This window comes from Nonomuraea sp. NPDC004354, assembly GCF_053602555.1.
Genome location: NZ_JBSGDV010000002.1, coordinates 283,014 through 337,512 on the forward strand (window position 1 = coordinate 283,014; position 54,499 = coordinate 337,512).

Consider the following 54,499-nt stretch of genomic DNA (forward strand, 5'->3'; position numbering starts at 1 on the left):
CCCCTGGGCGGCGGCGGGCAGCAGCACCCGCGCGCACATCAGCTCCAGCAGCAGCCGCGGCGAGGTGGCGCCGCGCATCTCGGTGAGTCCCGCGTTGAAGACCTCCGCCGCGCGGGTCAGCTCGGCGGGGCCCATGGAGGCCGCCTGGGCCACCAGGCGTTCGAGCTCGTCGGCGGGACGGTCGAGCAGCCCGCTGGAGGCCGCCTCGGGAACGTTGGCGAGGATGACCAGGTCACGGAAGCGCTCGAGCAGGTCGGCGGCGAACCGCCGGGGATCGTGGCCGCCCTCGATCACCCTGTTGACCGTCTGGAAGACCGCCGCCCCCTCACGCTTGGCGAAGGCGCCGACCACCTCGTCCAGCAGGTCGCCGTCGGTGTAGCCGAGCAGGGACACAGCCTTGGCGTAGGTGATGCCGTCGTCCTCCGCGCCCGCGAGCAACTGGTCGAGGATGGACAGCGAGTCACGCGCCGACCCCGCGCCCGCGCGCACGACCAGCGGCAGGGCGGCCGGCTCGAACGGCACGCTCTCGGAGGTGAGGATCTCCTCCATCAGCGCCTTGAGCGTGGCCGGCGGCATCAGCCTGAACGGGTAGTGGTGGGTACGCGACTTGATGGTGCCGATGACCTTTTCCGGCTCCGTCGTCGCGAAAATGAACTTCAGGTGCGGCGGAGGCTCCTCGACGAGCTTGAGCAGCGCGTTGAAACCCTCGCGGGTCACCATGTGCGCCTCGTCGATGATGTAGATCTTGTAGCGCGCGGAGACGGGGGCGAAGAACGCCCGCTCGCGCAGGTCACGCGCGTCGTCGACGCCACCGTGGGACGCCGCGTCGATCTCGATGACGTCGAGGTGGCCGGGACCCGTGGGCGCGAGCGCCACACAGGACTCGCACTCGCCGCAGGGGTCGGGCGTCGGACCCTTCTCACAGTTGAGCGAGCGCGCCAGGATGCGGGCGCTGGACGTCTTGCCGCAGCCCCGAGGACCGCTGAACAGGTAGGCGTGGTTGATCCGGCCGGTGCGCAGTGCCTGCCGCAAGGGGTCGGTGACGTGCTCCTGACCCTTGACCTCGGCGAAGGTTCCGGGCCGGTACTTGCGGTAAAGCGCAAGACTCATGCGACCATCCCGCCTGGGAGGGGGCTTCCAATGAAGAGACCCCTCGCGCACCCGCCAGAGCCCGCTTATCCTTGCTGCCTTCCGGCCCTGGGGAGGTTCACAGGATGACGCCGCGCGAGGGGTCCTCCGACAGTCTAGCCCCGTACGGCAGTGCTCGCTCACGTTGAATGGTGGTCTCTTCAGCGTGAAGAGTCCGGTAAGCTTCTCGACGGAGGATTCGCCTAGTGGCCGAGGGCGCACGCTTGGAAAGCGTGTATAGGGCAACCTATCGGGGGTTCAAATCCCCCATCCTCCGCGCCTGGTTGAGGCAGTAAAACGCGAAGGGGCCGACCATACCCAGTCGGCCCCTTCGTCGTGTCCAGTCTCAGTTTTAGTCTCAGTTGGCCTCTTCGGAGGGCTCGTCCCCCTCCGCGCCCGGTTCTCCTCCGCCAGCTCAAAGGGGCTATGCCATGATCAGTGGCATGGCCCCTTTGGCTTTGGGCCTCAGCCGGCCTCTTTCAGCGGCTCATCGGGGTCTTCCGCGCCGTACGCGGTTGAGCGCCGCACGGATCGTCCGGTGAACGTGCTGTGCCGTGCCAGCAGACTTCCCTGACGCCTGGAGCTTCACCTACGGGTGGTGGGATGACCGTCACCTGATCAGCGAGGTCTCCAGTAATGGCAATGTCCAAAGGGAAGATCACCAGGGTTACGGCTCACGTCGACACGGAATCAGGTCAGCCTTGTCTACGTAGTAGATAGCCGGCACCTCTCGCAGACCTTGAGCTCACTCGGGTCATTGGCCCTTCAGTAGCGGTCACCACGGCCGGTTCCGGCCTCGGACGTCGACGGCCCCGCCGTACCCGCAGCGTCTCCTTGTCTAGGTCTGTGGTCACCCACCGGGAGCGACCCGCCCTGGGGCGGCATCGATCCAGGGCCCGATCGGGTGAGGGTCAACCCCGCGCCTGACGAAAGACGGCCGTGGCGATGCGGGTGAGCGAGCGGATCAACGGGTTGTCGTTGGCGCTGTTCCAGGCGACGACGAGGGGGCTGGGCGGCATGTCGGCCAGGGGGACGGCGGTGAGGCCGTCAGGCAGCGCATGGGCGAGGGGTGCCAGCCCGAGCGTGCCGTTCCACAGAACGGCCTGCAGGCACTCGTGGACGGTCCGCACCACGGGGCCGTCCCGCGGCTCGCCGGCGTTCCAGTAGGAGCGCCAGATCGGATCGGTCCCGTCGGGAAACTGGAACCAGCGGCGATCAGCGAGATCACGCACGTGCAGGACGTCGCGCTGAGCAAGCGGGTCGTCGGTGCGCAGGACCACGCCGACGGGGTCGGAGCGCAGCACGTGGATCTTGATCCCCGTGTCGTCGAAGGGCGCCCTGGTGAGGGCGACGTCGACGAGACCGTGGCGCAGGCCGGTGGTCGGGTCGGTGAAGCCCGCTTCGCGGATGCGGACGTCGACTCCGGGGTGATGCTGCCGGAAGGCGGCGGCGAGGTGGGTGCCCGCCTGTTCGGCGCTGTCGCCCAGAGTCCCAAGAGTGATGGCGTCGGTTGCGGCGGCGACCCGGGCGCGCGCCTGCTCCGCCTGGTCCAGCAGCGTGCGCGCCTCGTCGTAGAGCGCCGTACCGGCGGCGGTGAGCGTTACTCCCGTGGACGAACGGCGCAGCAGGGTGGTGCCGAGATCGCTCTCCAGCTGTTTGACGGCTCGGCTGAGAGGCGGCTGGGTCATGTGCAGACGGGTGGCGGCGCGGCCGAAGTGGCGTTCCTCGGCGACGGCCACGAAGTAACGCAGCAGGCGTAGCTCCATCACCGGCGACGATACCCGCACGGTATCGGGTGTGGGAGATCGGTGTTGGACGCCTCGGGCGATCCGGAGATGGACTGGGCAGGACCGATCGCCCGGACGACCACCTGGCGATCATGGCTTTCCGAGGAGTCGCCGCCATGGCCGAATACCAGCCCGTTGTGCAGATCACCGGAGTTCAGGAGCTCGCGCGCGATCTGCTGGTGATCCCGAACCGGCGTGTGCAGCTGGTGCCCAACATCGGGGTCATCGGTGGCACTCATTCCGCCCTGGTCGTCGAGACCGGGATGGGTCCAGGCAACGCGGAAACCGTCCTCGAGTTCGCCACCGAGTACGCGCGCGGCCGCAAGCTGTACCTGACCACGACACACTTCCACCCCGAGCACGCCTACGGCGCCCAGACGTTCGCCGGGGAGGCGACGTTCCTGATCAACCGCGCGCAAGCCGAAGACCTGGCCACGAAGGGCCCCGGTTACCTCGACATGTTCAAGGGACTCGGCGAACCGGTCGCCCGGCAGCTGGAGGGCGTCGAACTCGCCACGCCGGACATCGTCTATGACGACTCCTACGACCTCGACCTGGGTGGCCGGATGGTACGGCTGCGGGCCACCGGACGGGCGCACAGCAAGGGCGACCAGGTGATCACGGTGCCCGACGCCGGGGTGATGTTCACCGGCGACCTCGTGGAGGCAGGGCAGTTCGCGATCTTCCCGTGGTTCCCGCCACACGACACCGACGTGTCCGGCATCCGGTGGATCGCGGTGATGCAGCGGCTGGCCGAGCAGAGCCCGCGGGTCGTGGTCCCGGGCCACGGCGACATCGGCGGCGCGGAGCTGCTGGCCGATGTCCGCGACTATCTTCAGCTGCTGCGCGACGAAACCTGGGTACGCCGCGACTCGGCCATGAGCGAGGAGACGATCAAAGAGGAAGTCACAGCCCTGATGATCGCGCGCCACCCGGAATGGGACGGGCAGGAGTGGATCGAGAAGGGCGTCGGCTGCCTGTGCGCCGAACACGTCGGCGGACCTCATCAACGGCCGCAGGGCCAGGTGGACACGCTCACGGAGTAGTCGCCTCCCGCGTCCGGCGGGAACCAGACCGACATCTCGACCTGAGCGCCCTCGTCACCCTTCACCACACATTCCTCACCCTCAGGCGAGTCCTCGCTGGAGACGACCTTCCAGTCATGCCGCAGGGCGATGGCACGGTAGTAGGACTCCACGTCTTCCTGTGAGGCTTGCGGCCGTGCCGGTCGATAGGACTGGGACACGGATGCGAAATAGTCGTCAGTGTCGCAGCTGGATTCGCGCGCCCCGTGCGGGACGGCACCGTGCGGACGTGCCTCCAAAATGTCGAACGGCACCAGAGCCCGGTCTATGCGGTCATATTCCTCACCGCACATGCCCCAGTCATTCGTGTCACGAGTGAGCACAGGGATTGTGACGACGCCGATCAACCCGACGAACGCGACACCCACCATCAGCACGACCATGCGCGCCTTGTTCATGATCAGACCATAGCTGGCCCTGGATCGGCGACTGTCGGCCATCTTGCGGTTTATTGAGCCCCTTGGCGCTTCGCCCCCCTTCCTGACCGGCTTCAGGAGAAGAGCAGCTTGTCGACGTTGTTCAGCGCCAGCTTGACCGCGCCCACGACGATGGACTCGGCGCCGAGTTCTGTCATGGGGACTGGTGTTGTCTTGGGGAGACGGCCAGGTGCCACAGCCGGCGCCAGTCCAGGCGTGGCCGGGCGCGGGCCGTTCCGCGTCGGCTGCTGGCCGGTACGCGCACGCGCAGGACCCCGGGCTGAATACGGCAGTGCACCGGGGTCGCGACCATGAGCGCCTCCCCGTCGACCCCCACGGGGATCTCCGGCACGTCGGCATCGATGACGGCCTCGCGGGCGGTGAGCGAGGTCAGCCCGCCCGACCGGCCCCTGCGGATCAGGCCGGCGGCCTGCACGGCGTTGTCCACCTTGACGCTGAGGACGCCGAGAACCCCCGAGTCCAGGCGGGCACGACGGCCGAGGCCGGCGGGGTCTCCCACGTGGTAGGGGTTGTTGCTCACCAGTACGGCCTGCGGGTCCTCGACGGTCACGGTGTCGGTCCGTACGGTGAGGCGGGGGCCGCGCTGACCAGTAAGGAGTTCGGGCAGCATCTCCAAGGTGGTGTGCGTCTTGTCATCGCGATAGGCGGGGCTTTGCACGATGGCCGCGTAGGCGCCGAAGGACGCGTTGTTGACGAAGACCCGATCGTTGATGCGTCCCAGGTCGACGCGGATCTCCACGCCTTCGTCGAGCGCTGCCAGGCACGTGGAGGGGTCGTTCCGATCCAGCCCGAGGTCCATGGCGAAGTGGTTGCGGGTGCCCGCGGAAATGACCATGAAAGGGACGCCGTGCTCGGCCGCCACTGCGGCCACCAGGGCCTGCGTTCCGTCGCCGCCCGCGACGCCCAGGAGGTCCGCGCCTTCGGCCACGGCCTTGCGCGCCAGCTCGGTCACGTCCTGGTGATGAGCCGGATCGAGAACCGCGACCTGCGCTCCACGTGCTCGCGCCTTGGCCACCAGGTCGAACGCGCTCACCTTTCCACCGCCCGAGCGTGGGTTCATGATCAGGAACGGACGCCTGAGCGGGAGCGCCGGGAACTCCCGTGAAGAGGCAGGCTCGGAGCCCATGCCGAGAGCGACCCGGCCGATGAGCACGGCCAGCATCATCAGCACGCCCGACATGACCACCGGCCAGAGCATCCCGACGATCGCATACCTGACGAGCACGGCGACGGGGACGGCGATGACCAACACGGCCGCGCACGCGCGTGCCACGCCGCGATGGGTGAGCGCCCACCACAGCGCGGCGACGGTAAGGGCCAGCCCCGCCACTCCGAGGCCGAGGAGCGTGATGCTGCGCAGCCCCGCGGAGGCCATCGGAATCACCGCGGCGGCCGCCGCCGTGACAAGAGAGAGGCGGGCGATCCAGGTCCGCGTCCGGCTGGTGCGGCTTGTGGCGGTGTTCACGGGTGCTCCTGAGACCTGTATCCCCCCATGGCACCGCCATCACGCCAACCGGGCGTCACCCGGCTGAGGTGACTCCCGCGGTACGGCCCGCCGCTTCGCGGAAGTCCGGGGCGGCGCCACGGCACGATCCGGGCCAGGAGCCGGACGCGACAGCGTGCCCGAACAGTCCGCCGGCCGTCCACCCGTCCGGCCCCGGCCGCAGGACGCGACTCGTACGGGTCCCCCGGTTCGCCGCCTGACCGGCACGCGCTCAGGACGCGACACGCACGGGTCCCCCGGCTCGTCGCCTGACCGGCACGCGCTCAGGACGCGACACGCACGGGTCCCCCGGCTCGTCGCCTGACGGGCACCGCGCTCAGGACGCGACGGGCCCTCGGGGGCCGGGTGTGAGGTACGGCTGGTCCGCGTAGCGGTAGAGCTGCACCACGAACCAGATGGCGGCGACGAGGGCGGCGAGCGCCACCCAGGGCGTCCCCGGGAACACGTAGCCGGAAAGAAGCTCGGCGGACAGGACGACCGTGACCACCCATCGCAGCGTGTCGAACGTCGAGGCCGTCGGCGGGTCGTTCTGGGCGCGGGCGCGTTTGACGATCCCGTCGGCGATGAACCAGATCGTGAGGATGACGGCGATGCTGTGCAGGAGGCCGATGAAGAGGAACCGGCCGAGCCCGACGAACATCGCCAGCGACAGCACCATCGCCACCACGGCGCTCGCGTGGGCCGGGCCGAACACCGTGTCGTTCGCGGCCTTCATGCTCGACAGCCCGAGGACGACCAGGAGCCAGCCGACCGGGTCGACGAGGATGTCGAACCCGAACAGGCTCAGGGTGACGAAAGCGATCAGGAAACCGGCCGCGACCCGGCGGAGGGGGAGCACGCGGAAGATCGTCTCACTGCCCGGCCGGATTCTCCAGAGTGGAGATGTCTTCCGGGCTGAGCTCGAGGGTGCCCGCGGCGACGTTCTCCTCCAGGTGCTCCAGGGAGCCGGTGCCGGGGATCGGGAGGATGTTCGGTGACCGGGCCAGCAGCCAGGCCAGCGCCACCTGCGGCACGGTCGCGCGGTGGCGGGCGGCGACAGCGTCCAGGCGCTCGGTCGTGATCGGCTGGAAACCGCCGACCGGGAAGAACGGGACGTAGGCGATGCCCGCTTCCGCGCAGGCGTCGACGAGCGGGTCGTCGTCACGCCTGGCCAGGTTGTAGAGGTTCTGGACGCAGGCGATCGGCGTGATCGTGCGGGCTTCGGCGAGCTCGGCGGCGGTGACGTTGGAGACGCCGAGGTGGCGGATCAGGCCCTCGTCGCGCAGCGCGCACAGCGTTTCCAGGGGGCCGGCCAGCGGTGTCACGGCACGGTCGAGGTCGCCCAGCCGCAGGTTCACCACGTCCAGGCGGTCGACGCCGAGCGAGCGCAGGTTCGCCTCGATGCCGCGGCGCAGGTTGTCAGGGGTGAGACCGGTCTTCTCCGCCGCGGGTAGGGCCAGGTCGGAGCCCTCGACCAGTGCCCCGACCTTGGTCACGATCACCAGGTCGTCCGGGTAGGGGTGCAGCGCCTCCCTGATCAGCTCGTTGGCCGCCACGCCGTCGCGCGCGTAGTAGTGCGAGGTGTCGATGTGGTTCACCCCGAGTTCGACCGCCCGGCGCAGGACGGCCAGGGCCGTCTCCCGGGTGGGCCGGTCGCCTTTCGGCCAACCGGTCAGCTTCATCGCGCCGTAGCCGATCCTCGCGACGCTCAGGTCGCCGCCGAGTGCCCATCGTTCCGTCGTCACGTTCACCCACCCTAGACGTCGTGCGGGAGGCGCCGGCAAAGGCGCTGTGATCAACTGTCCCCATGGAAGCCGTCATAGCGGGGCTCATCGCCATCGGGGGAACGCTGTTGGGTTCCCTCGTCACCTACCTCTTCCAGCAGAGAGCCACCCAGCGGGCCGAACAGTTCGCGATCTCCGCCCGACTGCGCGAGGAACGCATGACCGTCTACAGCGGTTTCGCCGGTGCCGTTCTGCAGTTCAGGACAGCGCAGTACGACCGCGCCCTGCGCGCCTTGGAAGGCGAGCCGACGCCGGCCTACGACGAGGCCAAGGCGACCTCCTACCGGCTCCGCGCGTCCGCCTGGCATGCTCTCTACCGCGTCCGGCTGCTGGCCGAGGACCCCGAGATCTCGCGTCTGGCGGAGGACGCCATGGCTCTCGCTGCCGACATGCACGAGGCCCGGGACAGGCGAACCCTGACCGGACGGGGCGACGACGTGCGATCCGCCGTCGAGGCGTTCATCGCCACGGCGTCCGCCGAGGTAACGCGGCCACGGCCGCTGCCGCAGCGGTCGTGGCCGTCCGTGACCGGATCGCCTGGCGTTACTCGGGAGCTGCCGGAAGACGCGTGAACGGCCGGCCGCCGGCGGGCCGACCGAGGAGCGCCCGGCCCGTTCTCAGGGCGCCATCGGCGGGGTGACCGAGGAGCGCACGACCAGTCGCGACCTCAGGGTGTGCATCTCGCCGCGCGGATCCGCGCCGCCGATCGTGTCCAGCAGCACCTGGGCCGCCTTGGCCCCCAGCTCGTGCACCGGCTGTTCGATCATCGTCAGCGGCGGCTCCATGACCGCCGCCCACGAGCTGTCGTCGAACCCGATCAGCGCCACGTCGCGCGGGCAGGCCAGCCCCGCCGTCCGCAGCGCCCGCAGCGCTCCGGTCACCGCGTCGGTCTCGGTGCAGAAGACGGCGGTGATGCGGTCGGGCAGGGCGAGCATGCGGGTGACCTCCTCGGTCGCCCGCTCCTCGGTCTTGGGCCCGACCATCACCAGTTCGGGGTCGAAGGGGATGCGGGCGTCGTCGAGCGCGTCGAGGTAGCCGCGCAGCCGCTCGCCGTCCGTCCACAGGTTGCGCGACGCCTCGGCCAGCAGCCCGCGCCTGGTCGCGGGCGCTTCGGGCGCGGGCGGCCCCCACACGAACCCGATCCTGCGGTGGCCCGCCGCGATCAGCGTCTCGACCGCCTCCCTGGCCGCGTCGCGGTTGTCGATGACGACGGCGTCGAGGTCGAGGGCGGCGACCGCGCGGTCCACGAGCACGACGGGGATGCCCCTCTCGACCGCCGCCTTGATGTGGGCGACCTCGCCCTTGCCGATCGCCGCCGAGGCGACGATGAAGCCGTCGACGCGCTTGTCGATGAGCACGTTCGTCGCCGCGACCTCCTCGTCGAGGTCCTCGTACGTGCTCAGCACGATCGTGTCGAAGCCTCTGGCGCGGGAGGTGTCGCAGATGCCGCGCACCACGCCGGCGAAGAACGGGTTGCCGATGTCGGCGACGATCACGCCGAGGGTGTGGCTGACGCCGGTCGACATGCTGCGCGCCAGCGCGTTGGCCCGGTAGCCGAGCTTCTCGGCGGCGGCGAGCACCCGTTCCCGCAGTTCGGGGCTGACGTATCCGTACCCGCCGAGTGTCCGGGCCGCGGTGGCCCGGCCGACGCCGGCCTCGGCGGCCACCTCGGAGATCGTCGGCGGTCCCGCCGCGCGGCCCCGGTCAGCTGGCATGGATGACGTCCCTCATTTCTCGCGTTCGGAGCCTGGCCACATGCTAGCCAGGGCCCGCCGTTCGACGGGCCGCCCGTGGCCGAACGCGCCTTCGACGAAGCACTGCCGGTAGGCGCTGTCAGCGCCGTCGTGCAGGGCCCGCTCGATCATGCGCTCCGACGGTCGCCGGCCGGCCGACCACCCGGCGCGCAGCAGGGAGACGGCGAAGCCGGCCAGGAAGGCGTCGCCGCAGCCCATGGTGTCGACGACGGCGTCCTGCGCGACGGGGCGGGCCGGGGCCGCGACGGTCACGCGGCCGTCGTGGGCGATCGCGCCCGCCACGCCGCGGGTGGCCAGCGCCAGGCCCGCGCCCCGCCGTACGGCGTCGGCGAGCAGCGCGCGGGTGGCGCCCTCGTCGAGGTGGGAGCACGAGAGCAGCACCAGGTCGGCGTGCGGGCAGACGCGGTCGAGGTAGGCGGGGGCGCGGTAGTCCTCCTCGCTCGACAGGTCGAAACTCACGAGCGTGTCGAGCTTGGGCAGCTCGCTCTCGCTGCGGGAGTAGACGCTGGAGTGCACCAGGTCGAAGGACGAGGCGTGGTCGAGCAGCTCGCCGTCGAGCACGAGCGGCTCCCGGACCGTGACGCCGCCGCCGTTCCAGCCGAGGAAGACCCGGTCGCCGTCGTCGACGCGCAGGGTGGAGACCCCCGTCTCGCCCTGCCGTACGACGCAGTGGTCGACGGCGACGCCCTGCGCGGCGATCGACTCGCGGAGGAAGCCGCCGAGGTCGTCGTCGCCGAAGACTCCCAGGTAGGCGGCTTCGACGCCGAGGCGGCCGGCGTAGACGGCGACGTTCACGCTGTTGCCGCCCGGATAGTCGATGCCGCGGTCGACGAACCGGTCGACGATGTTGTCGCCGAAGCCGAGGACTCTCATGAAGGCTCAGTAGTCCATGACGCGGTAGTAGCGGCGCAGGTCGAGTGAGTGGTCCCGGACCCGCTCCAGGTGCTTGCTCACCCTGCCCATCACGGTGTCGAGCACGAGGGGCGCGAGCAGGCCGCGGAACTCGGGGCTGATGCCGTCGAGCGGGTAGTCGCGGGTGTCGAAGACGGTGACGTCCTTGGAGATGCGCCTGGCGAAGGACTCGACGCGGTCGGTGAGGGCGCGCGTCTCGTCCTCACCCTGGAAGACGATCACGCTGGTGTCCTCCTCGAGCAGTTCGAGCGAGCCGTGGAAGAACTCGGCGCTGTGCACCCGTGTGGTGCGCAGCCACTGCATCTCCTCGAGGATGCACATCGAGTAGAGGTAGGTGAAGCCCCAGAGGTTTCCGCCGCCGACGAGGAAGTGGTAGTCGGTGTCCTGGTGGGCCTCGGCGAAGGCCGCGGCCACGGGTTCGGCCTGCTTCGCCACCTCGAGCAGGACGCCGGGGATGCCCGCGAGCTCGGCGGCGAGCTTGTCGTAGCCGTCGAACTCGCCCCTGCGCGACAGCAGGCGTCCCATGAACAGCAGCATCTGGGGGTCGAACGGCCAGGCCTTCGGCTCGGAGACGAGCGCGACGTCGACCTTGGTGGCGACGGGCGAGTCGGGGTGGCCGGTGAAACCGATCGTGTAGGCGCCCTTGGCCTTGCAGTACTCGATGGCGCGGACGCTGTCGTCGGTCGTGCCCGTCACCGAGGTGAAGATCGCCGCGGTGCGCTCGCCCAGACCCGCGTCGCCCGAGGCGATCAGCTCGGCCGCGATCACCGCCCGTACGGCGAGGCGGGACGAACGCCTGGCCAGGTGCTCGTACGGCCACATCTGCGCGTAGGTGCCGCCGGCGCCGACCAGGAGGAGGTTGTCGAACCCCTCCTCCACGAGGCGGTCGGCGACCTCCTCGATCCGCGGGCGCAGGGCCACCGTGCTCGCCAGCTGGGAGAGGAATTCGGGCTCGTTGAAGCCGAGCATGTTCGGGTCCTTTCGGGAGTGACGCGACCTGATACCGGTATCACGCGGGGATCACGCTGGCACAGCGCAACCATCTCCGTCAACTGTTCAGCAGGTCAGAGGTGGCGACCCGAGAAGGAAGATCTTTTCAACTTCCCTCTGGTACCGGTATCAGATCGGCTGTACAGTCGGCCCTCACCACGCGGATCCGAGGTGCCGAGGCACTCCGAGAGAAAGGAAGCCCATGCGTCCTCGCCCATTGACGACGCTGGCCGTACTGGCCGGGTCGCTCGCCCTCACCGGCTGCTCAGGCGGTACGGCGCCGGCTCCGGCCGCCGACGTCGCGGCGAAACCGGATTTCTCCGGCACGCTCAGCGTCCTCACCAAGTTCGCGGGCGATCCGCTGAGCCCGTACTTCGAGAAGCTCGCCGCCGCCTACCAGAAGCGGCACCCTGGCGTGAAGGTCGAGCTCATCCAGGAGACCGACCAGAGCATCAAGGACAAGACCAAGACCCTGACCGCCTCCGACGCGCTGCCCGACGTCTACTTCACCTGGACGGGCAACTGGGCGGAGAACTTCGTCCGCGGCGGCAGGGCGGCCGACCTGACGAAGGTGATCGGCCCCGGCACCGAGTGGGGTCGCACCTTCGGCGAGTCCTCACTGTCCGCCTTCGCCTTCGACGGCAAGTACTACGGCATCCCGCTCTACAACAACGGCAAGTTCATGGGCTACAACAAGGCCGCCTTCGCCAAGGCGGGCCTCAAGGTGCCCACCACGTTCGAGGAGCTCGTCGGCAGCTGCCGGGCGCTGCGCAAGGCGGGCTACGAGCCGATCGCGTTCGGCAACAAGGACGGCTGGCCCGCACTGCACTACCTGCAGCAGCTGTTCGCCTACGACGTGCCAGGCGAGACCCGCGAGGCCGACGTCCGCCCTGCCACGGCCAAGCTCGACCACCCCGGCTACCTCGCCGCGCTCAAGCAGTTCAAGACCCTCGTCACCGACTGCACCGACACCGGCAGCGGCACCAACGGTGTCCTGTACACCTCGGCGCAGGAGGCGTTCGCCAACGGCAAGGCCGCCATGTACTACCAGGAGATCCTGGAGTTCGACAGCACGACCGCCGGCCGGGGGCTCACCCCCGAGGACTTCGGCATCTTCCCGCTGCCCGTCCCCTCGGGTGCCGCGGGCGACCCCAAGGTCATCGAGGGCGCGCCGGAGGGCTACCTGATCAACGCCAGGTCGCCGCGCGCCGCGCTCGCCGTCGACTTCATGAAGTTCGTGACCGAGGTCGAGAACGCCAAGGTCCTCTCCTCTCCCCCGTACGGCCAGCCCAGCACCGTCGTCGGCGCCGTCACGCCCGAGACGTCCAGCAAGGCGGTGTTCGAGGGCATCGAGCTGGTCAACGCCGCGCCGCGGCTGGCCAGCTGGCTCGACATGGTCACCGTCCCCGAGGTCGCCGACGCCTGGCTGGCCGGCGGCGAGGCCCTCATCAGCGGCGGCCAGACCCCCGAGCAGGTGCTCGAGAGCGTGCGCCAGGCCTCCCGGACGGCCCGGTAGCCGTGCGCGCCGTCTCTCGCCGGGCGGCCGGGCTCGCGTGGGTCGCCCCTGCCCTCGTGCTTGTCGGGGTGTTCGTCTACCTGCCGCTCGCGCAGAACATCGGGTTCAGCACCCTCAAGTGGGACATCTACAGCGGCGGCCAGGAGTACGTCGGCCTGGACAACTACCGCAGACTGCTCGACGACCCCGTCTTCTGGTCGTCGTTCGGCAACAACCTGCTGTACGCGGTGATCTCGATCGTGTTCCAGGTCTTCGGCGCGCTCGTGCTGGCCGCGCTCATCGAGAGCATCCGCAGCGAGAGGTGGCGGCGCGGCCTGCGGGCGGTCTACTTCATCCCCTCGGCGATCTCGCTGACCGTCGCGGGCCTGCTGTTCTACTTCATCTACGAGCCGAGCATGGGCCCGCTCAACCACGCGCTGGAGGCGGTGGGCCTGGGCCAGTTCGACCACTCGTGGCTCGGCCAGGAGAGCACGGCGATGCCGGCGGTCATCGCGATGAGCCAGTGGCAGGGCTTCGGCTACTCCACGCTGCTGTTCGCCGTCGCCATCCAGCGCATCCCGGCCGAGCTGTACGGCGCCGCGGCCATCGACGGCACCGGACCGGTCCGCCGCTTCACGCACGTGACGGTGCCTCTGGTGCGCGAGATGACCGGGCTCATGACGATGGTGACCATCTCCGGGGCGTTCCAGGTGTTCAACGAGGTCATGGTCATGACCAGTGGCGGCCCGAACAACTCGACCCAGGTCATGGGCACGTGGCTGTACCGCAGCGGCTTCGTGCGCAACAACTTCGGCTACGCCGCCGCCATCGCCACGCTGATCTTCGTCATCACGCTCGGCATCGCCATGGCGCAGCTGTGGTTCACGCGCAAGAGAAGGGTGGACTGGTGAGGCGACTGAGCTTTCTCGGCCTGGTCGCGCGGGTGTTCATGTGGGCCTTCCTGCTCGCCCTCGCGGTCGTCGTGGTCTATCCCCTGCTGTGGATGGTCCTCAACGGGTTCAAGTCGAACGCCGAGCTGTTCGGCGACCCGTTCGCGCTGCCCGTCGACTGGAGCTTCGCCAACTACCGGAAGGCGTGGAACAGGGGGGTCGACGACTACTTGACCACCAGCGTGCTGGTCACCGTCACCTCGACGATCGCCACCGTCTTCGTCAGCGCGTGGGCCGCCTACGGACTGACCCGCGTCAGCATCCCGTTCCCCAAGGCGGTCACCGCGGTCATCCTCGGCGGGCTCATGCTGGCTCCCACCGTGGCGCTGGTGCCGCTGGTGAAGATGTTCCAGGCGATGGGGCTCTACAACAGCTTCTGGGCGCTGCTCATCCTGTACACCGCCTTCCGCGTGCCGTTCACGACCTTCCTCATCCGCGCCTACATGATCGACCTCCCGCGCGAGGTGGACGAGGCCGCGGAGATGGACGGCGCGGGCCGCTGGACCGCCTTCTGGCGCGTCATCCTCCCCATGAGCAAGCCGATCATCACCTCGACGGTCATGCTGCATGTCCTGTTCGCGTGGAACGAGTACCTCTTCGCGATGGTCTTCACCAGCGGCAGCGGCGTGCAGACCCTGCCGGTCGGGCTGACCAGCCTGATGAGCAAGCACGGCACCGACTACCCGGTGGTGTTCGCGGGGATGGTGATCGCGGCGCTTCCCGTGGTGCTGCTGTTCTTCCTCGGCCAGCGCTACATCGTCAAAGGCCTCGCCGACGGCATCGGAAAGTGAGCGGCCGCGGGCCGCCGAGCTGTGTGGTGGAACGCTGCCTGTCCGCGGTACGGCAGGCCCTCGCCTGACGGCCCGCCGGCGAGGGGGCTGCCCAGGCGGGCGATTGGACAGGTCAGCGAGGTGCGCTTGATGCTGGGCGCATGGAACAGCGGACATTCGGCAGGACAGGCCGGCGCGTCTCCGTCGTCGGCCTGGGCACGTGGCAGCTCGGCGCCGACTGGGGCGAGGTCGCCGAGAAGGACGCGCTGGCCGTTCTCGACGCGGCCGTCGAGGCGGGCGTGACCTTCTTCGACACCGCCGACGTGTACGGCGACGGCCGCAGCGAGCAGCTGATCGGCGCCTACCTGCGCGAGCGTCCCGACGCGGACGTCATGGTGGCGACCAAGATGGGCCGGAGGGTCGCGCTGGACCCCGCCCTCTACACGCTCGACAACTTCCGCGCCTGGACGGACCGGTCCCGCGCGAACCTGGGCGTCGACCGGCTGGACCTGGTGCAGCTGCACTGCCCGCCGGCCTCCGTCTACTCCTCGCAGGCCGTCTTCGACACTCTCGACACGCTCGTCGAGGAGGGCGCGATCGCCGCCTACGGGGTGAGCGTGGAGACCTGCGACGAGGCGCTGACCGCGATCGAGCGGCCCGGCACCGCCGGCGTGCAGATCATCTTCAACGCCTTCAGGATGAAGCCGCTGGAGCGCGTGCTGCCCGCGGCGGCGGACAAGGGAGTGGGGATCATCGCCAGGGTCCCGCTGGCCTCGGGGCTGCTGTCGGGCAGGTACACCAAGGACACGGTCTTCCCCGCGGACGACCACCGGTCCTACAACCGGCACGGCGAGCGCTTCGACCAGGGCGAGACGTTCTCCGGCGTCGACTTCGCCGCCGGGGTGGAGGCGGCGGCGGAGTTCGCGGCGCTGGCTCCCGAGGGGGTCTCGCCCGCGCAGGCGGCGCTGCGCTGGGTCATCCAGCAGCCGGGCGTGACGGCGGTCATCCCCGGCGCCCGCTCGCCCGAGCAAGCGCGGGCCAACGCGGAGGCCGCCGCGCTGCCGGCGCTGCCCGAGGCGACGCTGCGGGCCGTACGGGACCTGTATGACCGGAGGATCCGCGCCCAGGTGCACCACCGCTGGTGACCTCCCGTCACGGGGGCGTCAGGAGGTCATCGGCGCCCGCCGTCAGGCGGCGACCACCGCGCGCGAGCGGTCCATGGCCAGGTGGATGGCCATGCCGCCGAGGACGGTGCCCATGAAGTAGCGCTGGACGCGCACCCACAGCGGGCGACTGGCCAGGAACGCGGCCAGCGTGCCTGCGGAGATCGCGATCAGGCCGTTGACGACGGTGCCGATGGCGACCTGGACCGAGCCCAGCGCGAGGCTCTGGAGCAGGATGTGCCCGGCCTGGGGGTCGACGAACTGCGGCAGCAGCGACAGGTAGAGAATCGCGATCTTCGGGTTGAGCAGGCAGGTGACCAGTCCCATGGAGAAGAGCCTGCGCGGCGAGACGGGCTCCAGCTCCCTCGGCTCGAACACCGAGCCGCCGCCGGACTTGAGCGCCTTCCACGCCAGCCATCCGAGGTAGGCCGCGCCGGCCAGCTTCAGCGCCGTGTACGCCGCGGGCACCAGCGCGAAGATCGCGGTGAGGCCGAGGCACGTGGCGGTCAGGTAGAGCGTGAAGCCGAGCATCACGCCCATCAACGAGATGAGGCCCGCCCGCCTGCCTTGGGTGATCGAGCGAGAGATCAGATAGATCATGTTCGGTCCCGGGGTGAGGACCATGCCGAGCGACACCAATGCAATCCCGATAAGTCCACCCATCATGTGCCCCATTTTGCACAATTACGGAGCGTATTTGACCAATGACCCGGGAAGGGCATCGACATGCAGTTCGAGGACGATGCCGAGCTTGACCCCTCCCAGGTCGAGGACGTCAGAGCCGCCGGGCCCGGACCAGGGCCGGGCCGGGGACCGAGCGGCGGCATGCTGCCCGGCGGCTGCGCCGTCCCGGTCGGCGGCAAGGGCGCCGGCTGCCTGCTCCTGCTGGTCGGCATCGCCGCGCTGTTCCTGTTCCAGATCGTGCCGACGAACATCTCCATCGACGAGCCCGCCCGCCAACCCCAGCAGTCGCTGCCCGCGCCACAGGGGTCGCCGAGCGGCAACCTGGCCGCCCGCTGCCGTACCGGCGCGGACGCCGACCAGTCGGAGGACTGCCGCATCGTCGGCACCGTCAACAGCATCCAGGCCTACTGGCGGCAGGCGTTCGCCGAGCGCGACCGCACCTACACCCCGGCCAAGACCGTGCTGTTCTCCCGGGCCGTCAACACCGCCTGCGGCCCGGCCGACGCCTCGGTCGGCCCGTTCTACTGCCCCGCCGACCAGAAGGTGTACCTCGACCTGACGTTCTTCGACACCCTCCAGCGCGACTTCGGCGCGAAGGGCGGCCCCTTCGCCCAGGCGTACGTGATCGCCCACGAGTACGGTCACCACATCCAGAACCTGGTCGGCACCATGGACAGGGTCGGCCACGGCCGGCGGGGCGCCACCAGCGGCGCCGTCCGCCTCGAACTGCAGGCCGACTGCTACGCGGGCGTGTGGGCCCACAACGCGGTGCGCACCGGCTTCTACACCCAGCCGTTCACGCAGGCCGACATCGACGAGGCCCTCAGCGCCGCCTCGGCCGTCGGCGACGACAGCATCCAGCGCCGGACCACGGGCATGGTCGTGCCCGACGCCTTCACGCACGGCACCTCCGCGCAGCGCGAGAAGTGGTTCAGCACCGGCTACGAGAGCGGCGACCCCGGCCGCTGCGACACCTTCACCGGAGGCATCTGACCCCGGTGCCGTCTGATCCCGGTGGCATCTGACCCCGGTGGCATCTGACCCCGGTGGCATCTGACCCCGGTGGCATCTGAGCCCGGCGGCATCTGAGCCCGGCGGCATCTGATCGGGGCCGGTCGGCCCGGGTGCCGGACTGATCACCCCGGCCCCGGGCAGATGCGAGGGCATGGATTTCCGAGACCAGGCCGACCTCGACGCCTCACAGGTCGAGGAGCGCACCGGCGGCGGCCGTTTCCCAGGCGGCGGGCTCGCCGTGGGCGGCATCACCGGCATCATCGCGCTGATCGCGGCCCTCGTCTTCGGGGTGAACCCCGGGGACATCATGGGCCGCGAACCTGAAGGGTTACCGCCCACCGCCAACCTGTCCGCGCAGTGCAGGAAAGGCTCGGACGCCGACCAGTCGGACAAGTGCCGCGTCGTCGGCGTCGTCAACAGCATCCAGGAGTACTGGAGCGGGCTCGACGGCTACCGGCCCGCCAAGACGGTCCTGTTCTCCCAGGCGACGAACACCGGCTGCGGAGCGGCCGACTCCTCCGTCGGGCCGTTCTACTGCCCGCGCGACGAGCGGGTCTACCTCGACCTGAGCTTCTTCGACGTCCTGCAGTCCAGGTTCGGCGCCGAAGGCGGGCCTTTCGCGCAGGCCTACGTGATCGCCCACGAGTACGGTCACCACGTGCAGAACCTGACCGGCCAGATGGACCGCGTCGGCCAGGACCGGCAGGGCCCCGACAGCGGATCGGTGAAGCTCGAACTGCAGGCCGACTGCTACGCCGGCGTCTGGGCCAAGCACGCCGTGGACACCGGGTTCTACGAGAAGCCGTTCACCCGCTCCGACATCCAGCAGGCGCTCGACGCGGCGGCGGCGGTCGGCGACGACCGGATCCAGGAGCGCACCCAGGGCAGGGTCGACCCCGAGGCGTTCACGCACGGCACGGCGCAGCAGCGCGTCAGGTGGTTCACCACCGGATACGAGACGGGCTCCCCGGAGCAGTGCGACACCTTCCGGAGGGGCGTCTGACCGCTCCAAAGGGACGTCCGACCGGTTCCAAAGGGCGCCTGACCTGCGAAGAAGGCGAAAAGGTGGAATCTCTTCTAAAATCGATGGGGTGATCTTTAAGTTGGTCGGCGACGGTCGCCCCTATCCAGAACACGGTCTGAGCAATCGCGAATGGGCGCAGATCCCGCCGCGGCAGGTCCGACTCGACTCGCTGGTCACCACCAAGGCGATGCTCGACCTGCACTCGCTGCTGGCCGCCGACTCGACGTTCTACGGCGACCTGTTCCCCCACGTGGTGCAGTGGCAGGGCGAGCTCTACCTGGAGGACGGCCTGCACCGCGCCCTGCGGGCCGCGCTCCACCAGCGCTCGATCCTCCACGCCCGGGTCCTGGAACTGCCCTCGTGACCCACGACGAGGACGACGCGAAGGGCCGTTGATCGCTGACGATCGACGGCCCTTTCCACGATCCGCCACGACCGTGACGATTCCCATGGCCCGCGAGCGGCAACGTTCCAGGTGACGGTTTCCCTGGTCATGGGGGTTCGCCATGGGTCACCCACCGCCTCAGCCCGGCACGCCACCGCCGTACGTCCGCATGGTCGTGCCCGTCCATCCGCGGCACGTCAGGTCGGTCACCAAGCGGCGCGGCCTGAGCCCGGCTACCCACCTGGCGCACTTCGCGCTGACGGTGGCCACGTGCGGTCTGTGGGGGCTGTTCGTGTGGCTGCCCTGGTGGGCTTTCCGCATGCTCGTGCGGCGGAAGTCGACCACGCACTACTACTACTCGTGGCAACCGAAAAGGGCCGCCCGTCGGCGACCCTTCCCAGAAGCGGTGGTGGTGGGATTCGAACCAGAACCGCACGCCTTCTTGACCTTCAGTGATGCGGATCGTAGCCGGCGGAGCCCGGGATGAGGCCACATGGTTCCGGACGAACTCGAACGGTCTCGGCCGAGCCGTTCCCCCGAATCGCGGGAAGCTTGGACCACACTGGCCGTGACGCCGGGCACGCCGCGGCGATGCTGGTGTCCGGGCGAGTGGGATGAGCAGGCGACGGCCGACTTGATCGAGGCGCGAGCGGAGCGGCTGCGGCTGTTTGAGGTCCCTCGCGGGCTGCCGTGACGGGGCACCGTGCCACCCACCTCGGACGCCGAGAAGCAATTGCGGATCGCGGCCCGCGCCTGAGACAGAGAACGCCCCGCCCATCGGGGCGAGGCGTTGGTTTTGCCATGTGCTGGCTATCGGGTGCGGTACTCCACCCAGGCACAGCCAGCGGAGACAGCGCGGCTACGGAACTCGCGACCCTCCTCGACGTACATGGCCTTGTAGAGACGGAACAGCGTCCACAAGGCGGCGAGCCCGGTCACCGCACGCTCTGGCGCCGACGCCCATGCAGGCGCCAGGAGCTCCTCGGCCTGGGCGGGCGTGTGCCCGGCCTCGACCAGGCGCGGCGCGAGCATGACCGCGTCCACCCAAGGGGCGCCGCCGGCAGCGAATCCCCAGTCGATGACCCGCGCGCCCTCGGCGGTGACCATGAGGTTGCCGGCGTGCAGGTCGTAGTGCAGGAGCGCGCCACCGGCCAGGGCGGCGACGTCGAACCCCTCGATGGCGGCGGTGTACATCGCCTGGTCGGGCACCTCGTGAGAGGGCTTGGCCATCAGGTGCCTGCCTTTGGCCAGGAGGAACTCGACGTTGTCGGCGACGAGGGGCGCCCCCTGCTCAGGTGCCTTGAGGGTGGCGAGCTTGCTGAGCGTTGCGAGGACCGCGGGCACGTCGGCCGAGCCGGGGGACAGGTCGGCGCGGCGGCCGGCGAGGTGCTCGAACAGCATCGCGATCCAGCCGTTGTCGTCGCCGCTCCACGTCATCCGCGGGGCCGGCGCGCCGGCGGGCAGGATCGTCCCGGCCCAGCGCTCCCGCTCGTACAGGTGGGCGGCCGGGCTGTCGAGCGGGACGGCCTTGAGAAACGCCTTGCCGCCGTCCTCCGTGTACAGGGTCGCGGCGATCCCCGGCATGAGGCCCTGATGCGCCGCCTCCGACTTCAGCACGAGACCGACGACGTCCTGGACTTCGGTGCGCACCGTCGCGGGCAGTTGCTCCCACTGGGGCCTATCCATGTCAGACCTCCGTCTTCGGGTCGTCGACGCAGCCGGCGTAGCACTGGCTGCACTCGCTGGCGGGGATCCACAGTTCGGCGTCGACCTCGAGGCCGGCCGCGCGGATGGCTTCGACGGTAGCGCCGATGTCTGCGGTGGGCGGGCGTGCTGGGCTACGGCGCGGACGCTCCAGCAGTACGCGATCAAATATCTCGTATGGCCAACCCAAAGGGAGACACGGGCGCCCGTCGAGCAGGATGTGCTCGACCTCACGGCCATCCGGCCCGAGCCGGCGCACCATGCGGCGAGCATGCCGAATCGACGATCACGCCCCTGATGGAGCGCCCCAGTCGCCGCAGCGCGCCTGGAGTGGCGCCTGCCACATCGCGGGCGGAGCACGAGCAGTTGCAGGAGCATGAGCAGCGGCGTGCCGAGCAGCCAGATCGCCAGCCGTTCACCCACAGGCGCGGACGGGTGGCGCAGCACGTCGCGGATGCCGACCGCGTACGACAGGCCGAGCCAGTAGGCGAGGCCCTCCCATACGAGCCCCTGGCCGGACGAGGAACGCCCACAGCATCGCTACCGGTGCGAGGACCGACATCACCGTGGCGTACACCCGCCACGGCATCGGCAGGCGGCGCAGGTGGGCGACCTCCCATAGCGCATACAGCGTGTAGGAGTGGTCGCCCGTTCCCCAACGGTGACCGAATGATCTTGAGATGCGAAGAGCCTCTGAACTGTGTTACCAGGTCAGAGGCTCTTTGTCGTGGCGGTGGTGGTGGGATTTGAACCCACGGATGAGTTGCCCCATCACACGCTTTCGAGGCGTGCGCCCTCGGCCACTAGGCGACACCACCGCGCATGAGCTTACCGGATCCTGCGAGTGCCGAAGAACTCCTTGAGTGTCGCGGAGCACTCGTCCTCCAGCACACCCATGATGACCTCGGGCCGGTGGTTGAGCCGGCGATCGCGCACCACGTCCCACAGCGACCCGACGGCCCCGGCCTTGGCGTCGACCGCGCCGTACACGATCCTGTCGACCCTGGCCAGCACCGCCGCGCCCGCGCACATCGTGCAGGGCTCCAGCGTGACCACGAGCGTGCACCCGGCCAGCCGCCAGGTGCCGAGGGACGCGGCGGCGGCCCGCAGGGCCAGCACCTCGGCGTGCGCGGTCGGGTCGGCGCCCGCCTCGCGGTCGTTGCCGGCCCGCGCCAGCACCGCGCCCGACGCGTCGAGGACCACCGCCCCGACGGGCACCTCACCTCTGGCCGCGGCCGCCGACGCCTCGTCGAGCGCCAGCCGCATGGCCGTGTCCCATGGGGTCACCGCAGCCTGTCGAGCTCGTCGGCGAAGGCCAGCCGCTCGGCGATGACCGACAGGATGTCGGCGGGCAGCACGCCCTCCTCCATGCTCAGCTCGAGCAGCTCTTCCTTGCTCACCCCGAAGTCGCTCAGCAGCTCGAAGTCGCCCGCCGGCCGTACGCCGAGGTCGGCGCTGTCCTTGTCGGGCGCGACGCCGGCGAACTCGGCGAACAGCTCGCCGAGCGCGTCGGACAGGCCGGCCTGGGCGTCGGAGAGGAAGACCCGCGGCTCCTCGTCACCCCGGTAGCGGGCGATGGCGAACCACTCGTCCTCCACCTCGACGCACAGCAGCGCCAGCTCGTCGCCGCTCAACCCCAGACTCTCCTGGACGGCGTCGCCGAGGTCGTCGACGATCTCCGCCTCGCTCAGATCGACTTCGGCCCCGCTCCACCCGTCGGGTGTCCTGACGAACGCGGCCGAGAAGATGGCGCTGGAGGGCATGCCACTGCTCCCGAGATTCAGCCGAAGACCGAGTCGATGGCTCGCTCGAACGGCTCGGAGAAGCCGAGCCGCGCGGCGATGCTGGACAGCACGTCCTCGGGGTGAAGGTCGATGTCACCGGAGAGGATGCCCAGCTCCATCTCGTCCAACCCGAGGTCCACGAAGATCGACAGATCGCCGGCGGGCAGCACGGTGTCCTCGTCCTGGAGGATGTCGTCGAGCTCGTCCTCGTCGGGGACGGGCACGTCGAGGTATTCGAGCACCTGCTGGGCCAGCGGGTAGTCCCACGAGGCGGCGATGTCGGACAGGAAGACGTCGACTCTGTCGCCGAGCACCCGCAGCGCCACGAAGAACTCGTCGCCCACGGCCACCAGGCCGATCGTGCCGCTCTCGCTCGGCTGCTGCTTCAACGCATGGATGAGCCCGTGGAGATCGGAGGTGAGAGCGACAGGGAGCAACTCCGCGTCCCAGCACTCGTCCTCGCGATAGATCACGATGGCGAAGTCGAGCGCATCTTCGTCTGTCATCGTCGTGCTCCCCACCCGGCCTGCCAACGCGGCCTCTACGAGCTCCAATGGTTCCAGAAGCGTCCACTGAGCGTAGGGCCGTCCGGCCAAATTGTGATCAAATCCAAGTACGCGACGTGCCGGTACCTTCCACACAAGATAGCGTTGTCCGTTATGGAGACCCTCGTCGTCGATCACCCCCTCGTCGCGCACAAGCTGACCACGCTGCGAGATGTCCGTACCGATTCGCCCACTTTCCGGCGGCTCGCGGACGAGTTGGTGACTCTCCTGGCCTACGAGGCCACGCGCGACGTCCGGGTCACGGACGTGACCGTCCAGACGCCGGTGTCTCCCGCCCACGGGATCCGGCTGGCCAAGCCGTACCCGCTGGTCGTGCCCATCCTGCGGGCCGGGCTCGGCATGCTCGACGGCATGACCAGGCTGCTGCCCACCGCGGAGGTCGGCTTCCTCGGCATGATCCGCAACGAGTCGACCCTGCAGGCGGAGACGTACGCCACTCGCCTGCCGGACGACCTGTCGGGCCGCCAGTGCTTCGTCGTCGACCCGATGCTGGCCACGGGCGGCACCCTGGCGGCGGCGATCCAGTTCCTCTTCGACCGGGGCGCCGTCGACGTCACCGCGCTGTGCCTGCTGGCCGCCCCCGAGGGGCTGGCCTACATGGACAAGGTCTTCGCCGACTCCGGCCGGCCGATCAGGGTCGTGACCGCGGCGCTCGACGAGCGGCTGAACGAGCAGGGCTACATCGTGCCGGGCCTCGGCGACGCCGGCGACCGCCTCTACGGCGTGGTCTGATCGGCTCTTTCCCCTACATGGCCCCGACCCTTCGTTACATACTGTTGCTACGTGGGTACGAAGAGTAACGAAGGTATCTCATATGCGCCTCCTGCTCCGAGGCGCGCATCGGGGAGCACCATGAGCGAGCTGCCAGCCACGAGTCCCTACGCGGAGGTCGAATCAGCCCTTCGCGACGAGTTCGCGGGGATACACTCCGCGAGCACGGTCACCCGCTGCGTCGAGGCCGCGCATTACGGCGCACTCGAGGTCACCGGCTATGCCCACCCGGGTCTGGTCGAGCGGATCGCTCGCAAGCACCTTCACGTCCTGGCGCTCGTGGCGAGCGACCGGGGCTAGTCAAGATCGAGTTCTGTATCCGCGACGCGTAAGACAGTCGTGGTCTGGAGCGCTTTACCCAGCCACCTGGCTGGGTAATGTATACGGCGGGTGTAGTGGGAATGTGGTAGTGGAGGCGACAGTGCAGGTCAAGAAGGTCCTCACCTATGGTGGTATCGCATTCGTTGCGTACTACCTCTTCGCACGACCAACCGATGCGGCGGACGCGGTGCGTGGCGCGTTCGACACGGTGTTCAACGCGGCCGACTCTCTGGCCCAATTCTTCAACAGCCTCGCATGAGACTTGTGACCCACGGGGACTCTGCTCCGTCGTCGGTCAACCGCTACCTACTCCCCCACGAACACCAGGTCATCATGGTGCGGCGACACCCCGCCGTGCTGCTTCGTCCGGTCGCCGAGGTCTTCGGCGGCCTGATCATCGCTGGACTGCTCAGCAAGTTCTTCGGCGACCAGGGTGGCGGCACCGCCTTGGTGGTCGTGTGGTGGCTGTGGCTGCTGTTGCTCATCCGTTTCGTATGGAAAGTCGCGGAGTGGTCGGTCGACTACTTCGTGGTGACCTCGAAACGGATGTTGCTCACGACGGGCCTCATCACGCGCAAAGTCGCGATGATGCCGCTACAGAAGGTCACCGACATGAGCTTCCAGCGCTCCTTGCTCGGTCGCATGCTCGGTTACGGTGAGTTCATCCTCGAGTCAGCAGGTCAGGACCAGGCCCTGTCCACGGTCGAGTACATCCCGTATCCGGAGACCCTTTATCTCGAGGTCTGTCAGATGCTTTTCCCGAGCAAGGACGAAGGGGACGATTAACCCTCTGTGAAGAGATTTCTCGGGTGGGGATACCCGATTCGGTCGCTTCATGCAATCATTGCGACACATTGACCCTTCCCCGCCCTGAGAGATGAGATGCCGAGTCAGGGAACCATCGGTGACCGCGTCCGAGGACTGCGGCTAAACAGGCGGATGTCTCAGGCCCAGCTGGCCGGGCCCGACCTGTCGGACAGTTATGTCTCACTCATCGAGTCGGGTAAGCGAACACCGACTCCCGTAGTGGCCAGACTCCTGGCCGAGCGACTGGGATGCACCACCGAGTTCCTCCTGCACGGGATCGAACCTCGACAGCGCATCGACACCGAGCTCGGCCTCCGCCATGCCGAGCTGGAGTTGCGGCACGGCGACCCGAACGTGGCCGCCGAGCGCTTCACCGAGATCATCAAGGCCGCCGGCGAGGAGAACGCGATGCTCGCCGCGCACGCCAGACTCGGCAGAGCGCGCGCGCTCGAGGCGCAGGGCAGGCTCGGACCGGCTGTCGAGGCTTATGAGCGGCTGCGTAGGGAGGCTGCCGCTCATCCCGAACGCCTTGCCGACCTGCCGCTGGCCGTCGCGCTCGCGCGCTGTTACCACCTGGCTGGCGACCGGCTGCGCGCACGCGACCTGGGCACCGCGGCGTTCGAGCACGCCACCAGGCTCGCCGTCACGCAGGGTGAGCTGGCGGTGGAGCTGGCCGCCGCGCTCGTGGAGACCCGCTCGGACCCGTCGCCTGAGCTCACCTACGTGCGGCAGGTACTCGTCTCGACCGGGACACCTGAGATTGTGGACCGTTCCGCTGAGATCCACGCGCTGTGGAAGGCGAGCATCGTGGCCGCGGCCGGCGAAGACTCCGCGCTGGCCGTACGGCTGGCCGACGACGCCATCGCCGCAGGTCGCTCCGCCCGCCTGGCCGTCCGCCTCGGGCAGGTCTCGATGGCGTGGGCGCGCCTCGGGCTCGCCACGGCCGCGGAGGCGGAGGAGTTCGCCACGAACGCGAGCCGGATCCTGTCCGCCTTCGCCGACACGGTCGCCGACCACGCCGAAAGCATGATCGTGCACGGGCGCGTCCGGCTCCGGGCGGGTGACGCCGACGGCGCGAGCGAGCTCGGCACCAATGCGCTCAGCCTGCTCCGTAACGTTCCAGGAACGGTCCCAGCGGTCGCCCACCTGCTGCTGGCCGACGCCACGCTCGCGAGTGGCGGCGACGCGACCGAGCACCTCCGCTCGGCCCGGCTGCTCCTGGACGCGCTCCACGCCCCGCCGTACGGGATCGACAGGAGAGCGGCCAGATGCTGGCGCGAACTGGGCGACCTGTACGGCAGGGCCGGTCATCAGGATGAACAGACCGCGGCGTATCGTAGAGCCCTCGAAGCCGCAGGAGTTCGTTCCGCCATGGCCGGAGTGCGGGTGGACGCGCCACTTTCCCGCTGAAAAGAACTCCGGGAGCTCCAGATTTGTGTTTTCACGTCTGGAATAATTAGGGTCGACCAGTCATTGACTCATAGGATGATTGGTTTCCCCGGAGGAGGCGGACTGTGAGTCTGCGTACGGCGCAGCGGGCCTCGCTCGTCGACCAGGTGATCGATCAGCTCAAAGAGCAGATCACCTCAGGGTCGTGGCAGATCAACGGCAAGATCCCCACGGAGACCGTGCTCGCCGAGCAGCTCGGAGTGGGACGCAACACGGTTCGTGAAGCCGTGCGCGCGCTCACCCACGCCGGGCTGCTCGAGTGCCGGCAAGGCGACGGCACCTACGTCAGGGCGACCAACGAGCTGTCAGGAGCGATGCTGCGCCGGCTCAAGCAGGCCGAACAGCTGGAGATCCTCGAAGTCAGGCGCGCACTCGAGGTCGAATCGGCGCGCCTGGCCGCCACCAGGCGCACCGACGACGACATCCGCATCATCGAGGCGCGCCTGGCCGACCGCGACAGGGCGTGGGAGGCCGGCAACCCCGAGGCGTTCGTCGAAGCCGACCTGTCCTTCCACAAGGCGGTCGTGGGCGCGACCCACAACCTGGTGCTGATCGACCTCTACGAGGACTTCTCGGCGGCGCTGCGGGCCAGCATCACGGCGGCGGGCACATCGATGGACGCGCTCAACTCCAGCTACATCCCCCACGACGCGATCGCCCGCGCCATCGCGGCAGGCGACGCCTCCGCGGCCGAACGCGCCGGCCACGCCTGCATGGAACACATCCTCATCGCCCTGACCGACGTCTGACCCCAGCTCCCTCTCCACCGACTCGCGGCTGGGATCGGCCGCCCATCCCCCGCACACGCAACTGCCTTCCGTATGGGTCACGGGACCGGCCGCTTTCCACGTGCGCCGCGGGTCTTGTCGGCGTGTCTCTCGCCCGCGCCATGAGGATGGCCGCCTTCCGCATCGGTGCGTGGAGCCGGTCGTCCTTCCCCCGGCACGCGCCGCCGGGCCGGTCGTCCTTCCCCCGGCACGCGCCGCCGGGCCGGTCGTCCTTCCCCTGCACGCGCCGCCGGGCCGGTCGTCCTTCCTCCCGTACGGCAAGCCACACCAACGGCCACCGGGGTCACTCGCTGGCCGCCCGTCTTTCACGCATACTCCAGCAGGACTCCGGCTGATCGCCGCTACGTCGCCCGTACAGCCGTTCCTCTGGCCAGCCTCGCCCGTACAGCCGCCCCGTAGCCAGCCTCGCTGGGACAGCCGCCCCCGCGGCCAACGCAGCCCATACAGCCGTCCCCGTGGCCAACGTCGCCCGTACGGCCGTCCCCGCGGACGATGGCTGGGCGCCTGGGCCGTCCCACTGGGCCGAAGCCGCCACGCCAACGAGCCCGGCGTCTGCCACCCCGGCCCCGCACGCTCGCCGGCCGTCTCCCTGGAGGGACGCCGGCCCCGCACGGAGGGTGGGCTTGACCCGGCGTGCCGTACGGACCTGACGCCCTGGGTGCCGCCCTACGTGCCACACGGACGCAGACGAGCACCTTCGACTCGCCCCACGTGCCGTATGGCCCTCGAACCCGGTGACGCCTCCTGCGGGACATCAGCTCGGACCCGACGCCCGACACGCCGGACAGTGGCAACCCGAGACCCGGGTGACAGTCCCGCGTGCCACACGGACGCGGCGGCCCGGACTCACTTGCGTACCGAATCAGACCCAGCATCAGACCCAGCGCACCCGAGCGCGAGCGTGCAGGCCGACTGGGCGCCTGGGTGCCTCCGTAGCCGCGGACCGCTGAGTGGAGCGCAGAGCGGCCGGAACGCGGGTGAAGCACGGACCGGCCGGAACGCGGGTGAAGCACGGACCGGCCGGAACGCGGGTGAAGCACGGACCGGCCGGAACGCGGGTGGAGCACGGACCGGCCGGAACGCGGGTGGAGGCACACCTGTGTCCGCGCGTGGGGCGACTGTCCGCGCGTGGGGCGACTGTCCGCGCGTGGGGCGACGCGGGGTGGTCAGACGAGGCGGAGGGACATGACGAGGTAGCGGAAGGCGGGGTCGGCGTCGCCCGGGACGTCGGTGATCATGGCGGGCCTGGTCGGCGACTCCATGTTGATGCGCGCGAACTCCGTCTCGATCCCGGTCAGCCCGTCGATCAGGAACTGCGACTGGAAGGCGATCTGGATGTCGTCGCCGCGCAGGTCGCACTCCACCACCTCGGCGCCGCGTCCGATGTCGCCGCCGCCCGCCTGGATGAGCACCTGGCCCTGCGTGAACGACAGCTTCATGCGGGTGTTGCGCTCCGCGACGAGCGCGACGCGCTTGATCGCCTCCACGAACGGGCCGACGCGCACGTCGGCGCGCAGCGGCCAGTCGGCCGTCAGGCGCGTGCGGTAGTCGATGAACTGCTCGTCCAGCAGGCGGACGGTGGTGCTGCGGCCGACGCTCTCGAAGCCCGCCACCCCGTCGCCCATCGCGATCGACACCTCGCCGCCGCGCAGCGACTTGGCCACCTCGACCAGCACCCTGGCGGGCACCATCGCCGAGATGTTGACGTCGGGCCGGACGGGACGCCAGGCGAAGTCGCGGGCCGCGATGCGGTAGCGGTCGGTGGCGGCCATGGCCACGGAGTCGCCCGCGATGTCGACCCGGATGCCGGTCAGCATGGGCAGCGTGTCGTCGCGGCTGGCGGCGGGGGCCACCTGGCCGACGGCTCCGGCGAACACGCCACCGCCGACCGCGCCGATGGCGGGGGGCATCGTGGGCAGGGTGGGAAAGTCCTCGACCGGCATCGTCACGAGCCCGAACTCGGCGCTGCCGCAGGTCAGCACCGCCTCGGAGCCGTCGGTGACGATCTGGACCGGCTCCTGCGGCAGGCTGCGGCTGATCTCGGCGAGCAGCCTGCCAGGGATGAGGACCTGGCCCGGCTCGTCGATGTCGGCCTCGATGCGCGCTCGCGCGGAGACGTCGTAGTCGAAGGCGGACAGGGTCAGCTCGTCGCCCGCTTCGAGCAGCAGACCGGACAGCACGGGAGCGGAGGGGCGGGTGGGGAGGACTCGGGCCGCCCACGCCACCGCGTCAGCCAGCACATCGCGGTTAACCCGGAACTTCACCTGAGCCATCCCTTCGTCGCCGGTTTCTCACCAAACGTTAGCCGGTGGCACTGACAAACCGGACCGGTGCGAGATGATCCCACCGCAGCTCGGAGGCGGCCCCAGAGGTCCGCCGCGCTCGATGCGCCAGAGACCCCCGGCCCAGCCGCGCTAACGGCGCTGCCAGGCGCGACGGCCCGCGCCGGGCCGCGTCGAAGATGGCTGGCGCCGGGCCGAAGAAGGCTGGCCTCGGGCCGGGCCGAAGAAGGCTGGCGCCGCGCCGCGTTGGAGACGGCTGGCGCCGGGCCGAAGACGGCTGGCCTCGGACCGCGTTGAAGACGGCTAGCGGCGGGCCGCGTTGAGGTAGGCCAGGACGGCCAGCACGCGCCGGTTGTCGTCGTCGGAGGGGGCGAGGTCGAGCTTGGCGAAGATGGAGGCGGTGTGCTTGCCCACGGCGCTCTCGCTCAGGTAGAGCCGCTGGGCGATGGCGGCGTTCGACCGGCCCTCGGCCATCGCCCCCAGTACCTCCTTCTCGCGTGGCGTGAGCCTGCCGAGCGGCTCGTGCCTGGCCTTGCTGGCCAGCAGCTTGGCGATCACCTCGGGGTCCATCGCGGTGCCGCCCTCGGCGACCCTGCGTACGGCGTCGACGAACTGCTCGGCGTTGAACACCCTGTCCTTCAGCAGGTAGCCGACGCCGCCCGACCCGTCGGCCAGCAGCTCCCTGGCGTACAGCTGCTCGACGTGCTGCGACAGCACCAGGATGGGCAGGCCGGGGATCTGCTTGCGGGCGTCCAGCGCGGCCTGCAGGCCCTCGTCGGTGAAGGTGGGCGGCAGCCGTACGTCGACGATGGAGACGTCGGGCCGCAGCTCGATCAGCGACCGGTGGAGGGAAGGGCCGTCCTCGACGGCGGCGACGACGGTGAAGCCGTGGGCCTGGAGCAGGTGGACGAGGCCTTCCCTGAGCAGGTAGAGGTCCTCGGCGACCAGGACGCGGTTCACCATGCGCCGCGCCAGGGGCGTCTCGGGGTGGACTCGGCCATCCAGCGTTCCCTGTCGTGGCACATCGGCAGGTAGAGCGCCAGGCCGTACATCAGCGAGCCCAGCGCGATCATTCCGATGATCGTCGGCCACTGCCACGGCTCGTCCAGGTACAGCGCCAGGAACCACGACTTGATCTCGAGGTCGAGGGCCTTGAAGACGCCCGCGACCAGGCCCTGCGGGAACAGCGGGAGCCAGGCCAGGCCCCAGCACACGACCACGGTCGAGGTCTGCCACCACGGCATGCGGATCTTCGGCTTGCCGTACTCCTCGGGCAGGGCCAGCGGCACCGACAGGGCCACGGTGGTCGGGCCGCCCTCCGGGCTGGACACGGCGAGCACGCCGTCGAAGGCGGCGAGGCGGCGTTCGATGCCGTTCAGGCCGCTGCCGCGCGAGGCGTCGGCCCCGCCGCGCCCGTCGTCCCAGACCAGGACGTTGACGTCGCGTCCGGAGTGGCTGATGTCGACGGTGACGCGTTCGGCGCCGGAGTGCCTGGCCACGTTCGACAGCAGCTCGCTGATCGCGAAGTAGAGCGCGGTCTCGACCGGCGTCTGCAGCCGTACGGGGAGGTCGATCTGCACGTCCACCGCCAGCGGGCTGTCGAGGGCCAGCGCGCGCACCGCGTCGCCGAGCCCGCGTTCGGCCAGGACCGGCGGGTGGATGCCGCGCACCACCCGGCGCAGTTCGGCCAGCGCCTCCGCGGAGGCCTCCCGCGCCTTGGCCAGCAGCGCCACGGCCGCGGCCGGATCGTTCCTGACCAGTTCCTCGACCGCGCCGAGCGTCATGCCGAGCGCGACGAGCCGCGCCTGGGTGCCGTCGTGCAGGTCGCGTTCGATCCTGCGCATCTCGGCCGCCTGCGAATCGACCGTCGTGGTGCGCGACTCCGCCAGCCGCCGCACCTGGCCCGCCAGCCGGCTCTTGGCCGTCGGCGCCAGCAGCAGCGCCGCCCACCGACCGTAGACGCGCTGCGCGGGTCCCGGCAGCGCCAGCAGCGGCAGCGCCAGCACCGCCTTCACCACCGGGTCGAGCAGCAGCCAGACGAAGTCCCGCCACGTGGCGGGGTCGCCGAACAGCCACTTCCAGCGGTTGCTCCACCTCGGCACCCGCGGCGACTTGTAGAGCGTGCGGTCGTGGCGGTACCAGCCGTCCGGTTGCGGCACGGGCGGGGGCGGCTCGGGGTGGTACGGCGCCTCGATGCCGGCCATCCTCCTGGTCAGCCCGGTCACGCGCCTGACGAGCATGACCGTGGGCGGGAAGCACGGAACCAGCCCCAGGGCGAACGCGCCGATCAGCGCGAGCATCGACAGCAACGCCACCGGCACCTCGACGGCGACCAGCGCGATCAACACCAGGCTTCTGCGGAGCATGCCCCCAGTCTGGGCGATCGGCAGCCTATGCACACTGCACCTAGCCCCACCCCTGTCGTGCATCCAGCCGCCTTACCGGCGGGCGCGCCGGTTCCTAGCGTCATGGACATGAAGGTCATCGAGGTCGCGAACCTCCGCAAACTCTATGGGGACCACGTGGCGGTGGACGACGTCTCGTTCGCCGTCGCCGAGGGTGAGATCTTCGGCGTGCTCGGTCCGAACGGCGCCGGCAAGACCACCACCGTCGAGTGCGTCGCGGGGCTGCGGACCCCCTCAGGCGGCACGATCAGGGTCGGCGGGCACGACCCCGTCGGCGACCGCGCCGCCGTCCGCCGCATCCTGGGTGTCCAGCTGCAGAGCGCCGCCCTGCCCGACAAGATCAAGGTATGGGAGGCGCTGGACCTCTTCGCGTCCTTCTATCCCGACCCGGCCGACTGGCGGGCACTGCTCGACACGGTGGGCCTGTCCGCCAAGCGGAACACCCCCTTCGCCAAGCTGTCGGGCGGCCAGCGGCAGCGGCTGTCGGTCGCGCTGGCCCTGGTCGGCAGGCCACGCGTGGCCGTGCTCGACGAGCTGACCACCGGGCTCGATCCGCAGGCCCGCAGGGACACCTGGGACCTGGTCGAGCGGGTCAGGGCGGACGGGGTCACGATCGTGCTGGTCACCCACTTCATGGAGGAGGCGGAGCGGCTCTGCGACAGGGTGGCGCTCATCTCCTCGGGCCGGGTCGTCGCCCTGGACACGCCGGACGCGCTCATCGGCGGGGCCGGGGCCGCGCAGCGGGTCAGGTTCCGGCCGTCGGCGCCGGTCGAGGAGGCGCTGCTGCTGGCCGTACCCGGGGTCACGGGGGTGGTCAGGAACGGCGAGCAGGTCACGGTCACCGGCTCGGGCGACCTGGCGCCGGCTGTCACGCTCGCGCTGGCGGAGCGCCGGATCGTCCCCGCCGACCTGCACATCGAGCGGGCGACGCTCGAGGACGCCTTCCTCTCGCTCACCGGAAGGAGCCTGACGTGAGCAAGATCCTGCTCGTCGAGGCCAAGCTGCACCTGCGCGACGGCGCGTCGCTGCTGTTCACGATCGCCCTGCCGCTGATGCTGCTGGTCTTCCTCGGCCGGGCCGCGGGTCCCGCCTTCCCGGCGCTGATGGTCATGCTGTCGGTGCTGACGCTGTCGTTCACCGTGCTGCCTACGGTGCTGGCCACCTACCGGCACCAGGGCGTGCTGCGCAGGATGTCGACGACGCCGGTCTCGCCCCTGCGCGTGCTGGCCGTCCAGCTGCTGATCAACCTGGTGGTCGCGGTGGTGGCCACCGGACTGCTGATGGTGTTCGGGCCGGGCCTGCCGCGCAACCTGCCCGGGTTCCTGCTGGTGTTCGTGCTCGGCACGGCGGCGCTGATGGCGATGGGGCTGGTGATCGCCTCCCTGGCGCCGAACGGCAAGGCCGCGCCGACCATCGGGTCCGCGGTGATGTTCCCGCTGATGTTCGTGTCGGGCATGTGGGTGCCGCGCGAGTACCTTCCCGAGGTCGTGCGGGTGATCGGCGACTACTCGGTGGCCGGGCCCTTCGCCCGCGCGCTGGGCGACACGTGGGCGGGACAGGCGCCCCACCTGCCCCACCTGCTGGTGCTGGCGGTGGGGTTGGTGGTGTCCGGGGCGCTCGCGGTCAGGGTGTTCCGCTGGGAATGATCCCCCGCACGTTGGTCATCAGCGCGTAGAGCGAGGTGGAGGCGGTGATGAACAGCCAGTTGCCCTTGAGCCCGCCGAAGGTCAGGTTGGCGACCTTCTCGGGGATCGCCAGCCTGCCGATGAGCGTGCCGTCGGGGTCGAAGCAGAGCACGCCGCCGTCTCCCGCCGCCCAGATCCGGCCCGCGTCGTCGAGCCTGATGCCGTCGGAGGTGCCCTCGGCCAGCACCTTGCCGCCCGACAGGGTGCCGTCGGCGTGGACGTCGAAGACGCGCAGGTGCCTGCGGCGGGTGTCGACGACGTACAGCAGGCTCTCGTCGGGGCTGAACGCCAGGCCGTTCGGCCGTTCGAACCCGTCGGCCACCCGGGTCACCTCGCCGCTCACCGGGTCGACGCGGTAGACGTGGCAGCCGTCGATCTCCTGCTCGGCCCGGTGCCCCTCGTAGTCGCTGGTGATCCCGTACGGCGGGTCGGTGAACCAGACCGACCCGTCCGACTTGACGACCACGTCGTTGGGGCTGTTGAGGCGCCTGCCCTGCCACCGGTCGGCGAGGACGGTGATCGAACCGTCGTGCTCGGTGCGGGTGACCCTGCGGTTGCCCTGCTCGCAGGAGACGAGCCGGCCCTGCGCGTCGCGGGTGTTGCCGTTGACGTAGCCGGACGGCTGGCGGAAGGGCCCGACGTGGCCGGACTGCTCGTCCCAGCGCAGCATCCTGTCGTTCGGGATGTCGCTCCAGACCAGGTAGCGGCCTGCCGGGAAGTAGCAGGGTCCCTCGGCCCAGCGGGTGCCGGTGTGGAGGATCTCCATCCGCTCGTCGCCGCCGATGCCGGCGAAGCGCTCGTCGAGAACCTCGAACTTTGCCTGAATCGTGTTCACGGTCGGATCGTAGAAGATTGTCCGTTTAGGCTGGAGCGGTGCAGGTACTCGCGTACGTCAGCGACATCCACAGGGCCGTGACGCCATGACCGCGCCTTGGAACGCGAAGGAGCTGACGGTCGGCCAGCTGTCCGAGCGCAGCGGCGTGGCCGTCTCCGCCCTGCACTTCTACGAGGCCAAGGGCCTCATCTCCAGCCGCCGCACGGCGGGCAACCAGCGCCGCTACTCCCGCGACACCCTGCGCAGGGTCGCCTTCGTACGGCTGGCGCAGCGCATCGGCATCCCGCTGAAGACGATCAAGGACGCCCTGGCCGAGCTGCCCGAGGGGCGCACGCCGACCCGTGGCGACTGGGCCCGCCTGTCGGCCGCCTGGCGGACGGAGCTGGACGACCGCATCGAGCAGCTGCTGCGCCTGCGCGACGACCTCACCGACTGCATCGGCTGCGGGTGCCTGTCGCTCGACAGGTGCGTGCTGGCCAACCCGCGTGACGAGCTCGGCGAGGAGGGGCCGGGGGCCAGGCGCATCGACACCCACCTGCGCCCCTTCCCCTGCACCCCGGCCAACGGCTCCCCGCGGGAGGCCGGGCCCTCGGTGAACGGCTCCCCACGGGAAGCAGGACCGGCGGCGGACGGCCCCCCGAGAGCGGCAGGACCGGCGGCGGACGGCTCCCCGCGGGAAGCGGGGCGGGGCGAGGTGGTCAGCGGCCTTCCGTCGGAGGCACGATCAGCGTCGGGCGCCGAGCGTGGTGGAGCACGTGGTTGCTGACGCTGCCGAGGAGCACCGAGCGCACGCCGCCGAGGCCGCGCGATCCGGTGACGACGAGCGAGGCGTCGATCTCGTCGGCGAGGTCGACGATGGCCTGCCAGATGGAGCTCTTGTCGGCCACCGCGCGGTAGGTGACGTCGGACAGGCCGGAGGCGACCGCCAGCTCGGCCCCCTCCTTGGCGCGCGCCACGGCCTGCGTCTGCGCTTCCTCGACGTTCTCGCCGGGGATCAGGGTGGCGGCTGCCGCGCCGTGCCGGGCGAGCTGCACGATGAGCGGCTCCCACACGGTGACGATCACGGTGGGCTCCGCGCTGAGATGCTTGGCGGCGAACTCGATCGCGTGCCGCGAGTCGGCCGAGCCGTCATAGGCGATGAGGTACGACATGGTTGCGCTCCCTTTCGCGTGTCCTGTCTCCTGTAGCACTGGAGTGATCACGGGGGATTCCTGCGTTCGATGTCTCATACGTCACATTCGTCGGGAGATCTGATGATTTTTCTGGAAATGACGACATCGCTCGACGGGTACGTCGCCGCGCCCGGCGTCTCGCTCGAGCACCCCCTCGGCGAGGACGGCCTGCGGCTGCACGACTGGCTGCTCGGCGACTCCACCGCCCAGGAGAAGGAGATCGCGAGCCGGACCTTCGCCAACACCGGCGCCTTCCTTCTCGGCCGCCGCATGTTCGACGTCGGCGAGGAGCCCTGGGGCGACGACGGCGCCTTCGGCAGGCCGTGCTTCGTGGTCACGCACCGGCCCCGGCCGACGCTGGTCAAGGGCCCCACCACCTTCACGTTCGTCACCGACGGCATCGAGAGCGCGCTTGACCAGGCGCGCGAGGCCGCGGGCGACGCCGACATCTGCGTCGTGGGCGGGGCCGAGCTGGCCCGGCAGTACCTGAGGGCAGGGGTCGTGGACGAGCTGCGCCTGCACCTGGTGCCGGTGATCCTGGGCGGCGGCACGCTCCTCTGGGACGGACTCACCCGCACCGAGCTGCGCACGACCCAGGTGGTGGAGACGCCGCAGGCGACACACCTCACATTCCGGCTGCGATAGATTCGACCAACGGTCAGCGCGTGTTCTGGAGGCCCCATGACGAAGGAGCGGGCCGACCGGATCCTCGACGCCGCCGCCGAGCTCCTGGTCCAGCTCGGCTACCGCAAGGTGACGATCGAGGACATCGCCCAGCGGGCCGGGATCGGCAAGGGCACCGTCTACCTCCACTGGCGCACCAAGCAGCAGCTGTTCGAGGCCCTGCTCCTGCGCGAGGCCGTCGCCTACCTGGAGACGCTCCTCGCCGAGATGCGCCGCGAACCGGCCACCGTGCTGCCCCACCGGATGCTGGCGTTCTCGTTCGTCGACATCCAGGACCGGCCCGTCCTGCGCGTGCTCATCACCGGCGACAGCCGGGCGCTGCAGGGCATGATGGCCGACCGGCCGCTGCACAGCCAGGAGCTGCTGGCCACCACGCGCATGTTCGACCTGATGGTCGGCCACGGCCTGCTCCGCGACGACGTGCCCAACCTTCGATACGCGCTGAGCGCGCTCAACGGCGGCTTCTACCTCATCGACGCGCTCGACCCGCAGGCGGGCGAGCTCGACCGGCGGGCCAAGGCCGAGACGCTGGCGTTCGTCGTGCGCCACGCGCTCGAACCCGCCACGCCGCCGCCGGACGAGGAGATCGCCACGGCCGCCGCCGAGTTCATCGCCGCGTTCGAGGACCTCATCCGGCCGTACCGCCGGCTGATCTACGCGAGCTGACCGCGTCCAAGGCCGTCAGCAGTTCCTCCAGCGAGCCGATTACCGTCACGCCGTCCGGTGCCGGCCCGTCCCCGCCCCGTGACCCCACGGCGCCCTCGCGTTCCCGGCCATCCCCCGCACGCGACCCCGCGGCACCCTCGCCTGCCGATACGTCCCCCGCCGGTCGCCCTGCGGCGCTCTCGCGGGCCGGAGCAGCCCCCACCTGCGGCCCCACGGCGCTCTCGCGTGCTGGTACGGCGCCGCGGCCCGACCGGTCGAGCCAGAAGGCGCGCAGTCCCGCGTCGCGTGCCCCCAGCGCGTCGATGTCGTACTTGTCGCCCACGAACGCGACCTGCGCAGGGGGCAGGCCGAGCCGCGCGCATCCCTCCAGGAAGATGCCGGGGTGCGGTTTCGCCTGGCCGTACTCGCTGGAACACACGATCGCCGTCGTGCCGAAGTGGCCGAGCAGGCCGAGCGCGGTCAGCTTGGCCAGCTGGTGCGACAGCGTGGAGTTGGTCACCACCCCCAGCCGGTAACGCGGCGCGAGCGCCGCCAGCACGGGGGCGGCGTCGGGGAAGGCCGCCCACGCGGCGTTGACGAGCGCCGAGTAGCCCGCGAACCAGGCCGTCGCCTCCTCTTCCGGCACCGGCCTGCCGAGGAACCTGCTGACCCGGACGAGCCGCTGCTCCTCGAAGGTCAGCTCGCCGACCAGGAACCTGTCGTACTCCTCCTCCATGATCCGTCGCCACCGCGCGACCGCCTCCTCGGGCGACGGGAAGCCGTCCAGCAGGCCCTCGGCGGCCAGATGTTCGAGCAGGCCGGCGCGTTCGGAGCTGGAGTAGTCGAAGAGGGTGTCGTCGATGTCGAACAACACGCCACGGATGAGGTCAGCCACCGTCCCGCCTCGTCGTCGTCAGGAAGTCGTCAGGAAATCGCAGGAGTCGCAGGAAGTCGTCAGGAAGTCGGATCCAGCAGGCACGCTACCCGGCACCGCCCCGATCGTGCCTTCCGCCCCCCGCGTCGGGGCGCCGCCCCTGATCCGCGGTGCGCGCGCCGGGCGGATCCCAACCAAACCAATGCCCAATTTGCACACTTTTAGGGAGAAATGTGAAGCCGGGGAGGGCATGAACAGAGGACACGCCGGTGATCGACACCGGCGGTGTCGCATACCGGCTTCCGGCCGGTACGGGCGCGCGAAGCGATGGAGGAGGAAGCCGCCGACGGGGTCGACCGCGCTCGCCGTGTGATCGGCCGCGCTTTCGCAACGGAGGACGCAGAGGATGAGCAGCACCGTCTCGCCGGATCCGCGCCGCCCGGGAAAGCCGGAGACCGTCCCTGAGCGGGGGCAGGGGGCCCGTCCGGCATGGCACGCGGTCGATGTCGCGACGGTGCTCCGGGAGTTCGGCGTCCAGCTCGACCAGGGGCTCGGTGCCGAGGCCGCGCGCGAACGCCTCAGGACCCACGGCCCGAACCGGCTCGCCGCGGGGAAGAAGGAGTCCGCGCTCCAGGCGTGGCTGCGCCAGTACCGGGACTTCATGCAGATCGTGCTGCTCGCCGCCGCGTTGATCAACCTGCTCGTCACGCGCGAGGTCGGAACGTCCGTGGTCCTCGTCGCGCTCACCGTCTTCAACGCCGTGGTCGGGCTGCGCCAGGAGGCGAAGGCCGAGGAGAGCGTCAAGGCCCTCTCCCAGATGATGAAGACCATCGCGCGGGTGCGCCGGGACGGCCAGGCCGTCGAGATCGACGCCGAGGAACTCGTCCCGGGTGACGTGGTGCTGGTGGAGGCGGGCAACAGGATTCCGGCGGACGGCCGGATCTGCGTCGCCGCCACGCTGGAGATCGAGGAGGCCGCCCTCACGGGCGAGAGCCTGCCGGTCCTCAAGAGCGTCGAGCCCGTGCCGGGCAAGGAGGTGCCGCTCGGCGACCGGACGTGCTTCGCCTACATGAACACCTCCGTCACCCGGGGACGTGGGGAGATCGTCGTCACCGCGACCGGGATGGACACCGAGATCGGCCACATCGCCGACCTCCTCGCGAGCACGGAGGCGGACAAGACTCCGCTGCAGAAGCAGCTGGACTCGCTGTCCAAGATCATCGCGACGATCGCCGGCATCGCCCTCGCCCTGGTGGTCGTGCTCGGGCTGCTCCAGAACAAGCCGTTCGACACCCTGTTCGTCACGGGTGTGGCCCTGGCGGTCGCCGCCATCCCGACGGGCCTTCCCGCGGTCGTGACGGCGCTGCTGTCGATCGGCACCCAGAACATCGCACGCCGTAACGCCATCGTGAAACGCCTGCCCGCGGTGGAGACCCTGGGCTCGACGTCGATGATCTGCTCCGACAAGACCGGAACGCTCACGCTCAACAAGATGACGGCCAGGGAGATGGTGATCCCTGGCCAGAACCGCTTCACCGTCTCGGGCGAGGGCTACCGTACCGAGGGCGAGATCAAGCACGTCGGCGGGACGAGCGTCGACCTCGACCCGTACCTGCTGCCGATGATCCTGTGCGCGGACGCCGTCCTGGACGGAGAGAACCTGATCGGGGATCCGACGGAAGGCGCGCTGATCGTGCTGGCCGCCAAGGGCGGGCTCGACATCGCCGACACCCGCGCCGCCTACCCCCGGATCGCGGAGGTCCCGTTCGACTCGGACTACAAGTTCATGGCGACCTTCCACGAGATGACCGGCGCGAACGGGCAGCCGGTCGTCCGCTGCTACGTCAAGGGCGCCCCCGACGTGCTCATCGCGCGCGGGACCGCCTACCGCGCGCCGGACGGCTCCCGCGTCCAGGTGACGGACGGCAACCGCTCGCTCGCCCTGGACGCGAACGACCGCATGGCGGCGGCGGGCGAGCGGGTCATGGTGGTGGCCGAGCGGGAGTTCGATCCGCGCGCCTTCACCCCGGACGGCGACCTCATCGGCCAGGTGCGGGACCTCACCCTGCTCGCGATGGTGGGAATCGTCGACCCGCCGCGTCCTGAGGCCAGGAGCGCGATCGCGACGTGCAAGAAGGCCAGCATCCGGGTACGGATGATCACCGGCGACCACGCGACGACGGCGGCGGCGATCGCCGGTGAGCTCGGCATCACCGGCCAGGCGATCACCGGGGCCGAGTTCGCGGCGCTGAGCGACGACGAGGCGCTCAGGAAGCTGGATGACATCGGCGTCGTCGCCCGGGTGGCGCCCGAGGACAAGCTGCGCCTGGTCCGGCTGCTCAAGCAGTCCGGCAACGTGGTGGCCATGACCGGCGACGGGGTGAACGACGCACCCGCCCTGAAGGCGGCCGACATCGGCGTGGCGATGGGGATCACCGGCACCGAGGTGTCCAAGGAAGCCGCCGTGATGATCCTCACGGACGACAACTTCGCGACGATCGTGGGCGCCGTGGAGTACGGCCGCTCCCTGTACGACAACCTGCTGAAGTACCTGCGCTTCCAGATGTCGACGCTGGTCGCCTACATCGCGGTCTTCATCGGCGCGGCCCTCTTCGGCATCGCTGACGGGATCCCGCTCAACCCGCTGCAGATCCTGTGGATCAACATGGTGGTGGACATCCCGATCGCCATCGCGCTGGGCTTCGACGAGCCGACACGCGGCCTGATGGACCGCGCGCCCCGGCCGGTTGGCGCACCGGTCCTGTCCCGGGCGAACTGGATCCGGCTGTGCGTCCAGGGGCTCGTCATGACGGTCGGCTCGCTGGCCGCCTACCAGGTCGGCGTGGCGTACGGGGCGCTCGTGGCCTCCACCATGCTCCTGACCACGCTGTCGCTCTTCCACGTCGCGGCGGGAGTGCTGACCAGGGACCAGACGAACACGATCTTCTCCAGGGACGCCATCCCCGGCCCGAACCAGCTGCGCAGGTACGCCATCGCGCTCCTCGCGGTCATCGCGGTGACCGTGGTCGGCTTCCTGCAGAGCATCCTCAGGACCACCGGCCTGAACCTCGCCCAGTGGGGCGTCTGCGTCGGGATCGCGGCGACCCTCGTCGTGATCGAAGAGCTGATCAAACTCGTCGTACGGCACCGCGTGCACGCGAGCCACGCACGGGTGGCGGAAGCGACCTGAGGCGGAGGCGCCGGCCGCTAGTGCTGGGCCATGTCGACGAAGCGGCTGTAGTGGCCCTGGAAGGCGACGGTGACCGTCGCCGTGGGGCCGTTACGGTGCTTGGCCACGATCAGGTCCGCCTCACCCGCGCGCGGCGACTCCCGCTCGTAGGCGTCCTCGCGGTGAAGCAGGATCACCATGTCCGCATCCTGCTCGATCGATCCCGATTCGCGAAGGTCGCTGACCGCGGGACGCTTGTCGGTGCGCTGCTCGGGACCACGGTTGAGCTGGGAGATGGCGATCACCGGCACCTCGAGCTCCTTGGCCAGCAGCTTGATCGACCGCGAGATCTCCGACACCTCGTTCTGCCGGGATTCCGTCTTCTTCGGCGAGCTCATCAGCTGGAGGTAGTCGATGACGACGAAACGCAGGTCGTTGCGCTGCTTGAGACGGCGGCACTTGGCCCTGATCTCCATCATCGACATGTTGGGCGAGTCGTCGATGAACAGCGGCGCCTCGGCCACCTCGCTCATCCTGCGGGCGAGCCTGGTCCAGTCGTCGTCGGTCATCATGCCCGAGCGCATCGCGTGGAGCGCCACGCGCGCCTCGGCGGACAGCAGTCGCATGGTGATCTCGTTGCGCGACATCTCCAGCGAGAAGATGACCGTGGTCATCCCGTGCTTGATCGCCGCCGACCTGGCGAAGTCCAGTCCCAGCGTCGAGTTGTGCGTAGGAATCCAGGACCGACTGGCGAGGTACAGGTGCTCCGGGTTGTCCACCTCGACGCAGCGAACCGGAACCGACTCGACTCGCCGTACGGCGACGATGTTCCGGTAGCCGACCTTGGGGCTGGCCTGCGGCCGGTGTCGGGCGGCTTTCCCGCCGAGCTTGAACACCTTGTCGCCAGGGGTGAAGCAGACCTGGTAGCACGTGGAACCGTCCTCTGAGCGGCCGTTGACACGCTTGGTGGCGATGGTCGCCTTGTATCCGAGACCGAGGATCAGTTCCTGCGTGTCGTAGGCCAGTCGCCGGTTGGTGACGGCGAGCACGACCGTGCCGCTGTCGTCGACGTACCCGTCGGTGTCCAGCAGGCCGGCGAGCAGGTCCCGGCGCTGTTGTTCGGAGGCACGCAGGTAGATGGAGGGGATGTGCTTGTTCCCCAGCACTCCTATACCGCGGAGAATGTCCTGAGCGGTCCCGTGGTGGTCCCGGCGGCGCAATCCGGTGGAGGGGCCGCCTTTTTCGACGCGTATACCCTCTTGTTCGATGTAAGCGGCGATCTCCGGGTCCGCCGATGTGAACCTGGCGCTGTCGCTGTTCCCGTCTCCCAGCCACGCCCCAAGGGTGTATGGCGGCAACGGGAGGTCGCGGACGGGCAGCTCCATGGAACCGGCGACGGGTACTGAGTGGTTGAATCGCACGTCGGACGTGTTGCAGAGGAGAGTGGCGGCGATCTCCTCGGTGGTCTTCACCGAAGCACTCCGCCGGCCCGCCCTGCGGGATGCCCGTGTGTCCGTCAGCCACTGATGGGAGCCGTCGGCGACGATCACCGTACCGTCGGCGAACTCCACCTCGTAGCAGGGCCTGCCGTGCATGACGTCCGTCGCCGCGACAACGCGGGTGGGCTTTCCGTCGGCTCCGATCAGATGGTCACCGACTCTCACCTCACCCATGGTGGTCCAACCCGTCGGGGTCGGCAGAGGAGTGTCGAGCGCGAGCGCCTTGCCGATCGCGGGGCGGGCGGCGACGACGATCATCTGGCCGGGGTGCAGGCCGTTGGTGAGCGAGTCGAGGTCCTGGAAGCCGGTCGGGACGCCGACCATCTGGCCGCCGCGGGAGCCGATCGCCTCCAGCTCGTCGAGGGCGCCCGGCATGATGTCGGACAGCGGCGCGTAGTCTTCGGACGTGCGGCGCTCGGTGACCTTGTAGATCTCCGCCTGTGCCCGGTCGACCAGGTCGTCGACCTCTTCGTTCTGCCCGCCGTAGCCGAAGGAGACGATGCGGGTGCCGGCCTCGATGAGGCGGCGCAGGATGGCCTGCTCCCTGACGATCTTGGCGTAGTAGCCGGCGTTGGCGGCGGTGGGGACGACGGCGGTCAGCGTGTGGAGGTAGGCGGCGCCGCCGACCCTGGCCATCTCGCCGCGCTTCTGCAGCTCGTCGAAGACGGTGACGGCGTCGGCGGGCTCGCCCCTGCCGTACAGGTCGGTGACGACCTCGTAGATCATCTGGTGGGCGGGCCGGTAGAAGTCGTCGGCCCTGATGATCTCGACGACGTCGGCGATGGCGTCCTTGGACAGCAGCATGCCGCCGAGGACGGACTGCTCCGCCTCGATGTTGCTCGGTGGGGTGCGCTCGAAGCCAGGACCGCCGCTTGGCTCGTCGTCTTCCATGGTCACCGCGCCCCCTCGAAACACCTAGCAGGCGGTCGCACCACCCCCACTTGTAGTCGACCGGGCTGACAGTTTCGCCCGTCGTTAGACGGTACGGCAACGCAGCCTGTGGACAACCCTGTGGTCAAGCTGTGCAGGAACCGGTGGAAGGTGTGGGAGCGCTGTGGACGAGCCTGGGGATAACTCTGAGCCTGGCTGTGGAAAACCGCCCTGACCAGCGAAAACAGTATCCACCGGCTGTGGAGGAAAGAAAGTTGGCCCGACACGCCAAAGGATCATTACGTAAGGGGCATAATGGCTAAATGCCCATTACTGCCCGGGACAGGGAGATTCTGCGCCTGGCACTCCCCGCCTTCGGGGCACTGGTCGCCGAACCGCTGTTCCTGATCGCCGACTACGCGATCGTGGGCCACGGTCTGGGCACCACCGCGGTCGGCGCGCTCGGCGTGGCGGGGACCGTCCTGTCGACGCTGGTCTATCTCTGCGTGTTCCTCGCCTACGGCACCACCGCCTCCGTCGCCAGGCAGATCGGCGCGGGCAACCACACCCGCGCCATGCGCGACGGCGTGGACGGGCTGTGGCTGGCCTTCGCCATCGGCGTCGCGCTCATCGTGATCTGCTGGCCGCTGTCACCCGCGATCGTCGACCTGTTCGGCGCCGAGCCCGCGCAGTCCGCGGACGCCGCCACCTACCTGCGGATCAGCCTGCTCGGCACCCCCGGCATGCTCGTCGTGCTCGCCGGCACCGGCGTCCTGCGCGGCATGCAGGACACCAGGACACCGCTCGTCGTCGCCGTCGCCTCCTTCACGCTGAACGCCGTGCTCAACGCGTGGTTCGTGCTCGGCCTGCACTGGGGCATCGCGGGCTCGGCGTGGGGCACCGTTCTCGCCCAGACCGCCGCGGCGGGCGTCTACCTGTGGGTCGTCGTCAAGGGCGCCCGGCGCGCGGGCGTACCGCTCACACCCGACCCGGCGGGCATCAAACAGGCCGGTACGGCAAGCGTCGCCCTCCTCATCAGGACGATCTGCCTGCGCATCGTGCTCCTGGTGGCCACCGCCATGGCGACCAGGCTGGGCACCGCCGAGCTGGCCGCGCACGCCATCACCACCCAGCTGTGGACGCTGCTCGCCCTCGCCCTCGACGCCATCGCCATCGCGGGGCAGGCCATCACGGGACGCTCGCTCGGCGCGGGCGACGCCGCGGGCACCAAGGACGCCACCAGGCGCATGGTGTGGTGGGGCCTGTGGTCGGGGGTCGCGCTGGGCCTGATCGTGGTCGTGGGACGGCCGTTCTTCCCCGGCGTCTTCGACGCCGATCCCGAGGTGACCGCCGAGCTGCTCGGCGTGCTGTGGGTGGTGGCGCTGCTCCAGCCGGTCTCGGGCATCGTGTTCGTGCTCGACGGTGTCCTGATCGGCGCGGGCGACCAGCGCTACCTGGCGTGGGCCGGGGTGTGGACGACGCTCGCCTACCTGCCACTGGCGCTCGCGGCGGGCGACCTGGTCGTGTTGTGGCTGGCCCTGGGCGTGTGGATGGTCGCGCGTCTCCTCACGCTGGGAGCCAGGGCGTACGGCACGCGGTGGCTGGTTACCGGAGGTTGACCACTAGTCAACCGGCCCGTGCTTGCCTGGCACGCTCCACGGCCTGCATGGTGAGAATCCTCACCCCGGCGATTGGTACAGACACGTGCCCCGTCTCCCCCTCGCCGCGGCCACCGGCCCGCGCACCGGTGCCCGGCACCGCCTGCACCGGCTCTACCGGCCTGCCGACCTGGTGATCCTCGGGCTCGGCGTGATGATCGGCGCGGGCATCTTCAGCGTCGCCGGCCGCCAGGCGGTCACCACCGCCGGCCCCGGCGTGATCCTCTCCTTCATGATCGCCGGGATCGCCTCGCTGCTGGCCGCGCTCTGTTACGCCGAGCTGGCCTCCACGATCCCCGCCTCGGGCAGCGCCTACACCTTCTCCTACGTGCTGTTCGGCGAGGTGTGGGCCTGGCTCGTCGGCTGGGCGCTGGTCCTGGAGATGCAACTGGCGGCCGCCGTCGTGGCGCGGGTGTGGGCGCTGTACGCCGCCCAGACGTTCGCCGACCTCGGGGTGCCCCTCCCGGTGCCCCAAGGCGTGCTGACCGCGCTCGTCCTCGGCCTGCTGACCGCCACGGTCGCGATGAGCGCCAGGTTCGGGCTGCGCGCGCTGTGGCTGATCGTCGTGGCCAAGCTCGCCGCCATCGCCGCGGTGATCGCCGTCGGGGCGCTCCACTTCGACCCGGCCAACCTGGGTGACTTCATCGCGCCGCACCAGCCGTCGTCCGGCCCGCCCGACACCCTGCTCGGGCTGGTGGTGGGGCCGGCGGGATCCTTCGGATGGTTCGGGGTGTTCGCCGCCGCTCCCGCGATCGCCTTCGCCTACATCGGCTTCGACGTCGTGGCCACGGCCGCCGAGGAGACGCTGGACGCGCCGCGGGCCGTACCGAAGGGCATGATCCGCAGCCTGGTGATCGCCACCGTGCTCTACATCGCGGTGGCGGTGGTGATGGTCGGCATGGTGCCGTACACGCGCATCTCCGAGGTGGCGCCGCTGGCGGCGGCCTTCGCGGCGGTGGGCGAGAACGCGATGGTGCACGTCATCAACATCGGCGCCGTCCTGGGGCTGACGACGGTGATCATGGTGCTGATCGCGGGGCAGACCCGGATCATGTTCGCGATGGCCCGCGACGGGCTGCTGCCCCGCGGGCTCGGGACGCTCAGCCGCCGCTACCACTCCCCCACCAGGGTCACGCTGGTGATCGGCGTGACCGCGATCCTGCTGGCCGAGCTGGCTCCGGTGCTGATGCTGGAGCAGATCGTGGTGGTCGGGGCGTTGTTCGCGTTCCTCGCGGTGTCGGCCGGGGTGATCGTGCTGCGCCGCCGGATGCCGGACGCGCCCCGCGGGTTCAGCGTGCCGCTGTCCCCGCTGCTGCCCGCGCTGTCGATGCTGGCCACGCTGTGGCTGATGGTGAACCTCAGCGTCCAGACGTGGCTGTCGTTCGCGGCGTGGATGGCGGTGGGCGTCCTGGCCTACCTCGTGTACGGCAGGCGCCGCAGCCCGCTGGCCGCCCCCGTCGCCTCCGGACGCGGCCGCCACCGCCGCTAGGAACGAGGTGCGTGGCCGCCGGCCATGCACCTCGTTCCTAGAAGCGGCCGGACTCGATCACGCTGCGCAGGAAGTCGCGGGTGCGCGGGTGCCGGGGATCGGTGAAGATCTGCTCGGGCGTGCCGCGTTCGAGCAGCACGCCGCCGTCCAGGAAGCAGACGGTGTCGGCGATGTCCCGGCAGAAGCTCATCTCGTGCGTGGTCAGGACCATGGTCATGCCCGCGCTCTTGAGCTCCCTGATGACCCCGAGCACCTCGGTGACCAGTTCGGGGTCGAGCGCCGAGGTGACCTCGTCGAGCAGCATCAGCCGGGGCTGCGTGGCCATGGCACGGATGATGGCCACCCGCTGCTGCTGCCCGCCCGACAGCTGGTCGGGGTAGGCCTTCGCCTTCTCCGCCAGGCCGAACCTGGCCAGCAGCTCCCTGGCCTGCTCCTCCGCCTGCTTCCTGGACACCCCGTGCACCTGGCGCGGAGCCAGCGTGATGTTGTCCAGGACGCTCATGTGCGGGAACAGGTTGAACGCCTGGAAGACGATGCCCATGCGCTTGCGCACGTCGTCGACGTCGACATCCGGGTCGGTGATCTCCCGCCCGTCGAGCGTGATGATCCCGTCGTCGACGGTCTCGAGCAGGTTCACCGTACGCAGCAGGGTGGACTTGCCCGATCCGGAGGCGCCGATGAGGCAGACCACCTCGTGCGGCGCCACCTCGAGGTCGATCCCGCGCAGCACGGGATGGTCGTGGTAGCTCTTCCACACCCCTTCGAGGGTGAGCACGCTCATCGTCCCCTCCGCCTCTGCGACCGCGCGGCCAGGTAGTCGGTGAAGCGCGCCATCGGGATGGTGAGCAGGATGAACAGCAGCGCGGCCACCAGGTAGGGCGTGTAGTTGAAGGAGCTGGACGCGTGGATCTGGGCCTGCCTGAGCGCCTCGATCGCCCCGATCGTCGCCACCAGCGCCGTGTCCTTCTGCAGCGACACGAAGTCGTTCAGCAGGGGCGGGATCACCCTGCGCACGGCCTGCGGCAGCACCACGAAGCGCAACGTCTTGCCCTGTGTCAGCCCGAGCGAGCGGGCCGCGGCCACCTGGCTCGGATGGATCGACTCGATGCCGGAGCGGAACACCTCCGCCACGTAGGCGCCGTAGGAGAGCGTCAGCGCGATGATGCCCAGCGTCGCCTCGTCCGAGGGGGTGCCCTGCAGCCGCAGCGCGGGCAGGCCGAAGCCCACCAGGTAGACCAGCAGGATCGTCGGGATGCCGCGGAAGATGTCGGTGTAGGCGACAGCCAGGCAGCGCAGCGGGAAGAACACCGGGGCGGTCAGCCCGCGGGCCAGCGCCACCAGCAGCCCGACGACGAGGATCAGCGGCTCGGCGATCAGGAAGATCTTGACGTTGAGCAGGAACCCGTCGAGCACGTCCGGCAGCGCGGCGACGAACTGCTCGGGGTTGAAGAAGGTGTCCTGCACCCGGTCCCAGCCGGGCGCGTTCGTGACCACCCAGACCACGAGCACCAGGAAGACGATCGTGGAGACGGTGGCGGTGGAGGCCGAACGGCGGGCGCGCCTGACGCGCACCCGCTCACGTTCGAGCTGCTTTTCGCTCTTGACCCAGGTGGACGCCATCACTTCAGCTCGGGAGCACCCGCCGCCTCGCCGAGCCACTGCTGCTCGATCTTGGCCAGCTCGCCCTTGGTCTTGAGCGCGTCGACCGCCTTGTCGACGCAGGACTTCAGCGCGCTGCCCTTCTCCATGACCAGGCCGAACTCCTCGGGCGTGCCGCCCGAGGCGCTGAACTGGCCGATGATGGCGGAGTTGTCCACCTGGGCGGCGGTCACGTAGAAGGCCGTCGGCAGGTCGACGACGAGCGCGTCGATCTGGCCGTTCTTCAGCGCGTTGACCGCGTCGATCTGGTCGTTGTAGACCTTCGGCTGCTTGGCCGGCTTGATGATGTCCTGGACGGCGCTGAACGCGGTCGTGCCGACCTGCACGCCGATCGCGGCGTCCTTGAGCGCCGCCAGCGACGTGGCGCCCGCGACCTTCGCCCCCTTCACCGCGACGACGGCCTGCTTGGCGGTGTAGTAGCCGTCGCTGAAGTCGACCGCCTGGGCCCGCGCGGGCGTGATCGAGACCTGGTTGATGTCGAAGTCGAACTTCTTCGCGCCGGGGGCGAAGGCGGTGTCGAACTTGACCGTCGACCACTGCACCTCGTCGCGGTCGAAGCCCATCTCACCGGCGACCGCGTAGGCGATCGCGCTCTCGAAGCCCTGGCCGTTGCTCGGGTCGTCGTCCTTGAACCACGGCTCGTAGGCCGGCTTGTCGGTGCCGATCGTCAGCTTGCCCGCGTTGACGAGCTTGAGCTGGCCCTTCGTGCAGGCGGTGGAGGCGGCGCCGCTCGGGGCGGCCGTACTGGCGGTGTTGTCGGCTGGGGCGCACGCCACAGTCGCCGTCGCCAGCGCACCGAGAGCGAACAGCATAGAAGGGCGAACCATGGGCGTCTCCACGTCTACTGAATGAACGTGCAAATTGTACGTGGGCCTAATGGCGGTTCCATCCGGGCCTATATGTACGTGTTCTTCGGCGGCCGGACACCGGAAACTGTCAGGGCCCCCGGCGATACTCGGTACCACGGAGCCGACCGGGCGCCACGGGAAAGGGAGAGACATGGCCGAGGTGTTGCTGTTCCATCACGCGCACGGGTTGACGTCCGGTGTCCGCGTGTTCGCCGAGGAGCTCAGGCGGGCCGGCCACACCGTCCACGTGCCCGACCTGTTCGAGGGGCAGGTCTTCGCCGGCCTCGAGGAGGGCGTCGCCTACGCCCAGAAGACCGGGTTCGACGCGATCGTCGAACGGGGGCGGGCCGCCGCCGAAGGGCTGCCCGGCGAGCTCGTCTACGCCGGGTTCTCGCTCGGGGTGATGCCGGCGCAGCTGCTGGCCCAGACCCGAGCAGGAGCGAAGGGCGCGGTGCTGGTCCACGCCTGCGTCCCGACCGCCGAGTTCGGCGGCGGCTGGCCCGACGGCGTGCCGGTCCAGGTGCACGGCATGGACGCCGACCCGTTCTTCGTCGACGAGGGCGACCTCGCGGCGGCCCGCGCGCTCGTCGCGACGGCCGCGGACGCCGAGCTGTTCCTCTACCCCGGCGACAAGCACCTGTTCGCCGACCCCAGCCTGCCCGCCTACGACGAGCCGGCCACCACGCTGCTCACCGAACGGGTGCTGGGCTTTCTCAACCGGGTCGCGTAGCCGCCCGCACGGCCGGCGCTCGCCGGCTCGGGTCACGGCGGCGAGCGTCCTTCGGTTCGCGGCGGCGAGCGTCCTTCGGTTCGCGGCGGCGGGCATCGACGGACGCGACCACCCCATCCGCGACGGGAAGCCCCGCACGCGAGCCCAGCGAGCAAGCCTGCCCGACCCCCGCACGATCCCCGAACAGAACCGCGAGTGACCGGCGGACAGCGGGCAGCGCGGGCAGAGCCTCGCGCGTGACCGAGGACTCGCGAGCGACCAGCGGACGACGGGCGGAGCGGGCAGAGCCTCGCGAGTGAGCGGCAGACGGCGGGCAGCGCCGGTGTCCCGGCCACGCACGATCCCCGGGCAGAACCGCGAGAGCGACTGCCTGAGCGGCGCGAACAGGGAAGCACGCCCTCGCAGGGTCCCCTGACAGAACTGCGAGAGTGAGTGACCGCCTGAGCGCCGGGCGGAGCGGGCAGGAAGCGCGCCCGCCCGCGATCCCCCGGGCGAGATCGTGGGAAGGAGCGTGCCTCGGTCCAGGTCGGGCTGAGAGGCCGTGGAATGACGAAAACCCCCGCGGGAATCCCCGCGGGGGTTTTCGCTGGTGCGGAAACCGCTAGCCGGCGACGACTTCGACGTCGAGGGAAGCGGAGACCTCGGGGTGCAGCTTGACGCTGACCTTGTGGGAGCCGACGCTCTTGATCGCGTTGACGATCTCGATGCGGCGACGGTCGAGGGCCGGGCCACCGGCCTTCTGGACCGCCTCGGCGATGTCACCGGTGGTGACGGAGCCGAACAGGCGGCCGGACTCGCCAGCGCGGGTCGCCAGTTTGACCTTGAGGGCGCGGAGCTGGCCGGCGACCTCCTTGGCGGTGCCCAGGTCGCGGATCTCGCGGGCGTCGCGCGCCTTCTTGATCGAAGCGATCTGCTTCTCGCCACCACGCGTCCACTGGATCGCGTAGCCGCGGGGCACGAGGTAGTTGCGGCCGTAGCCGTCCTTGACCTCGACGATGTCGCCGGGGGCGCCGAGGCCGGAGACCTCGGTGGTGAGGATGAGCTTCATGTCGCAAGTCCTCCCTTAGCGCGCGGTGCTCGTGTAGGGCAGCAGAGCCACCTCACGGGCGTTCTTGATCGCGGTCGCCACGTCGCGCTGGTGCTGGGTGCAGTTGCCCGTCACCCGGCGCGCACGGATCTTGCCGCGGTCGGAGATGAACTTCCGAAGCAGCGCCGTGTCCTTGTAGTCGACGTAGGAGATCTTGTCGTGGCAGAACAGGCAAACCTTCTTCTTGGGCTTGCGCAGTGCCGGCTTAGCCATCGTGGTGCTCCTTTCAGAGCCCCGCCGTGAAGCGGGAATGGACTCGGGCTTGTTGACAGGTGGTCAGGCCTGGCGGCCCGACCGGGAAGGGCCCGCGAACGGGCCCTTCGGGTTAGAAGGGAGGCTCGTCGCTGAAGTCGCCGCCGCCGAAGCCGCCGCCACCCTGCTGGCCGCCGAAGCCGCCACCCTGGTTGCCGCCGCCGTAGCCGCCGCCACCGCCGCCGCCGAAGCCGCCGCCCTGGGGCGGGGCGGGCGTGGCCGAGGCCCACGGGTCGTCGGCGGGGCCGCCGCCGAAGCCGCCGCCACCACCCTGACGGGAGGTGCGGTTGACCTTGGCGGTGGCGTTACGCAGGGACGGGCCGATCTCGTCGACCTCGACCTCGTAGACCGTGCGCTTCTCGCCTTCCTTGGTCTCGTAAGACCGCTGCTTGAGCCGCCCCTGAACGATGACCCGCATGCCGCGCTGCAGCGACTCGGCGACGTTCTCGGCCGCCTGCCGCCACACGTTGCAGGTCAGGAAGAGGCTTTCGCCGTCCTTCCACTCGTTGGTCTGGCGGTCCATGAACCGCGGAGTGGACGCGACGCGGAACTGGGCCACGGCTTGCCCCGTAGGGGTGAAGCGCAGCTCAGGATCGTTGACAAGATTGCCGACGATGGTGATGACGGTGTCGCCTGCTGCCATGGCTGGAGCCCTTCCTCAACTCTTGGGTTACGGCTCAGACTACGGCCCGCCCCCGACAGAAAATCGGGAGAACGAGCTGCTTAGTGCACGTCCGGGCGGAGAACCTTGGTCCGCATGATGCCCTCGTTGAGGTTCATCTGGCGGTCGAGCTCCTTGACCGTGGCCGGCTCGGCGGACAGGTCGATGACGGCGTAGATGCCTTCCGACTTCTTGTCGATGTCGTAGGCAAGGCGACGGCGGCCCCACACGTCGACCTTCTCCACGGTGCCACCGTCGTTGCGGACGACGGCGAGGAACTGGTCGAGGGACGGCGCCACAGTGCGCTCATCGAGCGAAGGGTCCAGGATCACCATTACTTCGTAACGACGCATGATGGACTCCAACCTCCTCTGGACTCTTGCGGTCACGACAATCTGTCGTGACAGGAGGACGCTGACGTTTTTCCCGGGATCGCCCCTTTCGGCGACCCGGTGGCGGTTGACACAGCACAACGCAGCCTGCTCAGGTTACCAGCCGCGCACGGATGGGAACTCCTTTACAGATGAGGGGGTGGTAGCCATGCCACACGTGCTTCGTCCCGGCGAGAACGAGAGGTCCAGGCTGACGCTCAACAGCGACGGCCGCCCGCACCCGATCGAGAACCTGCTGTCGATCGCCACGCTGGTGTGCGGCCTGGTCGCGTTCGGGTCGACCTTCTTCCCCGACGCCCACGTCGTCTCGTCGTGGGTGGGGGCGCTCGGCTTCGGCCTCGGGCTCTACTCGCAGTACATCTCGGCGACCACGCCGGAACGGGCGCTGAACATCGTGGGGATCGTGGCGTCGTTCGTGGGCGTGGCACTGGGCATCGCGCGCGGCGGGTTCCTGCCATAACACCCCGATGCGGGCGGCACCCCGGGCGGTGCCGTTCTTCCGTGTGCCCGTGAAGACGTGCCCGTGAAGGCGTGCCCGTGAAGGCGTGCCTGTGAAGGCGTGCCCGTGAAGGTGGGCCCGTGGAACGGGCTCCTCCGCCCTTGGGCGGCCGCGGCGGAGGAGCGCCGGGCCGGTCTCACCCCAGGTGCAGGTCGCCGCCGAGGAGGAGGACGAACCACAGGAACGTGGCCAGCAGCGCCTCGGCCACGTCCTTCAGCAAAGCCGGGGTGATGTAGTCGTGGATCCAGGCCACGTAGAGGCCGACCAGGACGTAGATCAGAAAGAGGAAACTACCTAAGCGATAGCGGGTCATCTGGCGCTCCTAGCGTCGGGGGGCTGCGCCTCGACTGCCCTGATCCGTGCCGCCGAAACGGATAGCCTGGGAGGCATGGTGCGCATCGGAGCTCATGTCGACCAGGACGATCCCGCGGCCCACGCGGCCGAACGCGACGCGGAGATCGTGCAGTTCTTCCTCGGCGACCCGCAGGGCTACAAGGCGCCCGTGCTGCCCGACAAGCCGGTCGAGGGCGTCGACATCTACATCCACGCGCCCTACCTGATCAACGTGGCGACGACCAACAACCGGATCAGGATTCCCAGCCGCAAGCTGCTGGAGCAGCATCTCAAGGCGGCCGCGGGCCTCGGCGCCAAGGGCCTGATCGTCCACGGCGGCCACCTCAACAAGGACGAGGACCCGCAGATCGGGTTCGACAACTGGCGCAAGGTGTTCGAGCGGATGGAGTGCCCCATCCCCGTGCTGATCGAGAACACCGCGGGCGGCGGCAACGCCATCGCGCGCAGGCTCGACCGCATCGCCCGGCTGTGGGAGGCGCTCGACGGGTTCGACGTGGGCTTCTGCCTCGACACCTGCCACGCCCACGCGGGCGGCGAGGAGCTGGTGGACGTGGTCGACCGGGTCAAGGCCATCACCGGCCGCATCGACCTGGTCCACTGCAACGACTCGCGTGACGCCTTCGACTCGGGCGCCGACCGCCACGCCAACCTCGGTCAGGGGCAGATCGAGTCCGAGCTGATTCTGGAGGTGTGCCGCAGGGCGGGGGCGCCGATCATCGTGGAGACGCCGTTCGCAGGTCAGGCCGAGGACATCGCCTTCCTCCGCAAGAACCTGTGAGGGAAACACACAGCCTGTGGATAACTTCCATGGATTACTTTCCACCGGAAGCGGGTACGGATGTCAGCCGGCCCACGCGCCGGTGAGGAACCTCAGGGTGTTCAGCACCATCAGCGGGCCGAGGAGCAGGCCGTACCCGATGATCCACCGGGTCGACAGCCGGGAGATCAGCACCCACAGCGGGAACCACAGGATCAGGGCGCGCGGCACCGACAGGTAGTAGGCCGACAGCAGCAGCGCGCCCGCCTGCAGGCCGCAGTAGACGAACTCGCTCCACCGGCGCCGCACGAGCAGCCAGACCAGCACCGCGACGGCCACCACGGCGCCGACGATCTCCATCCGGAAGGCGACGGCGAAGTCGTCGGTGCCCATGGCCGAGTTCCAGGTGGTCCGCCACGCCTCCCATGGCCACACCATCTCCCGGCCCCACCCGGCCTCCTGCGCGTGCTTCCAGGCCAGCCAGTCACCGGTACGGTCATGCAGATACCACGAGTAGGCGAGCAACGAGACGAAGGGGACGGTCAGCCACGGCAGTTCCCGCCAGCGCGGCTTGCTGAGCACGAACTCCACGATCAGCGCGACCGCCAGGAACATCCCCGTGATCCGGACGGCGGACGCCCCTGCGGCCAGCAGCGCGGCGGCGGCCCACTGCCTCCTGCGCGCCGCCAGCCAGGCGGGGATCGCGAGCGCGAGGAACAACGCCTCGCTGTAGCCGGCGGCCAGGAAGACCGCCGTGGGGAACAGCACCATGGCCAGCACCGCCGTGGAGCCCGAGCCGCCCTCGAACTCCGCGAGCCGCGCCAGCGCCATCGCCGCCACGCCGCCCGCGACCAGCGAGATCAGCAGCCCGCACAGCGCCCAGTCGGGGACGACCAGGTGGACGAGCCTGAGCATGGCGGGCATGCCAGGGAAGAACGCGGGCAGGCCGGGGTCACGC

Annotated in this window: 56 protein-coding genes, 2 tRNA genes, 1 other RNA gene and 1 pseudogene (2 of these 60 only partly in view); 27 read left to right on the forward strand and 33 right to left on the reverse strand. The window is 69.8% G+C overall.

The window, feature by feature from the left end:
• Both ACWENQ_RS06985 and ffs read right to left on the reverse strand, forming a co-directional pair.
• Positions 1-1,110: the start of a DNA polymerase III subunit gamma and tau gene (locus ACWENQ_RS06985; protein WP_452413135.1), read on the reverse strand. 1,890 nt of this gene lie to the left of the window's left edge; the window shows 1,110 of its 3,000 coding nt (coding positions 1-1,110); its start codon is at positions 1,108-1,110; its stop codon lies beyond the left edge, outside the window.
• 31 nt (positions 1,111-1,141) lie between these two features.
• An RNA gene (ffs, locus tag ACWENQ_RS06990) (signal recognition particle sRNA small type) lies at positions 1,142-1,237 on the reverse strand.
• 83 nt (positions 1,238-1,320) lie between these two features.
• On the opposite strand from ffs, the gene ACWENQ_RS06995 reads away from it, so the two are divergent.
• Positions 1,321-1,405: transfer RNA gene (locus ACWENQ_RS06995), tRNA-Ser, on the forward strand.
• 634 nt (positions 1,406-2,039) lie between these two features.
• On the opposite strand, the gene ACWENQ_RS07000 is transcribed toward ACWENQ_RS06995, so the two are convergent.
• On the reverse strand, positions 2,040-2,894 hold the full coding sequence (locus ACWENQ_RS07000; RefSeq protein WP_449915914.1) for a LysR family transcriptional regulator: 855 nt from the start codon (positions 2,892-2,894) through the stop codon (positions 2,040-2,042).
• 137 nt (positions 2,895-3,031) lie between these two features.
• On the opposite strand from ACWENQ_RS07000, the gene ACWENQ_RS07005 reads away from it, so the two are divergent.
• Positions 3,032-3,961: an MBL fold metallo-hydrolase gene (locus tag ACWENQ_RS07005; protein WP_452413136.1), complete on the forward strand. Its 930-nt coding sequence runs from the start codon at positions 3,032-3,034 to the stop codon at positions 3,959-3,961.
• On the opposite strand, the gene ACWENQ_RS07010 is transcribed toward ACWENQ_RS07005, so the two are convergent.
• From ACWENQ_RS07010 to ACWENQ_RS07025, 4 genes are all read right to left on the reverse strand, one after another.
• Positions 3,922-4,398, reverse strand: coding sequence for a hypothetical protein (locus ACWENQ_RS07010; protein WP_452413137.1), 477 nt, complete (start codon positions 4,396-4,398; stop codon positions 3,922-3,924). The two genes, ACWENQ_RS07005 and ACWENQ_RS07010, sit on opposite strands and share 40 nt — an antisense overlap.
• A 172-nt stretch (positions 4,399-4,570) precedes the next feature.
• On the reverse strand, positions 4,571-5,902 hold the full coding sequence (locus ACWENQ_RS07015) for a diacylglycerol/lipid kinase family protein (RefSeq protein ID WP_452413138.1): 1,332 nt from the start codon (positions 5,900-5,902) through the stop codon (positions 4,571-4,573).
• A gap of 355 nt (positions 5,903-6,257) precedes the next feature.
• Positions 6,258-6,779, reverse strand: a complete 522-nt coding sequence (locus ACWENQ_RS07020) for a hypothetical protein (RefSeq protein WP_452413139.1) — start codon at positions 6,777-6,779, stop codon at positions 6,258-6,260.
• A 13-nt stretch (positions 6,780-6,792) separates the two neighbouring features.
• Positions 6,793-7,665, reverse strand: a complete 873-nt coding sequence (locus ACWENQ_RS07025; RefSeq protein ID WP_449915923.1) for an oxidoreductase — start codon at positions 7,663-7,665, stop codon at positions 6,793-6,795.
• Positions 7,666-7,727: 62 nt separating this feature from the next.
• Here ACWENQ_RS07025 and ACWENQ_RS07030 point away from each other — a divergent pair, with 62 nt between their 5' ends.
• Positions 7,728-8,276, forward strand: coding sequence for a hypothetical protein (locus tag ACWENQ_RS07030; protein WP_452413140.1), 549 nt, complete (start codon positions 7,728-7,730; stop codon positions 8,274-8,276).
• Between the two features lie 45 nt (positions 8,277-8,321).
• Here ACWENQ_RS07030 and ACWENQ_RS07035 read toward each other — a convergent pair whose 3' ends face one another.
• From ACWENQ_RS07035 to ACWENQ_RS07045, 3 genes are read right to left on the reverse strand one after another with little or no spacing between them, the layout of a single operon-like run.
• Positions 8,322-9,419, reverse strand: coding sequence for a LacI family DNA-binding transcriptional regulator (locus tag ACWENQ_RS07035; RefSeq protein ID WP_449915925.1), 1,098 nt, complete (start codon positions 9,417-9,419; stop codon positions 8,322-8,324).
• 12 nt (positions 9,420-9,431) lie between these two features.
• Positions 9,432-10,331, reverse strand: coding sequence for a PfkB family carbohydrate kinase (locus ACWENQ_RS07040; protein ID WP_452413141.1), 900 nt, complete (start codon positions 10,329-10,331; stop codon positions 9,432-9,434).
• Between the two features lie 6 nt (positions 10,332-10,337).
• Positions 10,338-11,339 carry an SIS domain-containing protein gene (locus ACWENQ_RS07045; RefSeq protein WP_449915929.1) on the reverse strand — a complete coding sequence of 334 codons (1,002 nt, stop codon included), beginning with the start codon at positions 11,337-11,339 and terminating at the stop codon, positions 10,338-10,340.
• 223 nt (positions 11,340-11,562) lie between these two features.
• Between ACWENQ_RS07045 and ACWENQ_RS07050 the strand changes: the two genes are divergently transcribed.
• The 4 genes from ACWENQ_RS07050 to ACWENQ_RS07065 all read left to right on the forward strand — a co-directional run bounded on the left by ACWENQ_RS07050 (position 11,563) and on the right by ACWENQ_RS07065 (position 15,720).
• Positions 11,563-12,876, forward strand: coding sequence for an ABC transporter substrate-binding protein (locus tag ACWENQ_RS07050; protein WP_452413142.1), 1,314 nt, complete (start codon positions 11,563-11,565; stop codon positions 12,874-12,876).
• 56 nt (positions 12,877-12,932) lie between these two features.
• Complete coding sequence (locus ACWENQ_RS07055; protein WP_452413143.1) at positions 12,933-13,766, forward strand: carbohydrate ABC transporter permease; 834 nt, start codon at positions 12,933-12,935, stop codon at positions 13,764-13,766.
• Entirely contained in the window at positions 13,763-14,596 is an 834-nt protein-coding gene (locus ACWENQ_RS07060) for a carbohydrate ABC transporter permease (protein WP_449915935.1), read from the forward strand. The genes ACWENQ_RS07055 and ACWENQ_RS07060 overlap by 4 nt, the downstream gene beginning before the upstream one ends.
• A 140-nt stretch (positions 14,597-14,736) precedes the next feature.
• Complete coding sequence (locus ACWENQ_RS07065; RefSeq protein ID WP_452413144.1) at positions 14,737-15,720, forward strand: aldo/keto reductase; 984 nt, start codon at positions 14,737-14,739, stop codon at positions 15,718-15,720.
• A gap of 42 nt (positions 15,721-15,762) precedes the next feature.
• Here the strand turns inward: ACWENQ_RS07065 and ACWENQ_RS07070 are convergent, their stop codons facing one another.
• The gene (locus ACWENQ_RS07070) at positions 15,763-16,404 is read right to left on the reverse strand and encodes a LysE family translocator (RefSeq protein WP_452413145.1); all 642 of its coding nucleotides are present in this window, start codon (positions 16,402-16,404) and stop codon (positions 15,763-15,765) included.
• Positions 16,405-16,464: 60 nt separating this feature from the next.
• Between ACWENQ_RS07070 and ypfJ (ACWENQ_RS07075) the strand changes: the two genes are divergently transcribed.
• From ypfJ (ACWENQ_RS07075) to ACWENQ_RS07085, 3 genes are all read left to right on the forward strand, one after another.
• On the forward strand, positions 16,465-17,415 hold the full coding sequence (gene ypfJ / locus ACWENQ_RS07075; RefSeq protein WP_449915940.1) for a KPN_02809 family neutral zinc metallopeptidase: 951 nt from the start codon (positions 16,465-16,467) through the stop codon (positions 17,413-17,415).
• Positions 17,416-17,587: 172 nt separating this feature from the next.
• A complete protein-coding gene (gene ypfJ / locus ACWENQ_RS07080; protein WP_452413146.1) occupies positions 17,588-18,439 on the forward strand; it encodes a KPN_02809 family neutral zinc metallopeptidase in 852 nt (283 codons plus the stop codon).
• 88 nt (positions 18,440-18,527) lie between these two features.
• A complete protein-coding gene (locus ACWENQ_RS07085; protein ID WP_354919110.1) occupies positions 18,528-18,824 on the forward strand; it encodes a type II toxin-antitoxin system VapB family antitoxin in 297 nt (98 codons plus the stop codon).
• A gap of 831 nt (positions 18,825-19,655) precedes the next feature.
• On the opposite strand, the gene ACWENQ_RS07090 is transcribed toward ACWENQ_RS07085, so the two are convergent.
• The 6 genes from ACWENQ_RS07090 to ACWENQ_RS07115 all read right to left on the reverse strand — a co-directional run bounded on the left by ACWENQ_RS07090 (position 19,656) and on the right by ACWENQ_RS07115 (position 22,839).
• Positions 19,656-20,531 (reverse strand): phosphotransferase family protein, encoded by an 876-nt coding sequence (locus ACWENQ_RS07090; RefSeq protein ID WP_452413147.1) that lies wholly within the window; start codon positions 20,529-20,531, stop codon positions 19,656-19,658.
• Between the two features lies 1 nt (position 20,532).
• On the reverse strand, positions 20,533-20,811 hold the full coding sequence (locus tag ACWENQ_RS07095; protein ID WP_449915946.1) for a hypothetical protein: 279 nt from the start codon (positions 20,809-20,811) through the stop codon (positions 20,533-20,535).
• A gap of 466 nt (positions 20,812-21,277) precedes the next feature.
• Positions 21,278-21,367: transfer RNA gene (locus tag ACWENQ_RS07100), tRNA-Ser, on the reverse strand.
• 10 nt (positions 21,368-21,377) lie between these two features.
• Positions 21,378-21,815 (reverse strand): tRNA adenosine(34) deaminase TadA, encoded by a 438-nt coding sequence (gene tadA / locus ACWENQ_RS07105; protein WP_354919300.1) that lies wholly within the window; start codon positions 21,813-21,815, stop codon positions 21,378-21,380.
• Between the two features lie 17 nt (positions 21,816-21,832).
• A complete protein-coding gene (locus ACWENQ_RS07110; RefSeq protein ID WP_354919126.1) occupies positions 21,833-22,312 on the reverse strand; it encodes a tRNA adenosine deaminase-associated protein in 480 nt (159 codons plus the stop codon).
• A 17-nt stretch (positions 22,313-22,329) separates the two neighbouring features.
• Entirely contained in the window at positions 22,330-22,839 is a 510-nt protein-coding gene (locus ACWENQ_RS07115) for a tRNA adenosine deaminase-associated protein (protein ID WP_354919128.1), read from the reverse strand.
• Between the two features lie 153 nt (positions 22,840-22,992).
• Here ACWENQ_RS07115 and upp point away from each other — a divergent pair, with 153 nt between their 5' ends.
• The 6 genes from upp to ACWENQ_RS07145 all read left to right on the forward strand — a co-directional run bounded on the left by upp (position 22,993) and on the right by ACWENQ_RS07145 (position 26,996).
• Positions 22,993-23,631 (forward strand): uracil phosphoribosyltransferase, encoded by a 639-nt coding sequence (upp, locus tag ACWENQ_RS07120; protein WP_354919131.1) that lies wholly within the window; start codon positions 22,993-22,995, stop codon positions 23,629-23,631.
• 120 nt (positions 23,632-23,751) lie between these two features.
• Entirely contained in the window at positions 23,752-23,970 is a 219-nt protein-coding gene (locus tag ACWENQ_RS07125; protein WP_354919134.1) for a hypothetical protein, read from the forward strand.
• A gap of 121 nt (positions 23,971-24,091) precedes the next feature.
• Complete coding sequence (locus ACWENQ_RS07130; protein WP_354919137.1) at positions 24,092-24,250, forward strand: hypothetical protein; 159 nt, start codon at positions 24,092-24,094, stop codon at positions 24,248-24,250.
• Positions 24,247-24,777 carry a PH domain-containing protein gene (locus ACWENQ_RS07135; protein ID WP_192778731.1) on the forward strand — a complete coding sequence of 177 codons (531 nt, stop codon included), beginning with the start codon at positions 24,247-24,249 and terminating at the stop codon, positions 24,775-24,777. The genes ACWENQ_RS07130 and ACWENQ_RS07135 overlap by 4 nt, the downstream gene beginning before the upstream one ends.
• 96 nt (positions 24,778-24,873) lie before the next feature.
• A complete protein-coding gene (locus ACWENQ_RS07140) occupies positions 24,874-26,208 on the forward strand; it encodes a helix-turn-helix transcriptional regulator (RefSeq protein WP_354919141.1) in 1,335 nt (444 codons plus the stop codon).
• Between the two features lie 104 nt (positions 26,209-26,312).
• Entirely contained in the window at positions 26,313-26,996 is a 684-nt protein-coding gene (locus tag ACWENQ_RS07145) for a FadR/GntR family transcriptional regulator (protein WP_354919144.1), read from the forward strand.
• 1,205 nt (positions 26,997-28,201) lie between these two features.
• On the opposite strand, the gene dnaN is transcribed toward ACWENQ_RS07145, so the two are convergent.
• The 3 genes from dnaN to ACWENQ_RS07160 all read right to left on the reverse strand — a co-directional run bounded on the left by dnaN (position 28,202) and on the right by ACWENQ_RS07160 (position 31,683).
• Positions 28,202-29,299, reverse strand: coding sequence for a DNA polymerase III subunit beta (gene dnaN / locus ACWENQ_RS07150; RefSeq protein WP_354919147.1), 1,098 nt, complete (start codon positions 29,297-29,299; stop codon positions 28,202-28,204).
• 321 nt (positions 29,300-29,620) lie between these two features.
• On the reverse strand, positions 29,621-30,280 hold the full coding sequence (locus tag ACWENQ_RS07155) for a response regulator transcription factor (protein WP_449915953.1): 660 nt from the start codon (positions 30,278-30,280) through the stop codon (positions 29,621-29,623).
• Positions 30,274-31,683, reverse strand: coding sequence for a sensor histidine kinase (locus ACWENQ_RS07160; RefSeq protein WP_452413148.1), 1,410 nt, complete (start codon positions 31,681-31,683; stop codon positions 30,274-30,276). Before ACWENQ_RS07160 ends, ACWENQ_RS07155 begins: the two co-directional genes overlap by 7 nt.
• 108 nt (positions 31,684-31,791) lie before the next feature.
• On the opposite strand from ACWENQ_RS07160, the gene ACWENQ_RS07165 reads away from it, so the two are divergent.
• On the forward strand, positions 31,792-32,697 hold the full coding sequence (locus ACWENQ_RS07165) for an ABC transporter ATP-binding protein (RefSeq protein ID WP_452413149.1): 906 nt from the start codon (positions 31,792-31,794) through the stop codon (positions 32,695-32,697).
• Positions 32,694-33,368, forward strand: coding sequence for an ABC transporter permease (locus tag ACWENQ_RS07170; protein ID WP_449915959.1), 675 nt, complete (start codon positions 32,694-32,696; stop codon positions 33,366-33,368). Before ACWENQ_RS07165 ends, ACWENQ_RS07170 begins: the two co-directional genes overlap by 4 nt.
• Here ACWENQ_RS07170 and ACWENQ_RS07175 read toward each other — a convergent pair.
• Positions 33,346-34,242 (reverse strand): SMP-30/gluconolactonase/LRE family protein, encoded by an 897-nt coding sequence (locus tag ACWENQ_RS07175; protein WP_452413150.1) that lies wholly within the window; start codon positions 34,240-34,242, stop codon positions 33,346-33,348. The genes ACWENQ_RS07170 and ACWENQ_RS07175 overlap by 23 nt on opposite strands.
• An 85-nt stretch (positions 34,243-34,327) precedes the next feature.
• On the opposite strand from ACWENQ_RS07175, the pseudogene soxR reads away from it, so the two are divergent.
• Positions 34,328-34,768: pseudogene (gene soxR / locus ACWENQ_RS07180) on the forward strand (redox-sensitive transcriptional activator SoxR); the annotation flags it as partial.
• 172 nt (positions 34,769-34,940) lie between these two features.
• On the opposite strand, the gene ACWENQ_RS07185 reads toward soxR, so the two are convergent.
• Positions 34,941-35,393 (reverse strand): universal stress protein, encoded by a 453-nt coding sequence (locus ACWENQ_RS07185; protein ID WP_449915963.1) that lies wholly within the window; start codon positions 35,391-35,393, stop codon positions 34,941-34,943.
• A gap of 117 nt (positions 35,394-35,510) precedes the next feature.
• Between ACWENQ_RS07185 and ACWENQ_RS07190 the strand changes: the two genes are divergently transcribed.
• Together ACWENQ_RS07190 and ACWENQ_RS07195 are read left to right on the forward strand one after the other, a co-directional pair.
• Positions 35,511-36,059: a dihydrofolate reductase family protein gene (locus ACWENQ_RS07190; RefSeq protein WP_449915966.1), complete on the forward strand. Its 549-nt coding sequence runs from the start codon at positions 35,511-35,513 to the stop codon at positions 36,057-36,059.
• A gap of 36 nt (positions 36,060-36,095) precedes the next feature.
• Positions 36,096-36,764: a TetR/AcrR family transcriptional regulator gene (locus ACWENQ_RS07195; protein ID WP_452413151.1), complete on the forward strand. Its 669-nt coding sequence runs from the start codon at positions 36,096-36,098 to the stop codon at positions 36,762-36,764.
• Here the strand turns inward: ACWENQ_RS07195 and ACWENQ_RS07200 are convergent.
• Entirely contained in the window at positions 36,727-37,638 is a 912-nt protein-coding gene (locus ACWENQ_RS07200) for an HAD family hydrolase (RefSeq protein ID WP_452413152.1), read from the reverse strand. The two genes, ACWENQ_RS07195 and ACWENQ_RS07200, sit on opposite strands and share 38 nt — an antisense overlap.
• A 385-nt stretch (positions 37,639-38,023) precedes the next feature.
• On the opposite strand from ACWENQ_RS07200, the gene ACWENQ_RS07205 reads away from it, so the two are divergent.
• Positions 38,024-40,807, forward strand: a complete 2,784-nt coding sequence (locus ACWENQ_RS07205; RefSeq protein WP_452413153.1) for a cation-translocating P-type ATPase — start codon at positions 38,024-38,026, stop codon at positions 40,805-40,807.
• Between the two features lie 17 nt (positions 40,808-40,824).
• On the opposite strand, the gene dnaB is transcribed toward ACWENQ_RS07205, so the two are convergent.
• Positions 40,825-43,176 carry a replicative DNA helicase gene (gene dnaB / locus ACWENQ_RS07210; protein ID WP_452413795.1) on the reverse strand — a complete coding sequence of 784 codons (2,352 nt, stop codon included), beginning with the start codon at positions 43,174-43,176 and terminating at the stop codon, positions 40,825-40,827.
• Between the two features lie 302 nt (positions 43,177-43,478).
• On the opposite strand from dnaB, the gene ACWENQ_RS07215 reads away from it, so the two are divergent.
• A complete protein-coding gene (locus ACWENQ_RS07215) occupies positions 43,479-44,774 on the forward strand; it encodes an MATE family efflux transporter (protein ID WP_452413154.1) in 1,296 nt (431 codons plus the stop codon).
• Between the two features lie 85 nt (positions 44,775-44,859).
• Positions 44,860-46,302: an amino acid permease gene (locus tag ACWENQ_RS07220; RefSeq protein WP_449915978.1), complete on the forward strand. Its 1,443-nt coding sequence runs from the start codon at positions 44,860-44,862 to the stop codon at positions 46,300-46,302.
• Between the two features lie 37 nt (positions 46,303-46,339).
• On the opposite strand, the gene ACWENQ_RS07225 is transcribed toward ACWENQ_RS07220, so the two are convergent.
• The 3 genes from ACWENQ_RS07225 to ACWENQ_RS07235 are packed head-to-tail and all read right to left on the reverse strand — an operon-like array spanning position 46,340 to position 48,788.
• Positions 46,340-47,083, reverse strand: coding sequence for an amino acid ABC transporter ATP-binding protein (locus tag ACWENQ_RS07225; protein WP_354919186.1), 744 nt, complete (start codon positions 47,081-47,083; stop codon positions 46,340-46,342).
• A complete protein-coding gene (locus ACWENQ_RS07230) occupies positions 47,080-47,922 on the reverse strand; it encodes an amino acid ABC transporter permease (RefSeq protein ID WP_452413155.1) in 843 nt (280 codons plus the stop codon). The genes ACWENQ_RS07225 and ACWENQ_RS07230 overlap by 4 nt, the downstream gene beginning before the upstream one ends.
• On the reverse strand, positions 47,922-48,788 hold the full coding sequence (locus ACWENQ_RS07235; protein WP_452413156.1) for an ABC transporter substrate-binding protein: 867 nt from the start codon (positions 48,786-48,788) through the stop codon (positions 47,922-47,924). Before ACWENQ_RS07235 ends, ACWENQ_RS07230 begins: the two co-directional genes overlap by 1 nt.
• Positions 48,789-48,960: 172 nt before the next feature.
• Here ACWENQ_RS07235 and ACWENQ_RS07240 point away from each other — a divergent pair, with 172 nt between their 5' ends.
• The gene (locus tag ACWENQ_RS07240) at positions 48,961-49,539 is read left to right on the forward strand and encodes a dienelactone hydrolase family protein (RefSeq protein ID WP_452413157.1); all 579 of its coding nucleotides are present in this window, start codon (positions 48,961-48,963) and stop codon (positions 49,537-49,539) included.
• Positions 49,540-50,140: 601 nt separating this feature from the next.
• Here the strand turns inward: ACWENQ_RS07240 and rplI are convergent.
• The 4 genes from rplI to rpsF form a co-directional block, all read right to left on the reverse strand.
• Entirely contained in the window at positions 50,141-50,587 is a 447-nt protein-coding gene (gene rplI, locus ACWENQ_RS07245) for a 50S ribosomal protein L9 (protein ID WP_354919198.1), read from the reverse strand.
• Positions 50,588-50,602: 15 nt separating this feature from the next.
• Positions 50,603-50,839: a 30S ribosomal protein S18 gene (gene rpsR, locus ACWENQ_RS07250; protein WP_020543048.1), complete on the reverse strand. Its 237-nt coding sequence runs from the start codon at positions 50,837-50,839 to the stop codon at positions 50,603-50,605.
• A 112-nt stretch (positions 50,840-50,951) separates the two neighbouring features.
• Entirely contained in the window at positions 50,952-51,521 is a 570-nt protein-coding gene (locus ACWENQ_RS07255) for a single-stranded DNA-binding protein (protein ID WP_449915987.1), read from the reverse strand.
• A gap of 80 nt (positions 51,522-51,601) precedes the next feature.
• Positions 51,602-51,892, reverse strand: coding sequence for a 30S ribosomal protein S6 (gene rpsF, locus ACWENQ_RS07260; RefSeq protein ID WP_379572850.1), 291 nt, complete (start codon positions 51,890-51,892; stop codon positions 51,602-51,604).
• A gap of 187 nt (positions 51,893-52,079) precedes the next feature.
• Between rpsF and ACWENQ_RS07265 the strand changes: the two genes are divergently transcribed.
• Positions 52,080-52,391, forward strand: a complete 312-nt coding sequence (locus ACWENQ_RS07265; RefSeq protein WP_354919207.1) for a hypothetical protein — start codon at positions 52,080-52,082, stop codon at positions 52,389-52,391.
• Between the two features lie 175 nt (positions 52,392-52,566).
• Here ACWENQ_RS07265 and ACWENQ_RS07270 read toward each other — a convergent pair whose 3' ends face one another.
• On the reverse strand, positions 52,567-52,743 hold the full coding sequence (locus tag ACWENQ_RS07270) for a hypothetical protein (RefSeq protein WP_449915991.1): 177 nt from the start codon (positions 52,741-52,743) through the stop codon (positions 52,567-52,569).
• Between the two features lie 75 nt (positions 52,744-52,818).
• Between ACWENQ_RS07270 and ACWENQ_RS07275 the strand changes: the two genes are divergently transcribed.
• Positions 52,819-53,562 carry a deoxyribonuclease IV gene (locus ACWENQ_RS07275; RefSeq protein WP_449915994.1) on the forward strand — a complete coding sequence of 248 codons (744 nt, stop codon included), beginning with the start codon at positions 52,819-52,821 and terminating at the stop codon, positions 53,560-53,562.
• Positions 53,563-53,625: 63 nt separating this feature from the next.
• Here the strand turns inward: ACWENQ_RS07275 and ACWENQ_RS07280 are convergent, their stop codons facing one another.
• A protein-coding gene (locus ACWENQ_RS07280; RefSeq protein WP_452413158.1) for a mannosyltransferase family protein crosses the window boundary here: on the reverse strand, positions 53,626-54,499 show its 3' portion. Its footprint extends 173 nt past the window's final position; only the last 874 of its 1,047 coding nucleotides appear in the window; its start codon lies beyond the right edge, outside the window; it ends in the stop codon at positions 53,626-53,628.

Excerpts from the sequence above, each read along its gene's own strand:
- ACWENQ_RS07000 (WP_449915914.1), bottom strand. The coding sequence starts at position 2,894 with ATGGAGCTACGCCTGCTGCGTTACTTCGTGGCCGTCGCCGAGGAACGC.
- ACWENQ_RS07005 (WP_452413136.1), top strand. The coding sequence starts at position 3,032 with ATGGCCGAATACCAGCCCGTTGTGCAGATCACCGGAGTTCAGGAGCTC.
- ACWENQ_RS07010 (WP_452413137.1), bottom strand. The coding sequence starts at position 4,398 with ATGAACAAGGCGCGCATGGTCGTGCTGATGGTGGGTGTCGCGTTCGTC.
- ACWENQ_RS07030 (WP_452413140.1), top strand. The coding sequence starts at position 7,728 with ATGGAAGCCGTCATAGCGGGGCTCATCGCCATCGGGGGAACGCTGTTG.
- ACWENQ_RS07035 (WP_449915925.1), bottom strand. The coding sequence starts at position 9,419 with ATGCCAGCTGACCGGGGCCGCGCGGCGGGACCGCCGACGATCTCCGAG.
- ACWENQ_RS07040 (WP_452413141.1), bottom strand. The coding sequence starts at position 10,331 with ATGAGAGTCCTCGGCTTCGGCGACAACATCGTCGACCGGTTCGTCGAC.
- ACWENQ_RS07045 (WP_449915929.1), bottom strand. The coding sequence starts at position 11,339 with ATGCTCGGCTTCAACGAGCCCGAATTCCTCTCCCAGCTGGCGAGCACG.
- ACWENQ_RS07050 (WP_452413142.1), top strand. The coding sequence starts at position 11,563 with ATGCGTCCTCGCCCATTGACGACGCTGGCCGTACTGGCCGGGTCGCTC.
- ACWENQ_RS07065 (WP_452413144.1), top strand. The coding sequence starts at position 14,737 with ATGGAACAGCGGACATTCGGCAGGACAGGCCGGCGCGTCTCCGTCGTC.
- ACWENQ_RS07070 (WP_452413145.1), bottom strand. The coding sequence starts at position 16,404 with ATGATGGGTGGACTTATCGGGATTGCATTGGTGTCGCTCGGCATGGTC.
- ypfJ (WP_449915940.1), top strand. The coding sequence starts at position 16,465 with ATGCAGTTCGAGGACGATGCCGAGCTTGACCCCTCCCAGGTCGAGGAC.
- ypfJ (WP_452413146.1), top strand. The coding sequence starts at position 17,588 with ATGGATTTCCGAGACCAGGCCGACCTCGACGCCTCACAGGTCGAGGAG.
- ACWENQ_RS07090 (WP_452413147.1), bottom strand. The coding sequence starts at position 20,531 with ATGGATAGGCCCCAGTGGGAGCAACTGCCCGCGACGGTGCGCACCGAA.
- ACWENQ_RS07095 (WP_449915946.1), bottom strand. The coding sequence starts at position 20,811 with ATGGTGCGCCGGCTCGGGCCGGATGGCCGTGAGGTCGAGCACATCCTG.
- tadA (WP_354919300.1), bottom strand. The coding sequence starts at position 21,815 with ATGCGGCTGGCGCTCGACGAGGCGTCGGCGGCCGCGGCCAGAGGTGAG.
- ACWENQ_RS07110 (WP_354919126.1), bottom strand. The coding sequence starts at position 22,312 with ATGCCCTCCAGCGCCATCTTCTCGGCCGCGTTCGTCAGGACACCCGAC.
- ACWENQ_RS07115 (WP_354919128.1), bottom strand. The coding sequence starts at position 22,839 with ATGACAGACGAAGATGCGCTCGACTTCGCCATCGTGATCTATCGCGAG.
- upp (WP_354919131.1), top strand. The coding sequence starts at position 22,993 with ATGGAGACCCTCGTCGTCGATCACCCCCTCGTCGCGCACAAGCTGACC.
- ACWENQ_RS07125 (WP_354919134.1), top strand. The coding sequence starts at position 23,752 with ATGAGCGAGCTGCCAGCCACGAGTCCCTACGCGGAGGTCGAATCAGCC.
- ACWENQ_RS07135 (WP_192778731.1), top strand. The coding sequence starts at position 24,247 with ATGAGACTTGTGACCCACGGGGACTCTGCTCCGTCGTCGGTCAACCGC.
- ACWENQ_RS07140 (WP_354919141.1), top strand. The coding sequence starts at position 24,874 with ATGCCGAGTCAGGGAACCATCGGTGACCGCGTCCGAGGACTGCGGCTA.
- ACWENQ_RS07155 (WP_449915953.1), bottom strand. The coding sequence starts at position 30,280 with ATGGTGAACCGCGTCCTGGTCGCCGAGGACCTCTACCTGCTCAGGGAA.
- ACWENQ_RS07160 (WP_452413148.1), bottom strand. The coding sequence starts at position 31,683 with ATGCTCCGCAGAAGCCTGGTGTTGATCGCGCTGGTCGCCGTCGAGGTG.
- ACWENQ_RS07165 (WP_452413149.1), top strand. The coding sequence starts at position 31,792 with ATGAAGGTCATCGAGGTCGCGAACCTCCGCAAACTCTATGGGGACCAC.
- ACWENQ_RS07185 (WP_449915963.1), bottom strand. The coding sequence starts at position 35,393 with ATGTCGTACCTCATCGCCTATGACGGCTCGGCCGACTCGCGGCACGCG.
- ACWENQ_RS07190 (WP_449915966.1), top strand. The coding sequence starts at position 35,511 with ATGACGACATCGCTCGACGGGTACGTCGCCGCGCCCGGCGTCTCGCTC.
- ACWENQ_RS07195 (WP_452413151.1), top strand. The coding sequence starts at position 36,096 with ATGACGAAGGAGCGGGCCGACCGGATCCTCGACGCCGCCGCCGAGCTC.
- ACWENQ_RS07205 (WP_452413153.1), top strand. The coding sequence starts at position 38,024 with ATGAGCAGCACCGTCTCGCCGGATCCGCGCCGCCCGGGAAAGCCGGAG.
- dnaB (WP_452413795.1), bottom strand. The coding sequence starts at position 43,176 with ATGGAAGACGACGAGCCAAGCGGCGGTCCTGGCTTCGAGCGCACCCCA.
- ACWENQ_RS07215 (WP_452413154.1), top strand. The coding sequence starts at position 43,479 with ATGCCCATTACTGCCCGGGACAGGGAGATTCTGCGCCTGGCACTCCCC.
- ACWENQ_RS07225 (WP_354919186.1), bottom strand. The coding sequence starts at position 47,083 with ATGAGCGTGCTCACCCTCGAAGGGGTGTGGAAGAGCTACCACGACCAT.
- ACWENQ_RS07230 (WP_452413155.1), bottom strand. The coding sequence starts at position 47,922 with ATGGCGTCCACCTGGGTCAAGAGCGAAAAGCAGCTCGAACGTGAGCGG.
- ACWENQ_RS07235 (WP_452413156.1), bottom strand. The coding sequence starts at position 48,788 with ATGGTTCGCCCTTCTATGCTGTTCGCTCTCGGTGCGCTGGCGACGGCG.
- ACWENQ_RS07240 (WP_452413157.1), top strand. The coding sequence starts at position 48,961 with ATGGCCGAGGTGTTGCTGTTCCATCACGCGCACGGGTTGACGTCCGGT.
- rplI (WP_354919198.1), bottom strand. The coding sequence starts at position 50,587 with ATGAAGCTCATCCTCACCACCGAGGTCTCCGGCCTCGGCGCCCCCGGC.
- rpsR (WP_020543048.1), bottom strand. The coding sequence starts at position 50,839 with ATGGCTAAGCCGGCACTGCGCAAGCCCAAGAAGAAGGTTTGCCTGTTC.
- ACWENQ_RS07255 (WP_449915987.1), bottom strand. The coding sequence starts at position 51,521 with ATGGCAGCAGGCGACACCGTCATCACCATCGTCGGCAATCTTGTCAAC.
- rpsF (WP_379572850.1), bottom strand. The coding sequence starts at position 51,892 with ATGCGTCGTTACGAAGTAATGGTGATCCTGGACCCTTCGCTCGATGAG.
- ACWENQ_RS07265 (WP_354919207.1), top strand. The coding sequence starts at position 52,080 with ATGCCACACGTGCTTCGTCCCGGCGAGAACGAGAGGTCCAGGCTGACG.
- ACWENQ_RS07270 (WP_449915991.1), bottom strand. The coding sequence starts at position 52,743 with ATGACCCGCTATCGCTTAGGTAGTTTCCTCTTTCTGATCTACGTCCTG.
- ACWENQ_RS07275 (WP_449915994.1), top strand. The coding sequence starts at position 52,819 with ATGGTGCGCATCGGAGCTCATGTCGACCAGGACGATCCCGCGGCCCAC.